The sequence below is a fragment of the uncultured Intestinibacter sp. genome (assembly GCF_902468165.1).
In the GTDB taxonomy this organism is placed as follows: Bacteria; Bacillota; Clostridia; order Peptostreptococcales; family Peptostreptococcaceae; genus Intestinibacter.
Genome location: NZ_CABQXJ010000008.1, coordinates 1 through 57,671, shown reverse-complemented (window position 1 = coordinate 57,671; position 57,671 = coordinate 1). Strand labels below are relative to the sequence as shown.

The following is a 57,671-nucleotide window of genomic DNA, read 5'->3' as shown; positions in this document are numbered from 1 at the left end:
TAAAATCATATATTAAAAAACTCCCCTGCTAAGATTAAAATTAACAGGGGTATATTTTTATTTATTATTTAATTATACTTTCAATATATTGTCTATCTAACCAAAAGCATTTTCTTACATGTTCTCCGCCTTGTGGTAATGGATATGTATCCTCAGATGTTCCTGCATGTGGTCTAACATGACACACTCTATTAAAAGTAGAACCTGGCAAGTTATCAAATTTCTTATTTCCTTTTATAGTTATCTTTATTCCTTCATTTATTACTCTAACAGTTTCTTCCCAAGTTTCTTTAAGTTTTGTATCTAAAACCGATATTGGCATATTCCATAACTTAACCTTATCTAATCTTAAAATATTATTTTCATCAAACCTAAATACAACAAATAAATACTTCTGTTCTGCAAACATATTTCTTAATTCAGAGTCTTCCCATTGTTCATTTATTATCTCTGTATATTTAAAATTTTTAAAGGACATATGCTCTTTTATATTGCCATTTTTCTCTATTCTTATTGTTTTAAATTTAATATCAGCTTTATTAAATTCTTCTATATTTTTGATATCAGTACCTTTTAATCCCAATATAGCGCTAGATAAAATTTGTGCATGATTTTTTTTCAACTTACATGTTTCTGTATATATATTTACCTCAAATAAATCAGCAATTCTATCTATATCCATGCCATAATAAGGTTTAAATCTCTCTTCTAATACTTGCTCTATTGTTTTTTTCGTTCCATTTAATAAACTTACTTTATTTTTATCTATTTTTCCGAAATGCTCTCTTAATAACTGTGTCATATAGCCAGATTTCAACGAAAAAGCCCTTTGTTTAGCAGGAATTTCTGAAAATGGTTGTAGTCTAACTGAGTTCTTATTCTTACCTTTAGTACAAGCTGCTAAATAACTCGTATCTGATTCTGAAATTTCATGTGCTTTTCCTTGTTTTATTTTATCTATAATAATTTGCCAGTCATTTTTTATAACGCATAAATCATCTTCATTAAATTCATATAAAACTACGTCTTTTATTATATAATCTTCTTGTTTTACTTCTGGTTTCCATTCATAAAAAACTAATAATAGCATCTTACTTTTATGCCAGAATGAGCTATCATAAAAATCATGTTTATACTCTTCATTATAATCTATAACATTTAAAACTAGCCTCTCCTTAGCTGAAATAGTTTTATTTTTATTTATTTTAAAAGGTGTTACTTTTAACTCAATACCAGCTACTGAAAAATCTGGATTTGAATCTGAATTTATATCATATCCAAAATAGCTTTCTTCAATTACATGACCTAAATTTCCCTTATTTTTTTTATTTTTTAATCTATTAAATTTATCTAATTCACCAAATGTTTTTCCTTTTAGGTTTAATGCATATTGCAATATAGATTCTTTTGATGTTTTATCGTATTCCATATTATTCCCCCATTTAAATTATATGTAAATATAGTATCATAAAAACTATTTTATAGGGGCTTTATATTTAATAATAATTGCTCTTTATAAATTTTATTGTATAACATAATTCAAATTGTATTTTTTTCCAATTAAATAAAGAAGGGGAAGGTAATTGTGTAAAGATGATACCAAAATATAAAAGAGAAGTTTCAAAAAATGAGGCTATCGAAAAAAGAATAACTAACATTAATTTTATCCGTAATTTACCTAGAGAAAATTTAGCTCATAAAATTAATGAATGTCAACTATTATTTGACTTTTATAAAAATGAATATGAAACTATATCTATACAATATCCAGGAAAAGAATCTGATACTAGACCTTGGGATTTTAGACCTAAATTACTTTTAGCAGATAACAATTATTTAGATGATTTATCTTTTAAAAATATTTGGGATTGTTTATTTGAAATTAACAATAATAATATAATTAATCCTAGAGATAAAAAACGTATATTAAAGTTACTAGCTTGTGAATTCTATAGAATTGCATTTATGATTGATTATGATTTTATACCGCCTGATCATAATCATAGTATTTATTATTTAAAAAGTTCCACTAAAGAAAATTTTATAAGTGAACATGGTATTTATATTTATAAACCCAATTATAAACTTATAAATGAACTTGAAGTATATTGTCCAACTATTTTAGGAATATCGTGGGAATCATTCTTTATATACAATGATTTATTAGCATTAAATGAAGACTGTAAATATTTTTTCAATAAATTTAAAACTAAAAACGATGAAGAAGAAGCTAAATCATATATAAAAAAAGGTACTGGTAGGATAAATACTATGCTAACTCATATACATATATTATCAGTTATTTTAGGTGAAAATGCATTAACTACTTTATTAACTTCATTTTCTAATGGAAGAGGGGTAGCTCCATTAACTATAGAAAGGTGTAATAACTTTTTATCAAAATATATGTATTAACATTAAAAAAAATAGATTAAAATAAACCTGTGTAATTTACATCAAATATATTTAATATTTATTAAATTACACAAGTTTATTTTTTATAAATATATAAAATTATTGCTCTCCATTTACAATTTTTTCAATTATTTTACCCATTTCAGCAACTAGTCCAACAACCAAAGCATTCCCCATACAGAAATATCTAAATTTCTCAGGCATACCCGTATTAGTCCAGTTATCATCAAATCCATTAATTCTCTCTGCCTCAACAGGTGTAATTATTCTCAATCTCTTTGTAGCTGGATCTTCTACTACATGGCTACTTCTATTTACTGATGATTCACTTGTAAGCATAGTTCTAGCTGGTCTATCAAGTGGATCTGGGAAAGCTAATGGTCCTTCACTAAATATATATTCGTGTCCACTTTTACTAGTTCTAGGAATCTTTTTAGCTCCTTTAAGGTATTTCCATTTTTCTAATTTTTCTTCACCATCGATATAATATTTTTCATCTACATTTTCTTCTAAAATATCTCTTAGTAAAATTCTATTTCCATTATAATCTGCTTCTACGTGTTCTGTATAAATAATACCATTTACCATAATTCCTGAATTTTTAAATTCTAAACTGAAGTTATCTGATATATCTATTATTTCTTTTCCATCAATTGATGTAGTTTCATAACTAGAATCATTTGATTCTACACCTAGCATACTAAAATCTATTTGTCCGTCTTCTACTATAGATTGATTTACAGATTCATCTTGAACAATAGGGAATTTTTTTATGAAGAATCCATCTTTATGAATCATAGATTTTAAATTATCTCTATTTATATTTTTTGCATAAGTAGTGTCATTTCTAAAAGCAAAAATAAAAACTCTTCTTCTTCTTTGAGCAAATCCATAATCTGCTGCATTTATAATCCTCCACTCAACAGAGTATCCAAGTTCATGGAAACATGCAAGCATAACTCCAAAGTCTCGCCCTCTTTGACTTGCTGGTGATTTAAGTAATCTATCTACATTTTCTAATAGTACAAATCTAGGTTTCTTCGCTTTTAAAATTTCTGTTATCTGCCACCAAAGAACACCTTTTTTCCCTTCAATCCCTTTAGCTCCTGTTCTAGCAACCGAATAATCTTGACATGGAAATCCTCCCACTAATAAATCATGTGATGGTATTTCATTTTTATCAATTTCTGCTATATCTATATTAATATGATTTTCCGTTCCAAAATGACTTGCATAACAATTATATGCATGTTGAAGCTTTCTCGATGGTTCCCATTGATTTGCCCATACAAAATTATACTCTGGTGATGACTTTTCTAATCCGACTCTAAATCCGCCAACACCTGCGAATAGTTCGCATACATTTATCATATTACATCTCCTCTCTTATTTATTTTTTCTTTCTTTTTAGTATACATCAAATTAAATATCTTGAAAAGATCAAATTTTAATTATAATTTAAATTTCTAACCTAATTTTTATATATTATTTCCACTAAATATATTTTTAAATATGGATAACAATATATTTCTAACTTCAATTTTCTTCAATCTTACTCGGTCCAAAAACCAACCCCCACGACTTTAAATCCGAAAGTAAACCTCCAAAAATACCCTCTTTCCGCTAAAACTCAATCACAAAAAACACTATTTGTATAAAATATCACACAATATTCCCTCTAAATAAATCATATTTCTACTTCTTTATACAGTATTTATAGTATATAATTTAAGTAAGAAAACAAACATTCGATATTTTTGTAGAGACAAATCTATTTTACGGTAGATAACAATTTTCTCACCTTTGGCAATGGACACTTCTTTTTATTCTACCTAGTAATTTTCTAATTTTTAAAAGGAGGACTTTTATATTATGAGATTTAGTTTTTTTGGTTTTTCGCAGCGTGCAGCAATTGATTTAGGGTTAGATCCAGCGGATTTATTAATTCTTAGATGGTTTGTTGATTTTAGAAATTCTGGCAAAATGATTAGTAAAGAGATAGATGGCAAGATGTTTTATCTTGTTTCTTATAGTGCTGTTGCTGAGGACCTTACTATCCTTTATATGAAAAAAGATTCTGTTTATAGAAGATTTAAAAAAATGTGTGATAAAAATGTTCTAGAAAAACGAGTTATTAAAAGTAAAAAAACACTTGTTTATTTTAATACTGCCGAAAATTTTCCTAAGTTAGAAGACTTCTCTTTTGTAGAAAAATATATTAAAAATATGAAAAAGGAAAATAGTTATAATTATACTCCCGCTCAACTTAATGATGATGAAGATACTTGCTTAGATGATAAAGCTATATCTTCTGATAATAACCATAATTCAGATATATGCGTAGATGATAACACTATCTCCGCTGATAATAACTGTGATGAAGTTCCATGCATAGATGATAAAGCTATATCTTCTGACAATAATCATAATACAGATATATGCCTAAATGATGCCACTATCTGTTCTGATAATAACTGTTCTGAAGATATATGTGTAGATAATGACGCTATAGCATCGGATAATAACCGTAATGAAGATACAGAAGTTAGTCCTAAAAATACTAACCCTAAAACGATTAAATATGCGAAGGCTAAATCAAAAAAGTCTAAGCATAGTAAGTCTAAATCTAAAAAATCTAAATCAAAAAGTGCTAGACAAAACGTAATTAAATCCGAGAAAATTATAAATAAAAATATTAGTAGCTCCAAAATTACACCTGCTAATATTAAGAACTATGAAAATAAACCTGAAAAAGTTATATCACAAAAAACTCAGAAAGAAATTCAGTATGATGATAAATCTTCTAGTGATAAAGCTCTGAATAATAGCTCTAATAATCCAAGTAATAATTTTTTTAATTTAAGACAACATCCTATATACTTAAAGCAAAAACTCATGCTTGAATTATTACATATTCTAGGTTTAAATCCAAAACCATCAATAAAAAACCAAACTCTACTGCTATAAAAATGACATGGAAAAAAATCAATACCCTATGGATTTAAATCAACAGGGTACGGATGAGACACCGTACCTCCCGTATAGAAAACCGTACCCCTCGGATGAAACACCTGACCAAAAGATAAATCTATTATATTAATCTATTATATAAATCTATTAAATCAGATACACGCTGCTTGTGGATTTTGTATTATTGTTTAAATCAAGATTTCTGGATTATATGTCTCTCTTTTTTGATTTTCTAGAACCGCTTGATATAGAGTTTATTCAAAATTCGCTTGTAGCAATTGGGGGTTAGTTTACAGGTAATGCCTTGAAATATTTTGTGCAGAATAATAATATTAACAGAAAATGTATTGCAGATTTTTGCTATTTTGTTTAATATTATTACAAAGCCAAAAATTAGGAGGTAATTATGCACAAAATTTTAAATGTCGCTTTAATTGCACATGACAAGAAAAAAGATACATTAGTTAGCTTTTGTATCGCTTATGAAGGCATATTAGCTAAATACGGTTTATATGCTACCGGGACAACTGGGAAAAGAATTATGGCTGAAACAAACTTGGACATACATAGACTTGCTTCTGGACCACTTGGTGGTGATCAGCAAATAGGTTCTTTAATTGTCAACAAGGATATCGACCTAGTAATTTTCTTAAGAGACCCATTAACTGCTCAAGCGCACGAGCCAGACATCCAAGCCTTAATCAGACTTTGTGATGTTTATAGCGTGCCAATTGCCACTAACTTAGCGTCTGCAGAAATCTTCATCAAAGCCTTAGATGAGGGTGAATTAAACTGGAGATTAGATTAAAAAAAAAGAGTGTCCAAAATAATTTTAATTTATTTTGGATACTCTCCCTGGTTGTATTATTTTTAATACTTCCCTTTTATAGATTTTATACAAATATTTTGATGACTTTCTATATTAAGTGAATATTTTTAAATTATAAAGTTTTTTCAAAGGCTACTCTTTTTCCGCCATCTTCTAAGTAAATAATTCCACAGTATTTAAATCCATTTTTCTTAAGAAGATTTTGCATTGGTATGTTTTCTTCGTGAGTATCTACTTTTAAGCTATTTACTTTATTTTGTCTGCATACATCTTCTGCATATTTTATTATTTTGTGAGAAAGGCCTTTTCCTTTTTGAGTATTATCTACTGCTATTCTATGTATTACTCCGTAATCTCCGTTTGTAATCCATTTTCCATCAAGAATATTTTCATAAGATGTTTCTTTTGTAAATGAAATTACTGTTGTTGCAATTATATTTCCATTCTCCAACATTACATAGCTTTCCCCATTTTCTATATCATTATTTATAACTTCTTCATTTGGATAATTATTTTGCCATTGGTCGATATTTTGCTCTTTGAAATATGCTTGGGCTTGTTTTACTATATCCATTATTTTTGTTATGTCTGATTTTGTTGATTTTCTAAATTCCATTTTATTCTCCTTTTTATTTAATACATTGAATCTAGATATATTTTCTTCATACTCTCACCTAGCCTTGATTTTTATACTCATGCCAATACTCTTCAATGTTTTCACTCATTTTTTTAATTAATTTTGTTGCCATTTCTTTTTCTTCTTTGCTAAAACCTTCAAAACTTATTTTTAACTGTTTAGCTTCTTCTTGCATTATAAAATCATATACTTTTAACGCATTTTCTGTCGGCGTTAATTTGTATCCTCTCTTATCCGATTCATCTTGTTCCTTGTTTATATATCCAAGTTCAATTAATTTTTGTACTGCTTTTGTAGTCGTCGTCTTATCAACTTTTAACATATTCGATAGCTCCACAAAATTTATACCTGGATTTTTACAAATCCTTGTTATAAATAAATATTGACCTTTTTTTAAATCGAATTGTTTATACTTCCAATCTGATGTGGAATTTATTGCTCTTGATAATGCACCGACATATCTCAAAGTTTCATATTCTAAATTATTCATAATCTCACTCCTATTATATAAATAGTCCTTTTTAGTTGAAAGTTCAACTATTTTTTTACGAAATTTTTCATCCTTACAAAAAATACATCCACATAAAATGTATATATTTCCATATTTCAAACCATTATGGTTTTATTTCAAACCAAGTGAAAATTTTTTTGTATAATTTATAAATTTTTTTGTTTTTTCGCAAGTTTTTACAATTTTCTACATATCCTATAGGATATAATACTTTTTGTATTCCGAAATGACGAGGGTATGGAATTTAAGCAATTATTAAAAAGGTCATTAAAAAAATTATTAAAAGAGACTTGGTTGTGGGGACTGTTATGGCTCAATAATTAAAAATGCCGCAAATCAATGATACATAATAAAAATCATTTCAACATGAAAAGAAGCATCCAGTTAAAACTGAAATGCTTCTTCCTTTTTTTATATTAAAAATTTAACCCCTAAGTTTTTGCCTTACCATTCAAATTGTCCATCTTCTTTAATTTTGAAAAAGTCAGAATATCCAAGGTCAAATACTCTTTCTTTTAAGTTTTCTACTTTTATTTTATCTTTTATAAGTTGAGTATAAACTCCAACATATGAGATGTCTCCTTGTGCTATGAAACCAGTCAGAACATTATCTTTTATTACTGCTTTTTTATAATTTTCACCATCTGTATATGTAAATACATCATAAGTGTCGTCTGCTGGCGTGATAAATCCTATTGAAACTGTAGGTATACCCATAAAGTTCATTGTGTTTTTAAACTCAAATGTATCGTCTATTGTGGCTTTTTTTCCTGCCATGTTTGTCGCTGCTACTTGTGCTTGTTTTGTGGCTAATGGCCAGATTCCTGTTCCTGTTATGTCTCCTGCTGCGTATATATCTTGTTTATTCGTTTCACATTTTTCGTTTATTTTGATTCCTTTTTCTGTCTCAATTCCTGAACCTTTTACAATTTCTATATTAGATCTTACTCCTGTCGAAACTATCAACAAATCACAAGGTATTATTTCTCCATTTTTTATTCCAATACCTTTTATATTTCCATCTTCGTCTAAAAATACTTCTGATGCCATGCAATTTTTAAGGATTTTTACTCCCTTTTGTTCAAACTTCTCTTCATAAACTTTAGCTGCCCTAATATCAAGTTGTTTATCTAAAATTCTATCTTCTGATGCGATTAATGTTAAAGTACCTACATTATCTAGCTCAACTAATCCTGCTAATGCGTCCATTCCGACAAGACCTGCCCCCATAATTACAATACGTTTAGAGTATTTTGCTTTTTCTCTAATCATTACAGCATCTTCTATATTTCTAAGTGGGTATACATTTTTGGCATCTCTCAAATTTTTAATTGGAGGAATAAACGCATTGGCACCTGCTGTTATTAACAACTTGTCATAAGCCAACTCTTCTTCTTTGTTGTCTTTTTCATATTTAATTTTTTTGTTATCTGGGTCAATTGATTTTACTGTCGCTTTTTTTATCCAAGTTGCATCTTGCTTGTTTATAAAATCTTCGTCCACAAAATTAATTCCATCTATTGTTCTGTGTTCTGAAATTACATGGTGTAACATGCAACGAGAGTAAATTTTTTCGTCTTTTGATACTACAATAATTTTTGCGCTTTTGTCTAATTCTCTGATTGTCTTTACTGCAGTTATTCCAGCGATACTCGCACCTATTATCACATAAGTTTTTATATTTTCTTGTGAGGTTGTAGCTACATCTGATGATAATTCTACCTCCTCACTTTGTAATTCTAAAGCACCGCTTGGACAGTTATACACACATAAAGGAATATCTTCCTCTTTGCACAAATCACATTTTATTATATCTTGTTTTGTTCTGTCGTCTGGTTTTAATATTCCATAAGGACAGCTCATTACACACATATAACATGATCCACATCGTTTCTCATCATAAGAAACAATCCCTGTTATAGAATCTTTTGTCATAGCCCCACTCATACATGTTGCAACACATTCTGGTTTGTCGCAATGTCTACAAGTTAGTGGAACTGGACTCTCTTCATAATTTAGTTCTATGTGATTTCTACTTTCTGTATCTATATTGGATAAATCTATAAAATATTTATCTTTATTTACATCTATAAAGCTATCGAATTTATGTTTTTCGCTACAATTTCTAGTCATACAGGCTACTACACAACTTTTGCACCCCGTACACAAATCTTTATGAATTATTATTCTGCGCATTTGACCACATCCTTAAAAATTATTTTAAACCTAAGCCTTTTCTTCTATCTAATATCTCTGATTCTAATATTTCTGCTGATGCTACTGGGTCTGGGTTTATTATTACACTTCCTCCAGTTATGTCTTTTAGTCCTTCTGTCAGAACTTGTGTCACTAATGGTCCTCCTGTTACAAATGGTGGTAAAGCTAGGTGAAGTGGTAGTCCTAAAGCTAAACCGAATGCTCCATCTGCTAGTGCTTGTTCTTCTAACCATTGTGGTGCAGAAAGTGCTACTGGTAATTGTGGTATATCTACGTTTAATGCCTCTGCCAATTCGCTAACAACTATTTCGATTCTTCCTATTGCTAGACATGGTCCAAAGTTTAGTACTGGTGGTATATTTAATTTTTTACAGACTGCTTTTAAATTTTCGCCTGCTAATTCTTCTGCTCCCGGCGACATCAATCCTACGTTTTCTAGTCCACCTGTTGAACATCCTGCTGATAATACTAATATGTCTTTTTTGATTAATTCTTTTACTAATTCAACTGTATGAACATCATGTCCGCCCGCAGTCATGTTTGAACATCCGACTACACCGACAACACCTTTGATTGTTCCGTCAGCGATTAAATCTATTAATGGTTTCCAATTCCCACCTAAGAATTCTTTTAAGTTCTTTTCACTAACACCAGTTAGCGATTTATCATAACCGTGGTCTTTTGGTATATCTATTTCTACGTTGCCTCTTCTCGCTTTGTATGCCTCTACTGCTTCATTTATCAATCTATGGTCTATTTCATCAAATTTATCTCTATCTAATTGGATTAATTCTGCATTTTTCTTCTTAGCAACATCATCTAAACAAATCATTTTTACGTGTAATTTGTCTGCTATTGGTTCAAGCCCTGGCAATGTGCAGTTAAATTCTGAAACTACCATATCCACTGCCCCTGTTGCTAATACTGCCTCACTTGTGTAGTTGTTTCCTGCGTGTCCTGCGAATATTTCTTTGTAGTGTTCTCCTCTTAATTGTAAATCTTGACCTACACATGTGCATCCCACTAATCTGAATCCTTTTGCTCCTACTGATTTTGCTACTTCTACTGCTTCTGGTAATTTAATTTTTTCTTGGAAACTTGCAAATGTTGAATGTTGATGTCCTGTCACCATTATGTTTATATAATCTTCGTCGATTACTCTAAATCCGACTGGAGCCATTCTTATTACTGGGTCTCCTAAAACTATATCATTTAATAAGTTTGTTAAAGTTAATCCATATAAACCTGTGCAAATTCCTAGTGATAGACAATGCATTAACATATCTACTGGGTCTGAGCTTAAGTTTGTAGATGATTTTACACATCCATCAAATACTTCTGATTTTGCTCCACCTGGCATGATTCCAAGCTCTTTCCATTTATCAACTCTCATATGGTAAGCTAGCTTTTCAACTAATTCCATTTTTTCATATCTCGGTTTGTATAAATCTTTTAGGATTGCATCTGCTATTTTTACGCATCTTTTGTGTGGGTCATCATCAAATATTCCTAATTCTTCGCCTAATATGTTTAGAGCTTTTTCACTTTTTATAACCCCATTGTGTTCTCCAACATGTTTTACATTTAATGCTGTATTTTCAACAACGTGTAGATAACATGCTGCCCCTGCTGATACTGCTCTCAAGAAGTTTCTCGCTACTATTGTATCTGCATCTGCTCCACATATTCCCCTTGGTGATTTTGGAGTTACTCTACATGGTCCGTTTGAACATAATCTACAACAGACACCTTGAAGTCCAAATCCACATTTTACTTTTTGGTCGATTGTTCTTTGGAATGCTGTTTCAAATTCTCCTGATTTTGATGCTACAAAGTTTTCTAGTTTTTTGTCTGCACTTTGACACATTTTACAAGTGTTACAATTCATATTTTTTACTCCCCCTTATTAATTATTTTTTATTTTATTTATACCATAATTTACCACTAATAAACACCTAATTTGTTAATTTTTTAATTTTTAAGTTAGTTTCAAAACTTAGAATACAAACTATATATTCAAAATCCTAACTATTTTTGACCCAAATTCTTATTGTGATATAGAATAAACTTTGCTATAATTATAAGTGAAATTAAAATCATTATAAGGGGGATTTTAGTATGGCTTACAAAATAACAGACGATTGCGTTGCTTGTGGTTCATGTGCTGATGAATGTCCAAACGATGCTATAACTGCAGGGGACGACAAATACAGCATAAACGCTGACGAATGTTTAGATTGTGGATCATGTGCTGATGCCTGTCCAAACGATGCTATAGTTGAAGAATAATAGCAGAGAAGACTATCTGAGGGGGTTTCGACCTCGGATAGTTTTTTGTTGGGTTGTTTTTAATTTCAAAAATTTTGACATCAATTAAGGAGAATAAAGATATGGCTTACATAATAAGTGATGCTTGTATAAGCTGTGGTGCATGCGAATCAGAATGCCCTGTAGAATGTATATCAGCTGGAGATGACCAATACGTAATAGATGCAGATAGCTGCATAGAGTGTGGATCTTGTGCTGACGTATGTCCTGTAGAAGCTCCAAGCGCTGAATAATTTGAACGTACTTTTTTATTTTTAATGAGAAGGCTAAGTGATTTTATCACTTAGCTTTTTTTAATATAATTCTAATGAAAGCGACTTTGTCTATTGATTTAAATTAACTTCATTTATGGTGGCAACGACTTTGTCCGTTACTTTAAGTTCACTTCGTTCATGGCGCCAACGCTTCCGTCCTTTGCCTTAGTTTTTTACAATAAAAAAGCTACATGAATCACGTACAAATTTCATGTAGCAGTTTATTATAATTTTTTATAAATGTAAAGTATCTCGATTACTCTTCTTTCATTAAGTATGATAATGTAAATAAACTTTCAGTTAAGTTTACATTTTCAACTATAATATCGTCTGGTACTTTTAAGTCCATTGGCGCAAAGTTCCAAAGCCCTTTTACACCACATGCAACTAATCTATCAGCTAATTCTTGAGCTCCGTTTTTTGGAACACATAAAATACCTATATCTATTTTATTATCTTTTACGAAATCCTCAATACGATCTGAATCTAATATTTCAAAATCTCTTATCTTTAATCCAATTATTTTTGGATTAGCGTCAAATAATCCTTTTATTTCAAATCCAGCTTTTCTGAATCCAGAATAGTTAGCTATTGCTTGTCCTAAATTACCTGCTCCTATTAGAATTGCATTATATGGTCTGTCTAGCCCTAGAATTTTTCCGATTTCCGCATGAAGGGCTTCGATATTGTACCCATACCCTTGTTGTCCAAATCCACCAAAATTATTTAAATCTTGTCTTATTTGTGATGCCGTAAATCCTATTATTTCACTTAATTCTTTTGAAGATATTCTTTGTACGTCGTTATCAAGTAAGTCACCAAGATATCTGTAATACTTAGGTAGTCTTCTGATGACCGCCATTGATATGTTTTTACCTGCCATCGTCTCACCTCTTTTAATTTAATATTTTCATAACAATATAATTAAATAATACCATATTTTTTAAATAGTTTCATATATCCTTGATTATATTATATCAAAAGTTTATAATTTTAGGTAGTTTAAGGAGGTAGAAAACTTATGATCATTTTATCTTGCAATAATTTGAATAAAAGTTTTGGCGTAGATTCTATCCTTGAAAATGCTAGTTTTACTATAAATGAAGGCGATAAAGTCGGAATCGTTGGAGTTAACGGTACTGGAAAGACGACTTTATTCAAAATTATTTCCGGTGAATATGGATATGACAGTGGGGATATTTACACTTCTAAGGATTGTGAGATTGGTTATTTAGAGCAAAATACCAATTTTTATTCGGAAAATACTATATTAGAAGAGGTTCTTGAAGTATTCAGACCTCTTATCGAAATGGAAGAAAATCTTAGACAACTTGAAATCAAAATAGCTGAAGAAGGAAGTAAATCAGATTCTAAAATCTTAGATAAATTAATGGACGAGTACTCGCACAAAATGGAGCAATTTGCTGCAAATAACGGATACGGATATAAATCCGAGGCGAAAGGTGTTCTTATTGGTTTAGGATTTAAAGACAGTGACTTTGACAAGAAAGTTGATATTCTTTCTGGTGGGGAAAAAACAAGAGTCCTTTTAGGTAAGTTACTTCTTAAAAAACCTACATTATTACTTCTAGACGAACCGACAAACCACCTTGATTCTGAGGCAATTGAGTGGTTAGAGTTCTTCTTAAAGCAATATAGAGGTACTGTTATGCTTATTTCCCATGATAGATATTTCCTAGACCAAGTGGTAAATAGAACTTTCGAAATCTACAACAAAAAACTTAAGACTTATAATGGTAATTACTCTGATTTTATAGAGCAATCTAAAGTCGAAAAAGAATTAGAACTTAAAAAATATGAAGACCAACAAAAAGAACTGAAAAAACAAGAAGAGTCTATCGAAAGGCTTAAGGCTTATGGTCGTGAAAAACATCTTAAAAGAGCTAGAAGTAAGGAAAAAGCTCTTGATAAGGTTGATGTTCTTGATAGACCTGAATTATACAGAAAGAAAGCAAAAATATCTTTTGACCCAGCTGTTGTCAGCGGTAATGATGTAATGCAAGTTAAGGATATTTCTATGGGATATGGCGATAGAATATTATTCAAAGGCTTGAATTTCGAGATATATCGTGGGGAAAAAGTCGCTCTAATCGGGCCAAATGGAATAGGTAAATCGACTTTATTCAAAATAATAATGAACGAACTTACTCCTCTTTCTGGTGATGTGAAACTTGGTACAAATGTAAATGTGGCTTATTTCCACCAAGAGCAAAAAACTCTTGATTTAAATAATACAATTATTGATGAAATTTGGAAAGACAACACACATCTTACTCAAACTCAAATTAGATCTATGCTTGGTGCATTCTTATTTGAAAATGACGATGTATTTAAACAAATTTCTTCACTAAGTGGGGGCGAAAGAGCTAGAATAGCTATATTAAAATTAATCTTATCAAAAGCGAACTTCCTGCTTCTTGACGAACCGACAAACCACTTAGATATAGATTCAAAAGAAGTTTTAGAAGATGCCCTAAATGGCTATACTGGAACAATATTCACAATTTCACACGACAGATATTTCTTAAACACTGTAGTGGACAAAATCTTAGTATTAGACGAAAACGGAATTACTGAATATCTTGGTAACTATGACTATTACATGGCTAAAAAGAAAGAATCTGAAGAGATAAACGCTGTTGTTGAAGAAGAATCAGAAAAAACTAAAACTCAACTTAAAGAAGAAAAGCGTCGTGAACGTGAAGAACGTGAAAGACAAAAGAAAAACAGAAACAAAATAATTAATACAGAAAAAGAAATCGAGCAAATCGAAACTAAAATAAGTGAGCTTGATGAACTTCTTTGTTTAGAAGAAGTTTACTCTAACCCTGAACGTTCTAAAGAAGTTTCACAAGAGAAATCTAACTTAGAAGATAGACTTGCTGAACTTTATGAGCTTTGGGAAGAATTAATGTAATAACTTATTATTTAAATAAAAAAAGTTCTAGTTTACCTCATTTAAGTAGGTATCTAGAACTTTTTATTTTGTCTATTTAATCATATAGTCACTTTATTATATGAGCTTTTTTAATATTTAGAACTAATTTTAAATACTATTTTTTAGCTGCAACTATACTTATTTCAACTAATAAGTTTTCTCTAGCCATGTTAGCTTCTACACAAGCTCTTGCTGGCTCATTTCCGTTTTCTACCCAAGCATCCCAAACTGAGTTCATATCAGCGAATAATGCCATATCTTTTACGTATATAGTTGCTGATAATATGTGGTTTTTGTCAGAACCATATTGGTTTAATATTGTTTCAGCTTTAGCTAAAACTGCTGCAGTTTGTTCTTTCATATCACCTTCGTCGTTAGTTAATCCACTTAAGTAAAGAGTGTTGTTATGTTCAACTACTTTACTCATTCTTCCTGTTCCTTCAAATCTTTTGATTTCCATGATGTCTTCTCCTATTTTGTCATAATTTGTTTATATAATTCTAAAAATTGTTAGTTATTTATCGAACAAAATCTAGATTATATTTTATTAGTTAATGTCTATTTTTAAGTTTGGCACTGCGTTTAATGACATATCATCAATTTTTCCATTTATAAAATTATGATATCCTGCACAACCTATCATAGCTGCGTTGTCTGTGCATAAATCTAATCCTGGGAATTTTATTTCTATGCCTTTTTCGTTTGCCATTTGTGTTATCTTTTCTCTTAGTGCTGAGTTTGCAGCAACACCACCAGATAAGGCGATTATTTTGTATCCTTTTTCTTCGGCTGCATTAACAGCTTTTGTAGATAATACTTCTACTACTGCCTCTTGGAAAGATGCAGCAACATCTTCTACTACTATCTCTTGTTTTTTCATTTTTTGAGCATTTAAATAATTTAATACTGCTGATTTTAATCCACTAAAACTAAAATCATATGAATCATCTAAGTATGCTCTTGGGAATTCTATTGCATGTTTGTTTCCTTGTTTTGCAAGCTTGTCTATTATTGGTCCACCTGGATATCCAAGCCCCATAGCTCTAGATATTTTATCAAATGCCTCACCAGATGCATCATCTCTAGTTCTTCCTAGGATTTCATAATTTTGATAATCTTTAACCTCAACTAAGTGAGTATGCCCTCCTGAAACTACTAAAGTTATAAATGGAGGTTTTAAACCTTTGTGTTGTATATAGTTTGCATTTATGTGACCTTGCATGTGGTTTACTCCAACTAGTGGAACACCAAGCGTAAACGCAAGTGCCTTAGCATAAGATAATCCTACTAAAAGAGCTCCAACTAATCCTGGTCCATAAGTTACTGCTATGTGGTCGATATCTTCTGCTTTTATTCCTGCTGTGTCTAGTGCCTCTTGATAAACTGCATCTATATTTTCAATGTGTTTTCTTGATGCAACTTCTGGAACTACACCACCGAACTTTTTATGTAATTCAATTTGTGTTGAAACTATATTTGCAAGTACTTCTCTTCCGTTTTTTAATACTGCAACTGCAGTCTCATCACAACTACTTTCTATCGATAAAGTTATTATATCCTTCATTGTTTCACCGCCTCATATTCTAGCTATTTATAATTTTGTATATTTGCGTTTATTAATTTTTTTATTTATATCATTCATTATGCAAATGTCATATTTATAATTCTGATAGCTGATTCCACATTATTATTGCGTCTTCTCTATCGCTATAATATTCTTTTCTGACTCCTGCCATTTTGAATCCATACTTTCTGTATAGATTTTGTGCAACTGTGTTTGAACTTCTAACTTCTAAAGTCATTGAAACTAATCCATGCTCTTTACAAAGTTTCACCATTTCAGCCACTAATCTATCACCTATTTTTTGTCCTCTATAATCGCTGTGTACTGCTACGTTTGTTATGTGACCTTCATCAACAACAAACCAAACGCCCACATACCCAACAATTACAGAATCCAACTCAGCCACAAGATATCTAGCTAAGTTGTTTTTTAGTTCATCCATTAGAGATTTTTTTGACCATGGATCATCAAAACAATTTACCTCTACTCTATGAACTCCATCTATATCGTCTTTTCTCATTGGTCTAATTATTAAGTTATTCATATTTAATTCTGTGCCCAGCCCCAAAATTGGGTTTAAATCCATATGTAAATCTTGATTTATATTATTTAGATTTTCTCGATTCTTTTCCATTTTGAAACCTCACTTTTCTCCAATATTATTAATTATTTTTGTAGACTAAATAGTATTTATATTTATATAGCCTTTATTAATTATTTTTGTTCTTGAAGTTTTCTTTGTTTTTCTTCATATTGTTCTTCTGCTTGTGATTTTCTGATATATAGCGGATTTACTGTATAACAATCGAATATATCTTTTCCTTCATCAAATTTAACTTTCGCCACAGAACATAAACTTCCTGCTTTTGTCACGTTATTTGATGCTGCTGGAATTTCTATATTAGATATTTCTCTTATTTTGTCTTCGTATTTATAAACAGCTTCTCCAACTAATATCCATTGTTCACCGCTTTGTGCTAATTCTTCAAGAAGTTCGTCTATTTGTTGAATTCCGATTTCTTTTATTTCTACTAATTTTGTACCTTCATATTGGTATCTTCCTGTATAAACTTGATTTCTTTGTGCATCTAATATTGAGCATATTTTTTTATCACAAAGGTTCATATTTGCTGCTAAAGCCTCTAGTGAATTAACTCCTATCACGGGTATATCGTTAACATGAGCTATTGCCTTTGCTGTTGCCATACCAATTCTAAGCCCTGTGAAAGAACCTGGACCTTCACAAACTGCAATCGCATCAATCTCACGCACATTTAAATCACTTAAACCTAGCATATTTTCTATCATTGGCATAAGTTTTTGTGAATGAGTTTTTTTAGTGTTAATTGTATATTCACAAATTAATTTATTGTCTTCTATAACAGCTACACTTGCCGCCATAGATGATGTATCTATCCCTAAAATCTTCATTATTTAGTCAACTCCTCAACTATTTTTTCATATTCTTCGCCATAAGGAATAAGCGTCATCTCTCTTCCCATGTCTTTGTAGTTTAATTCTATTTTTAAGTATTCATCTGGTAGTATGTCCTCGATTATATTTGCCCATTCGATTATACATACACCGTCACCATTTATGTATTCTTCAAATCCTATATCGTACATTTCCTCGCTACATCCAATTCTGTATACGTCGAAATGATATAGTGGCATTTTTCCTTCGTATTGGTTCACTATTGTGAAAGTTGGACTTGTGATATAGTCATCTACTTCTAGTGCCTCTGCCAAACTTTGAGTCATTGTTGTTTTTCCTGCACCTAAATCACCGATTAAACAAACTATGCTCCCTGGCTTTAAAAGTTTACCTAACTTAAAACCAATCTCCCTAGTTTCTTGATCGTTATTTAAGTATATATTCTTTATCATCTGTGTGTTTTTCATATTTTCATCTCCGTATCTAATCTACTATTTAAACTATAAGGTGAAATTAATGTTATTTATTACACTCTACAGTTTAAATATAAACCAAATATTATTATATTATACTTTTTAGTAGTTTTATAGGCTTATACGTTATTTTTTCAATGTATAAGACTATATTTATTATAACCTAAAAAAAGTATGAGATATGTCGCTAGCCTTATACTTTTCATTAACTCGATGGAAACTAAAAAACCTGCCCTAACAAAAGGACAGGTTTATTTTTATAAATCTATTTAACTCTTAATATTCTTTCCATCTTTTTATATAATGGTAAAATTACCACTGTCATGATTGCACCTTTTAATATATTAAACGGTATTACTAACCAAATCATAAAAGTGAATAAATCTGTAACTCTGTGGTTTAATACTGTACCCATGCTTATTATTACATCCATTGGCATTACTAATCCGTATAATGGGAATACTATGTAATAATCTACTACTGCACCGACTATCGCCATAAGTATTGTTCCTAAAACACCACCGATTAATACATTTTTATAAGTTTTAGCTTTTCTACATATAAAGCATACCATTAATACATATGGTCCTGCGATTAATATGTTTGCTATTTCACCAACGCCTCCAGTTGTACTTCCTGAAACTGCTTGTAATAAGTTTTTGATTACGACTACTATAAAACCTGCAACAGGTCCCATTGATAATCCACCGAATACTGCTACTATATCTGATAAATCAAGTTTTAAAAATGATGGGAATATTGGTAATGGCACTTCTAAAAATCTTAAAAAATAAGATATAGCTGCCAAAATTCCTATCTGAGCTATCACTCTAGTAGACATTGTTCTTTTTGATTTATGAGTATTTACACTTTGTTGCATAATACATAACCTCCAATAAAATAAATTATTATAGGTCAAATAAAAAAACTCGAGAGAATCTTCTTCTTCGAGTTTTATGAGCAATCATAATAAATAAATCTTTTAAATTTATAACTCTCTTCTCTCATCCAGACTCTACTGTCGGCTTTGGAATTTCACCAAATCAACTAATTAAATAGCTCGCGGGCTTTACCGCCGGTAGGGAATCTCACCCTGCCCCGAAGAATTTTTCTAGTTATTTTATTTTCCTATTCAATTATTATAATAATCAATGTAATAATTTCTGTCAACAAAATTAATATTTTCACATGCTACATTTATACATTATTCTTATTAATTCCATATTTTTTTATATATTGAATATTATTTTTAGCATATATTAGATATAAATTTTTATTTTTTTGTTTACACAATATTATTTTTTGAATTTAAATTATAATTATTTATTTTAATTATAACTTAATGTTATTGTTTCCTTAATATTATTTTTTCACTAATTACATTATTATATTATCTTTTTACTAATTACATTATTCTTATTAATTATTTTTAATGTTTTATTAGTTACTTTCTAATTACTTTTTTATTACTTTTTAATGCTTAGATTTTACATTTAATTTATCTTTTATAAACGACTTTTCCATCTATTATTGTGTATAAAACATTACTTTGGATTTCTAGTGGGTTTCCGTCCCAAATTACTATATCGGCATCTTTTCCAACTTCTATAGAACCAACTCTGTCTTCTATTCCTAAAACTTTTGCTGGATTTATAGTTATCGCCTCTAATGCTTTTTCTTGTTTCATACCGTATTTAACAGCTAATCCCGCACATATAGGTAGATATTGCAGTGGGATTACTGGATGGTCTGTCATTATGCAGATATCCTTCCCTGCATTTGATAAAATCCCAGCAGTTTCAAAAGTTAAGTTTCTAAGCTCAATTTTTGATCTTTCTGATAAAGATGGACCTACTATAAGTGGATAATCTTCTTCTAATAATTCTTCCACTATCATGTGCCCCTCTGTGCAGTGATCTAGTGTAAGTTTTAAATCGAATTCTTGAGCAATTCTTATCGCTGTGAACATATCGTCAGCTCTGTGTGCATGTGCTTTTAAAGGTATTTCCTTTTTTAACACAGGTATAAGCGATTCTAATTTTATATCAAATTCTGGCTTATCTATATCTTCATCTTCTTCTGCCGATTTTAAGTCAAATAAATATTCTTCTGCCTTTCTTAAATTCTCTCTAAGTAATGCAGCAATCGCCATTCTTGTCTGTGGTGTATTATCATTTGAACCGTAGCATGATTTTGGATTTTCACCAAATGCAACTTTTGATGCAACTGGATTTTTGATTATCATTTTGTCTATTCTTCTACCAAAAGTTTTGATTGCAGCTGCTTGTCCACCCATAACATTTGCACTTCCAGGAGTTGTGCAAACTGCTGTTATTCCACCTTCATACGCCTCTTTAAATGTTCTATCCATTGGATTTATTCCGTCGATTACATTTAAGTGTGGTGTTATAGGGTCAGTTTCTTCGTTTCCATCAGCACCTTCTACTCCCATTCCGTCTTCCCAAAGACCTAAATGAGTGTGTGCATCGATAAACCCTGGATAGATGAATTGCCCTTGTGCATCTATTATTTCTAATGTATCCGTATTTGGGTCAAAATCAAACTCACCATTAGCTCTCAGTTCCTTGTTAAGCTCTTCGTAGTCATCTTCTCTTCCTATAACTTCACCATCAAGTACAAACTCTGTGCTTAATGAATTTAGTTTTTCCCCCATTGCTACTATTTTTTTATCTTTTATTAATATTCCTATTTTCTGTATTCCTTTAGTAATTGTATTTACTGTTCCATTTTTTATAAGTAACACTATATGCCTCCAATTTTATTATATTTTTATAATCTATCTCAAGTTATTTGTTGTTTATTTTTTAAATATCGTGTTTCTAAGTTAACATATAAATGATTCTAAAACAAGATGTACAACATAAATAGTATAACAAAAATCCGCATCCGCATTTTAATATGCGAAAGCGGATTTTCTAATTACACAGATTTTATAATTACAGTTTCATAGATAATGAAACGCGTCCCTTATCTAAATCTATTCCTATAACTTTAACATCTACAACATCACCAACAGATACTACTTCCATTGGATCTTTTACAAATTTATTGCTCATTTGTGATTTGTGAACAAGTCCGTCGTTTTTAATTCCTATATCGACAAATGCACCAAAATCAACGACATTTCTGACAGTACCTTTAAGCACCATGCCTTCTTGTATATCTTCAATTTTTAATACATCTGTTCTTAATATAGGTTTCATACCTTCATCTCTAGGATCACGACCTGGTTTCTTAATTTCTAAAATTATATCTTTTAAAGTAGGCTCTCCTACTTCTAATTTTTTGCTTATTTCTTTTAGACCTATATTTTTAACTCTATCGTCTATATCATCAATATTTTTGCTTTCGATATCATCCATAGTATAGCCTAACATCTCTATCATCTTTTTACAAACATCATAACTTTCAGGATGGACACCAGTATTATCTAGTGGATTTTTACCATCAGCAATTCTCATAAATCCAGCACATTGAACAAATGCACTTGGTCCAAGTCTTTTAACTTTTTTAAGTTGGGCTCTTGATGTAAATGCTCCATTTTCTTCTCTATATGTAACTATATTTTTTGCCACTGTTTTGCTTATTCCAGAAACATGTTCAAGTAATGAATAAGATGCTGTATTTAAATCAACACCAACACTATTAACAGAGTCCTCAACAACTCCATCTAAAACTTCTGTAAGTCTCTTTTTATTTAGGTCGTGTTGATATTGTCCAACACCTATATTTTGTGGCTCTATTTTTACAAGTTCTGCAAGTGGGTCTTGAAGTCTTCTACCTATTGAAATTGCACCTCTTATAGATACATTGATGTCTGGATGTTCTTCTGCTGCCAATTCTGATGCAGAGTATATTGATGCTCCAGCCTCACTAACAATTACATATTGAGTATTTAAGTTTTCTTCTTTTATTAAATCAGCTATCATTTTTTCAGACTCTCTAGATGCAGTACCATTACCGATTGCTATTACATCTATGTCATATTTTTTGACTAAATCTACAACTGTCTTTTTAGCTGATTCCATTTTTGCCTGTGGTTTATGTGGATATACTATTGATTGATCAAGGAATTTACCATTTCTATCTACAACAGCTATTTTACATCCATTTACATAACCAGGGTCAAATCCCATAACTACCTTGCCTTTTAGCGGTGGTTGTAATAGTAGATTTTTTATATTTTCACCAAATACACTGATTGCTCTCTCTTGTGCATTTTCTGTTAAATAAGCTCTTATCTCTCTTTCTATAGAAGGGAAAATAAGTCTTTTGTATGAATCCTCGATAGCTGATAGAATTTCTGTCTTATTTTTTGAATTGTTTTTATTTATGTATTTATTTTCTATATAATTTAATACTTTGTCGTTATCTATTTCTAACTTAACTTTTAAGAAGTTTTCCTTTTCTCCTCTATTTATTGCAAGAACTCTATGTGATGCCATTGTTCTAACTGGCTCACTATAATCATAGTACATGTCATAAACTGATTTTTCGTCAGTTGTATTTTGAGTTACGACAATACCATGGTCTATAGCTAATTTTCTTATGTATTTTCTTATTTCTGCATCATCAGACACAACTTCAGCGATTATGTCTAAAGCTCCTTTAAGTGCATCTTCAACATTTTCTACACCTTTTTCTGTGTTTATATAATTAGAGGCCTCCATATTTATATCAGCTATATCTTGTTTTAATAGAGATTGAGCTAAAGGTTCTAATCCTTTTTCCTTAGCTATTGTTGCTCTTGTTCTTTTCTTTTGTTTATAAGGAGCATAAATATCTTCAACTTCTTGAAGTGTTTTTGCTTTTGCTATATTAGTTTTTAGTTCTTCAGTTAATTTTCCTTGCTCATCTATTATTCTAGTTACATCTTCTTTTCTGCTTTCTAAATTTCTAAGATAAGTAAGTCTTTCGTTTAACTGTCTTAAAGTGACATCGCTCATCTCGCCTGTCATTTCTTTTCTATATCTTGCAATGAAAGGGATTGTATTTCCTTCATCAATTAGTTTTATAGTGTTATCTATATACTCCCTTTTAATCTTAAACTCTTTTTCTAAAATGTTATATATATCCAACCCAAACAACTCCTTTAAAAAACAGGGAGCCACGTGTATTTGTAGCCCCCCTGTATTATTTTTTATTGATTTTTCATTTTATTCATTTTTAAATATTCATTTATGAATAAATTGATATTTCCATCCATTACGCTATCCACGTTTCCAATCTCCGCATTAGTTCTGTGGTCCTTCACTAATTTATAAGGTTGGAATACATAGGACCTTATTTGGCTACCCCATGTTATTTGTGAATATTTACCCTGGATGTCCTCAATTCTTTCTTTGTTTTCTAATTCTTTTAAATGAATCAATTTACCTTTTAACATCTTCATTGCAGTGTCTTTATTGGCAAATTGTGAACGTTCATTTTGGCATTGAACAACAATTCCTGTTGGAATATGAGTTATTCTAACCGCAGAATCAGTTTTGTTTACGTGCTGTCCTCCAGCTCCAGATGATCTATATGTGTCGATTTTTAAATCATTAGGATTTATCTCAACATCAATCTTGTCATCAAGCTCTGGCGTAACATCTACTGAAACGAAAGATGTATGTCTTTTTCCTGATGCATCAAAAGGTGATATTCTGACGATTCTATGAACGCCTTTTTCACTTTTTAGATACCCGTAAGCATTTGTTCCTTGAATCAGTAGCGTAACACTTTTTATCCCTGCCTCTGGGTCACTTATCATGTCTAATGTTTTGACCTTGAAGTTATTTTGGTCAGCCCATCTAAGGTACATTCTAAGTATCATTTGTGCACAATCTTGTGCATCTAATCCACCAGTTCCAGCATTTATAGATAAAACAGCATTATTGGCATCGTATTTTCCATTTAATAAAGTTTTTATTTTAACTTCATCTATTTTATCTTCAAGTGTTTTTATAGATTTTTCGATGTCACGTTCAATCGACTCATCCTCTTCCTCAAGACCAAGTTCTATTAAAACTTCTATGTCTTCTAAGTTAGAGTTTAATTCTTCATATTCAGAGATTATGTTTTTTAAATCGCTGTTTTGTTGAAGAATTTTTTGAGCTCTTTCGTTATCATCCCAAAAATCTTGTTTATTTATTTCTTCTTCGTATTTTTGAATTTGTGCTTTCTTTGAAGCGATGTCAAAGGGAAACACCCAATTCTGTTAAATCTTTAGACATTGTCTCAACTGACTGTCTATAATCTAATTCTCTTAGCATTAGATCCTCCTAGTTTTTGCCACAGCAGTTTTTATATTTCTTACCACTTCCACATGGGCAAAGGTCATTTCTTCCTACTTTTGTTTCCTTAACAACTGGTTGTTTAGGTTCATCAGTTGGAGCTTCTATTGTATCAACATCAACTATTTGTTTTCTTTCAGTTGGTTGTTTTTCTATAGTTATTCCGAATAAGTATCTAACTGTATCTTGTCTTATTTGGTCAACCATTTCGTCAAACATATTGAATCCTTCTAGTTTGTATGCTATTACTGGGTCTTGTTGACCTAAAGCACGAAGTCCTATACCTTGACGTAATTGATCCATAGCATCTATGTGGTCAATCCAGTGACTATCAACACATTGTAAAAGTATGATTCTTTCTATTTCTCTCATTCTTTCTGGTGTGATAACTTCTTCTTTTTCTTTGTATATAGCAAGTGCTATTTCGTAGATTTTTTCGATTAATTCTTCACCTTGTAAAGTTTCTAGTCCTTCAACTTCTAAACTTTCAGCTGGCATAAATGAAGTATATAGGTAGTTTTTTAATTCTGTGTAATCTACTTTTTTATCTTCTGTATATGCTTCAACAGCAGCACCTATTCTGTCTTTTATCATAGATTGGATATATTCGTGTATATCTTCTCCTTCAAGAACGCTACTTCTTTCAGCATATATAACTTGTCTTTGTTTATTCATAACATCATCATATTGAAGTACATGTTTTCTTATACCGAAGTTTCTACCTTCGACTTTCTTTTGTGCATTTTCAATTGATTTAGTTAACATTTTGTGTTCGATAGGCATATCTTCTTCTAAACCTATTCTTTCAACAACACCTTGTATTCTTTCGCTACCGAATAATCTCATAAGATCATCGTCAAGTCCTATATAGAATCTTGATGAACCTGGGTCACCTTGACGTCCAGAACGTCCTCTTAACTGGTTATCGATTCTTCTAGATTCATGTCTTTCAGTACCGATTATAGCAAGTCCACCTGCTTCTTTAACAGCTTCTTGTTCTTTAGCAGCTTGGTCTTTAAATTGGTGATATAGTGAGTCGAAAGTTTCTTTAGCTTTTGCTAAATCTTCGTTTTCTGCTAATTCTTCAGCATCTATACTAGTATCAACTCTCTTGATTGAATCATCAGTAAATCCATGTTTCTTTAATTCTTTTTTAGTTAAGAATAATGGGTTACCACCAAGCACGATGTCAGTACCACGACCAGCCATGTTTGTAGCTATAGTAACTGCTCCAAGTCTACCTGCTTGTGCTATTATCTCAGCTTCTTTTTCATGGTTTTTAGCATTTAATACTTCGTGTTTTATACCTTTTCTCTTAAGTATTTGAGAAAGTAATTCTGATTTTTCTATTGAAACTGTACCAACTAGTACTGGTTGGTTTTTAGCATGTCTTTCAAGTATATCTTCTGCTACAGCGTTGAATTTACCTCTTTCGTTTTTATAAACTACATCAGGTAAGTCTTGTCTTAAAATTGGTTTATTTGTTGGTATTTGTACAACGTCCATTTTGTAGATTGATTTAAATTCTTCTTCTTCTGTTTTAGCTGTACCTGTCATACCTGCAAGTTTTGAATACATTCTAAAGAAGTTTTGGAATGTTATTGTAGCAAGAGTTTTTGATTCTCTTTGTACGTGTAAACCTTCTTTTGCTTCTATAGCTTGATGTAAACCTTCTGAATATCTTCTACCAAACATTAGACGACCTGTAAATTCGTCAACTATAACTATTTCGCCATCTTTAGAAACGTAGTCTACGTCTTTTTTCATTATAGCGTGTGCTTTAAGCGCTTGGTTGATGTGGTGGAATAATTCAGTATGTTCAACATCTGTTATATTCTCAACGTTGAAGTAAAGTTCTGCCTTTTTAATACCAGATTCACTTAATGAAACTGCTTTTTGTTTTTCATCTATTTCATAATCTCCATCTGATGGAAGTTCTTTTTCTTCTTCTGTTTTTTCTTGTTGTGTTTTACTTGGTCTTTTTAATGTTAATACGAATGTATTAGCATCTGTGTATAAATGCGTAGATTTATCCCCAGGTCCAGATATTATAAGTGGTGTTCTAGCTTCGTCTATTAATATAGAATCGACCTCATCGACGATAGCATAGTTTAATTCTCTTTGAACTCTTTGTTCTTTGTGAATTACCATATTATCTTTTAGGTAATCAAATCCGTACTCGTTGTTTGTTCCGTATGTTATATCGCATTCATATTGTTTTCTTCTTTCTTCTGGACTTTGTCCGTGAACTATAACCCCTACAGTAAGTCCTAAGAATTCGTAAACTTTTCCCATTTCCTCTTTATCACGTTTTGCTAAGTAGTCATTTACTGTAACAACGTGGACACCTTTACCTTCAAGAGCGTTAAGATATACAGGCGCTGTTGCAACTAATGTTTTACCTTCACCTGTTTTCATTTCAGCTATTCTACCTTGATGTAAAACCATCCCCCCGATAAGTTGTACTTTGTAGTGTCTCATACCTAAAACTCTTTTTGAAGCTTCTCTAACGGTAGCAAAAGCTTCTGGTAGTATGTCGTCTAAAGTTTCGCCTTTTGCTAATCTGTCTTTAAAAGTATTTGTCATACTTTTTAATTCTTTATTAGTCATGGCTTCGAATTTTGGTTCCATAGCATCTATTTGATCAGCTATTTTTTCAAACCCTTTTAGTTCTCTTTTGTCTGCCATGTTAAATAAGTTATCTAAAAAACCCATTGTTTCGCATCTCTCCTCATTGCATAAATTATACTATTATACATTTTAACATAAAATTTGAATATTTAATATTAAATATTGCCTCAATCGTTTATTTTAATACTATTTTATCCCATTTAATTAAATTTAAATTCATTTTAATTTAATTCTATATTAATTACTTTATTAATTGCTTATATTTCTTCATCCTCACTATCTTCTTGAGGTAGATAAGCATCTGTATCTTCAAAGCTAAGTTTGTCTATATTTTTAAGTTTTCGGTTAATTTGTCTAGTTCTAGTTCCTACTAATTTGTCTATTTCTGAGCTAGCTTGATTTAATTTATTTTGTGCAGAATTAAGCACTGTTTCAAACTTAGAAAACTCAGTTTTAACAGCTCCAAGTATCTTCCAAACTTCGCTCGAATGTTTTTCTATAGCAAGACTTCTAAATCCCATCTGTAAGCTGTTTAAAAGGGCTACGAGCGTTGTAGGACCTGTTATGTTGACCTTGTACTCTCTTTGAATTAATTCCACTAAATTTTGATTTTTTAGGACTTCTGCATAAATCCCCTCTGTAGGTAAAAACATCAATCCAAAATCAGTTGTATTTGGAGGGTCTATATATTTATCCCTTATATCTTTAGCTGATTTTTTTATAAATCTTTCTAAGTTCTTTGAATTAACTTCAATTTGAGCTTGGTCTTGCATGTCATATGCCTCCAACAATTTATTATAAACTTCTAGTGGAAATTTTGCATCTAGTGGCAAGTATACCATTTTGTTATCATAGTCCTTGCCTGGTAATTTTATAGCAAATTCTACAGTTTCTCGTGAACCTTTTTTAGTTATTACGTTCTTTTCATATTGTTCAGGTGAAAGAAACTGCTCTAATATTCTTTCCAATTGTATCTCGCCTAATACGCCTCTTGTCTTTGTATTTGAAAGGACTTTTTTTAAGTCACCAACACCAGCCGCAAGACTTTGCATTTCGCCGAGACCTTTATGCACTTGTTCAAGCCTTTCACTCACCACTTTAAATGATTCACTAAGTCTTTTTTCTAGTGTATTTTGTAGTTTCTCATCAACTGTAACTCTCATTTTTTCGAGATTTTCTTCTGTCGATTTTGTAAGTTCCGTAAATTTTTCATTTTGGAGTTTAGTTAAATCATCTATACTATTTCTAAGATTGTAGTTAAATGCATCTAAAGTTCTCTCCATCGTTCTTGAATATGTATCAAATTGATTCTTTTGAAGTTTTGATAACTCTATCATATTAGCTAATATAGATGAACTCAGTTTGTCAATTGAGCCAGCAATTTCAGATCTATTTGATTTTTCGTTTTTTCTAGATTCTTCCCTATTTACACTCATCTCTTCTCTAAGTGTTTTTTCTACTGATATTAGTTTTTGGTCTATGTTTTTTTGCATAGGAGTTATATCTACTCCTTTTGATTTTATCGATATATAAATGTTTATTATCAATAAAATTATCACCACAACCAATAATATTTCTATCATTTACCCCTCTCCTTTCTTTTTAATTATTGACATATTTTTTATATTATTTTCGCTATATTTATTTTTTGTTGGAATTTAAAAGAGCTATCGATAATTTCTTATCGATAGCCCGCTACTTTCATTCTCTAATTAATTTGTTTCATACTATTATTCATGTTCAATTAATCCATATCCGCCTGTTTCACGTCTATAAACTATTGAAATCTCATCTGTGTCTATATTTCTAAACATATAGAAATCATGTCCTACTAATTCCATTTGTAATACTGCTTCTTCTGGACTCATTGGTTTCATATCGAATTTTTTGTGTCTTTCTATTACTATATCAAATTCTCCATCATTTTCATCAAAGCCATTGTCTTCGATATTTTGGAATCTTATGCTATCTTGACCTTTAGATTGATATTTACCTTTTAATTTATTTTTATATCTTCTTAATTGTTTATTAAGTTTGTCATAAACAACATCAATTGCAGCATATAAACTTTCTTGGCTATCTTCAGCTCTTATTATAGGTCCATTTATAGGGATTATTGTTACTTCTATTTTTTGTTTTGCTTTTCTAGCGCTTACAGTAACTTTAACTTCAGTGTCTTCATGTAGATATTTTTCTAGTTTACCTAATTTATCTTCTACAGCCCCTTTGATTCCATCTGTAAGTTCTATCTTTTTTCCTGTTATTAATATTTTCATAAGAACAGCTCCCTTCACTATGCAAAGTTCATAGTATGTACTTCACCAATTATGATAATTTTTTTATGTTTTAATATATATTCTCCACCAGTTTTAAATATCCTTTTAATTTTTAATTTTTTTTTAAATTTTTTTAACTTATTTTTTGAATATATTTTAATATAATAAAACATTTTGTCTAAATGTGGATTAAATTGTCCACAAAGCCTGTGCATAATGTGGATAACTCTGTTAATAACTTTTTATATATTGAAATTTCAACATTTTAAAAAATCCATATATCCACAATACATATGTTTGGATGTTAGTAACATCAAAATTTTTGCATTAAATCTAATAAATCATTGTTTATAAAGACTTGTTTTTGGAAAAATAATTTTTACTTTTGTAAATCTTTTATATTCAGATTCAATATTTATATCTAAATTCATTTTGTTGCAAAGTTTTTTACAAAGATATAACCCCATGCCTGTTATTAATCAAATTTTGTCAAAATATAAAACAGCAACGGATAACTTTACATTACCAATTGCTGTTTTCTCTCTACATAATAATTCTCGATATTTCTACTGTTACTATTTTTAAAATTATTCCGGCACACATTATAAAAAATAAAATTTCTCTAACATTTTGGCTTTTTACAAATAATGATATGATAGATGAAATTATAATAATGCCAGCTCCTATACATCCTATTATAGTCGGGATGCTCACAAGTTCAAATATTCCACCGGCTATAGCTGTCCCCTCAACAGCATTTTGAATAGTAATATCCAGTCCATCTCGCGCTGCTGCAAAACAACAAACCACAAGGCCGTATATAACAAGAATTAATATTCTTCTACCCCAAAATTGTATATTGTCCCTATTGATAAAACAATAAGACATAAATCCAATCAATATAAGAATGAGTATTGTTGTAATTATAGTCGTAGTGTTTGAAAAATATAATTTCACACTATTCGCCCCTCTTTCCATACCAATCTAAAATTGCCTTTAGATTCTTTTCATCAACGTATTTTCCTCCATGTAACATCATTTCTAACATTTGATCTTCTTCTTGTGTTCTATCTTGTTTATTAGCAAGACCTTTCCCTGCTGTTTTGACCATAATTGTCATCATAAGTTTATAAATTCCATGGAGTTTTTTAACATCGAAACCACCTTGTAAAGTAAAGACTGGTTTTGAGCTTGGAATTTTATTTTTCGTTCTAACTTCTTTAACTTGTGTTCCTGTTGCCCCCATCCCAACAGCACCTACAGCACACACATCATAATCTTTTATTGCTTTTTTATATCCCTTTACTCCACTTGCCATAATCCAGCCAAGATATATAATTTTACCGCCTGGTTTAACCTTATTTTTTATTTCATCAAGTGAATAATAAGGCAAAGATAATTTATCACTTAATAATTTAGCGTATTCTTTTGTTGTACCAGTGTTTGAAGTATAAACTATTGCTTCCATCTTTTTCTCCCTTCTTATTAATTTATTATTGTTACTCTTAATCTAAATTTTTTATAGACTATTTTTACTAATTATTTATTTTTTTAGAAAACCTCTCAACATGATTTTTTAACATTTCCGTTAAATCATCACCCTCTCTTTTATTATCATAAAGACTATACATCAAGAAAATTGGACCATAAAACTCAATTGCCAATTGTTTTGCCTCTTCTTTTTTTCCTGTTATTCCTGCAAACAAATATGTCATATAGTCTATCGGCCCAGAAACCAAGTATTTCTGATATAAATCTGACATTTCTTGATTTCTATACTGCTCTAAAGTAAGCATCCTTCTGAATAAAGATGAAAATTCTTCTTCCGTCCAATGTTTAAATTGTGCTTCTGTATAAATTCTGATTTTATCAGTAGATATATTTCTATATTCTTTTATGATTTCATCCATATTTCCATCTGGCATATTGTACTCTCTTGCCCTTTCATAATCTAATTCATCCATTCTATTTATAATACTGTCAAAAATATCTCTTTTGTTTTTATAATGCTTATATAATGCACTTTTCGCCATTCCTAATTCCCCAGAAATTTTGCTGATTGAAACAGCTTCATATCCATCCTGGGCAAACAGTTTAAGCGATGTTAATAAAATTTTCTCTTTTGTCGTACACATTTTAAACCTCCTTAGCGAACCATCGTTCACCTTATATTTATATAGTAGTGAACGGTAGTTCACTTGTCAAGTAATAAATCTAACTTTTTTAGTTTATATCTTTATTCCTCTATATTTTTCTTATATCCAAAATAAGTTGCTATAAAATATATCAAGTATATAAATAAAAATAATGATAGGCTATATAATATTGCATATAAATATGAGTATTCGCTACTTAGTACTGGATTAAGAAGACCGTTTAATGAGGTTGTAACTGAAATATCAATTATAAGTGGATAAATTACTGGGAATAAAAAGAATATTAATAATTGCTTTCTTATTGTTTTATATATTTGGCTTTGCTCTACGCCTAATTTACTTAAAATTGAATAATGATATTTATATTTTGTGGAATCACTCAAGGTTTGTATTGCTAAGATAGTCGCTACAATTGCTGTGAATATAAATGCTATATACAAAAGAATAAATGAAAATATGGTTAATACTAATCTATTTTCTGATATCACTTCTCCTTTTATATCTAAATTATATGGATAAAACTCTGATTTTTCTTTATCATTTTTCATAGTACTTTTAACATATTTACATATATCGTTATATAACTTTTCTGTTGTTTGCTCTTTTGTATTCATCATTATAAATTTATCTAATATTTTCATATCTGAGACTGCATCATCTGGAACAATTATATATGTTCCAAATTCTTTGCTCATCTTCGAAAACATAAATTTCATTGTATAATTGATTAGCCATCCAATTACAAATACTACTAGCACACTCACTTCTATAACAGCTAGTCTAAAATTCATCATCGTACTAGATAATCTTTTATACTTCTTTTTGCATTTCTAATTGCTAACTTTCTCAACATTTTTGCTATATCGTTTACCATTTCATCTATTTTATTTTCATTCTTTTTATTTATAATTAGTGAAAGTGATATATTTTCAGCTATTGTCAAAGTATCTAGTAAATTAAAATCTTGGAATACAAACCCCAAATTATTTCTTCTAAATGATGCTATATCTCTATCTTTTATTTCCGTTATATCCTTATTATTGATTATAATTTTGCCAGCTGTAACTGTGTCTATTGTTGAAATGCAATTTAAAAGTGTAGTTTTTCCACTTCCGCTAGCCCCCATAATCGCCACAAATTCTCCTTCATTTACAATAAATGAAATATTATCTATTGCCTTTGTTATATTATTTTTTGTTCCATAGTATTTTTTTAGATTCTCTATTTTTAAAATATTTTGCATAAAATCCACCTCTTTTACTTAGGATTTAAGATCTTAAATTTAATTATTTTTATTAGTTAACCTATAATTATTGTATCAACAAAAGGTATAGGATTTTATTACACTTTTGTTAGGTTGATTATTATATTTTAAAATTTAACCTAAACAAAATTGCTTATATGTCTTAAAATATATAAATAGCTGAAAATAATATAAAAAGGAGTTTGAATAATGATAACTAAAGAAATGATAGAAAACGAAAAAGGTTATTACGCAAAACATTTTGCTATGGACCATTCGTTAAAAACAAATGCTCAAAATTTATTGTGGGAGTTTAATAATACAAGACCTGATGAAAGTGAAAAACGCGCTAGTATTTTACAAAAATTGTTTGGAACTTGTAGTCCTATAACTTTTATCGAACCAAATTTTAAATGTGACTATGGTTTTAATATTCACACACACGGATTTGCCTTCATAAATTACAATTGTGTTATGCTTGATACTTCTCCAATTAATATTGGTGAAAATGCATTTATCGGACCTGGGACTTGTCTTTCTTGTGCGGGCCATCCGATTTATCCTTCTGAACGTATTGTTGAGGGTATTTCTACATCTAAACCTATAACTATCGAAAACGATGTTTGGATTGGGGCTAATTGTACAATCTTTGGTGGCGTTACAATTGGGGCTGGAACTGTAATCGGCGGTGGTAGCGTTGTAACAAAAGATATCCCTGCCGGTGTTGTTGCTGCTGGAAACCCATGTCGTGTTTTACGTCCTATAACTGAAGAAGATAGATTAAATTTAACAAAGGATTTCAGAATTTTATAGAATACTTTTATATCAGAAAATCAAAACAAATTTTTATTTACTTAAAATGTATCATATTTTCTATACAAAAAAAGTAGGTGCATTTGCACCTACTTTTTTCAAAGTTTATGAATTATTTTGTTACTAATTCAACTTCAACTGGTATAGATTTTTCAACAGCTTCTCCGTTTATTATTTTTATAGCTGTTTCTACTGCTGTTGCACCCATTAAGTCTGGTTTTTGAGCAACTGTTGCTGCCATTTTACCTTTTTTAATTGCTGCTACTGCATCATCTGTTGAGTCGAATCCAACAACTATTATGTTTTTGCTTCCGATTGCTTCTACTGCTCCAAGTGCCATTTCGTCATTGTGAGCGAATACACCTTTTATATCTGAGTTAGATTGAAGCATATTTTCCATAACTGTCATACCTTCAGAACGATTGAAGTTAGCTGTTTGACTAGATACAACATTTAATTGGTCATCTGCTATTTTGTGGAATCCTGCTCCTCTGTCTATTGTTGCACTTGAACCTGAAGTTCCTTCTAACTCAACAACTTTTGCATCTTTTCCAACTAAACTTACTAAGTATTCTGTTGCCATTCTCGCACCTTCAACATTGTCAGATGCTATTGAACAATCTACATCTACACCGTTAACTGCACGGTCTAAAGATATAACTTTGATACCTTTTGCTATTGCATCTTTTACTGCTGGTGCAACTGCATCAGAATCAACTGGGTTTACTATTAAAACACTTATATTTTTTGAAATTAAATCTTCTATATCACTTGTTTGTTTTGCTGCATCATCACCAGCATCTACTACTATTAAATCTCTTCCTTCTTCTTTTGCTTTATCCTTCGCACCTTGGCTTAATGTTACGAAGAATGGGTTATTTAGTGTAGATACTGAAAATCCTATGCTTCCGTTTCCTACTAAACTTCCGTCTGAACTTGCTCCATTTTCTTCACCTTCTATACTACATCCTACTAAAGAGAATGCTAATATTGCTGATGAAACAAGAGCAACTAATTTTTTAAGTTTCATTTTTATCCTCCTAATATTTACGGGCTATTTTTAATACTTAACGTTTACGGTCTGATAAAACTGCTATTAATATAACTAATCCTTTTACTACATCTTGATAGTAAGAAGATACACCTAATATGTTTAATCCGTTATTTAATACTGCTATTATTAGAACACCTACAAATGTTCCCCATATTCTACCTCTACCACCGTTCATACTAACTCCACCAAGTGCAACTGCTGCGATTGCATCTAGTTCATATCCGTCACCTAGTGTTGGTTGTGCTGAACCTAAACGAGATAAAAGTATTAATCCTGCCATAGCTGCCATTAATCCTGAGATTGCATAAGTAGCTATTTTAGTTTTGTCTATGTTTATACCTGCTAATTTTGCAGATTTTTCGTTACTACCTGTTGCATAAACTTTACGTCCAAAAGTAGTTCTTTCTAATATAAACATAAATCCTATAAATATTAATATAAACATTATTACTGGGAATGGGATATTTAATATAAGCCCTTTTCCTACGAATTTTAATAAATAACTATCTCCTAAGTTAGAGATTGGTTTACCATCCATGAAGATCATTGTTAATCCTCTGAATACTGTCATTGTTATTAATGTTGCGATGAATGGTTGTAAACGACCTTTTGTTACAAACACACCACTTATTATACCGAATACTACACCTAATACTAATGCTACTATCATAGCTATTGCTACTGGTGTTCCATTAGCTATTAAACTAGCACATATTGCTGTTGTAAGAGCCAATACCGAACCAACTGATAAGTCGATTCCGCCAGTTAAAATAACACAAGTCATCCCGAAGGCAATCAGTCCGTTTATTGAAGATTGTCTAAGTAATGATAAGAAGTTCTTTACTGTTCTGAACTCTGGGCTTATGATACTTATCACCGCTACTAAAAGAATTAAGGCAATTACCGCACCTAAATCTTGTATACGATTCATTACTTTCTTATTTTCCATTTAGTTCTCCTCCTGTTGCTAAAGTCATGATACTTTCTTGGTTTGCTTCTTCTTTATTTAAAATTCCTCTTACTTCGCCTTCTCTTACTACCATAACTCTATCAGACATTCCTAAAACTTCTGGTAGTTCAGATGAGACCATAATTATCGCAACGCCTTTTGCCGCAAGTTCGTTAATTATGTTGTAAATTTCTTTTTTCGCTCCTATATCAACACCTCTTGTTGGCTCATCTAGGATTAAAACTTTTGGATTAGTGTAAATCCATTTTGCAAATATTACTTTTTGCTGATTCCCACCACTTAAATTATTACATTCGTGTTGCGGTCCAAAGCATCTTATTCTTAATTCTTCTATTCCTTTATTAACAAGTTCTTGTTCTTTTTTCTTATTTATAACTCCACCGTTAGAAATTCTTCCAAGGTTAGCTAAAGAAATATTTTTCATTATACTTTCTTCAAGCATTAAACCTTCTACTTTTCTATCTTCTGTTATAAATCCAATACCATTTTGTATTGCTTGTTGTGGATTTTTATTTTTTATTTCTTTTCCATCTAAGAATAGTTGTCCAGTTACATTTGGCATGTTACCGAATATAGCTTGCATTATTTCCGTTCTACCTGCACCCATAAGTCCTGATACACCTAAAACTTCTCCTGCACGAACTTCAAATGATACATTTTCAAATGCACCTGGGCAGTTTAAGTTTTTAACTTCAAATGCAACATCACCTATCTTAGAATTTCTAACTGGATATCTTTCTCCAATTTCTCTACCTATCATCATTTTAACTATGTCATTCATATCTATATCTGCAATTCTTTTTGTATCGATATAAGTACCATCTCTAAGAATTGTTATACGATCACATAATTCAAATATTTCTTCCATACGGTGAGATATGTAAACTATTGAAACACCTTTTTTTCTAAGGGAATTTACTACTTTGAATAATACTTCTGTTTCACTTTGAGTTAATGCTGCTGTTGGTTCGTCCATGATTAATACTTTTGCATCTACCATAAGAGCTTTTGCAATTTCTATCATTTGTTGTTGTCCTATAGATAATTCATCCATTCTTTGAGTTGGGTCTATATCAACTCCAAGCATATCTAGAATTTCTTGAACTCTTTTTCTCATTGCTTTTCTGTCGCATATTCCAAATACTTTTTTAATTTCTTTTCCTAAAAACATATTTTCTTCGACAGTTAAGTCAAATAATACATTTAACTCTTGATGAATAAATACTATCCCTGCTTTTTCAGCTTCTTGTGGGTTGTTATAACAAACTTCTTTCCCATCTACTATAACTTGTCCAGCATCTTTAGTGTAAACACCTGTTAGAATCTTCATTAAAGTCGATTTTCCTGCTCCATTCTCTCCCATAAGAGCATGAACTTCACCATCATCTAATAAGAAACCAGCATTTTTTAAAACTGCATTTCCTCCAAACGACTTATCGATTCCACGCATTTCAATTTGCATATCTCTACCTCCTTGTTTTTGTTAGAAAATACATCCCGACTGTAAAATTATATTTGCATATGGAGTTGTTTCTCCAGTACGTATTACAGCTTTGCATTCTCTTGTCATTTGCTTTAATCCAACATGCGAAACATATTCTACTTCTACATCTTGTCCTTTGAAGTATTCTGTTATTTCTGCTAATACTTGTGGATTATGTTCTTTTATTTCTTCTGCTAAAACTATTTTTTCTATTTTCATATCGTTGCCAACTTCTTTTAAAACGTCCATGAAAGTTGGTACTCCGAATTTTACTGCTAAATCAATTCTTTCTGTTTCATCTGGGATTGGAATACCGCAATCACCTATACATATACAATCTGTATGTCCCATATATGAAAGTACTCTTGATATATCACTATTTAATATTCCATGTCTTTTCATTGATACTTTTCTCCTTACTTTTGCTTTTTACTGTAACTCTTTTTCTACTTCGCTTACTGTCGGCATTCCTGTTTGTGCACCGAATTTTTCTGTAGATAAACTAGCTGCTGTATTTGCAAAAGTTAATGCAGTTTTTATATCTGCTCCATTTGCTATTTTTACTGAGAATGCACCGTTTAGCGTATCTCCTGCACCTGTTGTATCAGCTACTTTAGCTGGTCTTGCTGGTACATTTAATATTTCACCATTTTTTAAACATGTAGAAACTCCTCTTGACCCTTGAGTTATTAATAATTTTTCTGGGTATTTTTTTAGAAGTTCTTCTGTTGAAAGTTCTTTACCAAATATTAAAACTGCCTCATGCTCATTTGGTGTTAAGTAAGTTACTTTTTCTACAACTTCCATTGGTACTTCAGCTGCTGGTGCTGGATTTAATATAACTGGTATATTATTTTCTGCACAGAACTCAACTGTGTAGTGTACTGTTTCTAGTGGTATTTCATGTTGAAGTACTACCATGTCATAATTTTTTAATTCTTCTTTTATACTATCTATATATTCTTTATCTACTTTTCCATTAGCTCCTGGAACAACTATTATTGTGTTGTCATTTTCTGCAACTGTAATCATTGCTATTCCTGTAGGAACTCCATCTAATACTTTTATGTTATCTGTTTTTATGCTGTAGTTTTTCATGTTGTCTATCATTTTCTTTCCGTTCTCATCATTACCAACACATCCAAACATTTCTACTTCTGCTCCAAGCTTAGCCATAGCTACTGCTTGGTTAGCACCTTTTCCTCCTGGTATGTAGCTTATACTATCTCCCATTAATGTTTCACCTTTAAGTGGTATTCTTTCTGACGTTACCGTCATATCTATATTAATACTCCCTACTACTGCAAGTTTCATATTTTCACCCTCTCGTTTTGCTTTTTATCGTCCGTTTCCCTACCGAGTAATTATATGTGTTACTCTTTTTCATTTTTTCCTTTCTAATTATAAGTGTTTTTATATGAAATCGTCAACATTTTTTTACAATTTACTACATTTTTTTCTATTTTATAGCATAATTCACGCATTTTATAGGGATATATATAATTAAATAGTGTATCACATTTAATTTTCTAACTATTTTTAAACGCTTTTAGTAAAAAAATATATCTTCATTTATGATTGTCTATATAAAAAACGCCTCTAAGATAAAGTATTGTTCTTTATCTTAGAGGCGTCATAAGTAGTATAATTTAGACAACAAAAAAGTACCTAAAAGGTACTTATATGAATATTCAGCTGACCTGGTTTTTGACCCCACACTCGCCTACTGCGACGTTCGCTCTGGGTTTGCCGCACTACTAGCCGTCTCGATTTAGAATTTTATTGGTTATCGGTAGGTCTTACTTCTAAGCCGCACCATGATCATCAACCCCGCTTTTGGCGTTGACTTACGTGGATCCCTTTGCCTGCGACTGGCTTGGACTTTCAACCACAGACCTGAATAATCACTAATATATTTTAATATCTTATGATAGATATGTCAATAGAATGATTTACCTTATATAACTATTTTTATGTTAGTCATTTTCTTTGTCAGATATATATGTATCTCTTGCCCTCGTTAGTAAGGTTAATATGGTTATTTTATTTACAGGAATTAATCTAAGAAGTTTTGATATTTCGTTAGTTGTAGATGCTGTCGTAAAAATATCATCTATTAATATTACATTTTTATCTTTGAGTAAATTGTTTTTATCTTTTATAATGAATGAATTTTTTACTTCTTGTTCTCTTTCTTTTTTATTTAAATTGTATAATCTTTTAGTATTTTTACACCTAACTATACAATTTAAAGTTGGTATTCCTGTTATATCACTCAAATCTTCTGCTATTTTTTGTGCTTGATTAAATCCTCTCTTCCTAAGTCTCTTTTTATGTAAAGGAACGAATAATAGATAATCCGCACTTAAATTCTCAAGCTCCATCTTTTCACTCATAATCTGTGCAACATATCTACAAAAATAAGTTTTATTTTTATATTTAAAGTCTAATATCATCTTTTTACTCGTTTTATCGTACTCTATACAAGAAATCGCCCGATCAAAATAAAAACTTCTATGTATGCAAGATGGACAGTCTTTAATATTTTCATATTCTAAATTGTGGTGTATGATTGGTTTCCCACATTTTAAACAAGCATCTTTTAAAAAGTGTAATTTATTGAAACAATCTTTACATATAGAATATGTGTTGGTTAGTTTTATAGGATTGTCACAGATTATGCATGAAATATTTTTAGGATATATAAAATCTAGTATTGTATCTTTGAAGGATTTAAGTATCGATTTTATATCATCTATATTTTTTATATCATTTATATATATCTTATTTATTTTTATATTATTATCTAAATCCTCATTACTTTCTATTACTTTATTATTAAGTTGGTTATGAGTTTTTTTATTTTTATCATAATATCTTTGAATAATTTTTCTATCTATTATCTTCAATAAGCAGACCCTCTTTTTTTAATTTATTTAACTTAGGTGCTAAATTAGAGTATCTGTCATTACTTCGATTGTTTTTTATCATAAATTCTAGGTACTTAACTTCTCCAACAAGTACAACCTGTTTCTTTGCACGTGTGACAGCTGTGTAAAGAAGATTTCGGCTAAGTAGCATTGGCGGTGCCCACGCCATAGGTATTACGACGATTGGGAATTCACTTCCTTGGCTTTTGTGGATAGTTGTACAGAAACTGTGATCTAATTCGTCTAGTTCGTCGTATTTATAAGTTACTATTTTTAAACTATCGAATATTACAAATATCTCTTTCTTTTCTTTGTCTATATAGTAAATATAGCCAATATCTCCATTATATATACCATGTCCGCTGTTGCTTCCGTCTTCGCTTTTCCACTTTCTAGTGTAGTTATTTTTAATTTGCATAACCTTATCGCCCACTCTAAATGTTCTCTTAGAAAATACTTCTTCAGTTTTATATTTATTTGGAGGATTTAAACTTTTTTGAAGTTCTATATTTAAATTATTCACACCAAGCGTTCCTTTTCTCATTGGCGATAAAACTTGGATATCTTTTAATTTATCCACACCGTAGAATTTCGGCAATCTCTCGCTTACTATTCCCACAATTTCTTGTAGTATATCGTCGCCTTCTTTTTTAATAAAGAAGAAGTCTTTACCCTTTACGTTTAATTTTAAAGGTTCTCCTTTATTTATTTTATGGGCATTTACTACTATCATACTCTCCTGAGCCTGTCTAAATATTTCATTTAGTCTTACTGTATTTATAACTTCTGAATCTATAAGGTCTTTTAGGACATTTCCTGCTCCAACAGAAGGCAACTGGTCGCTATCTCCTACAATTAAAAGTCTTGTGCCTGATTTTATCGCTCTAAGCAAGCTATACATAAGCACAACATCAACCATAGAAACCTCATCTAAAATAACAACATCTGCATCAATAGGATCTTCTTCATTTTTCATAAATGTAAGGTCATCACTATCCATACCAAACCCCATCTCTAAAAGCCTGTGTATTGTTTTCGCTTCTTTATTAGATGTTTCACTCATTCTCTTTGCAGCACGCCCTGTAGGCGCTGCTAAAACGACCTTTTGGTCGTTATTTTCAAATACTTTGATGATTGTATTAATTGTTGTTGTTTTTCCTGTCCCTGGCCCACCAGTAATTATTACAACACCTTGTTCAATAGCTTCTTTGACAGCCATAATCTGATTTTGGGCAAGTTTTATTCCATCTTCTCTTTCAATCATCTTTATTTCATGGTCTATTTTTATTTTTAAGTCTTCAAAATCGACCTGAGAAAGTCTTATCATCTCTCTGCATACTCCGTTTTCTGCCATATAGTATGGCATCAAATATACATTTATATCATTATTATCTTTTTCAACGTGTATTTTTTGAGTATATGCTAATTCTATAACACCTTCTTTTATATGTTCTGCCTCAACATCTAAAACTTTTACTGCTTGTGGAACTAATATACTAAGTGGTAAATATGTATTTCCATTAGATGTACTTTGATTTAGTGTGTATAAAATTCCTTGGAATATTCTATCTCTAGAATATTTATCTATGCCTAGCTTCTTTGCAATATCATCTGCAACTTTAAATCCAATTCCTCTAATATCTTCAGCAAGTTTGTAAGGATTTTTGTTGATGATACTTATTGCTTTATCTTTATATTTTTTATAGATTTTTAAACAGTAATTAGGAGTTATTCCATAAGGAGATAACTGCATAATTATATTTCTAAGCTCTCGATTTTCTTCATAACTCTCTGTTATTTGTTTTATTTTTTTTGAACCTATTCCTTCAACTTCTTTTAATCTCTCTGGAGTGTTTTGGATTACATCTAGAGTATCTACTCCGAATTTTTCAATAATCCTCAATGCCATTTTCTCTCCTATACCATGAATCATACCAGAAGATAAATAAGCGTAAATTCCCTCCAAAGAAGAAGGTGTTATAGGCATAAAACTTGTCACTTCAAATTGTGAGCCATAAGTTTTATGTGTTACCCACTTACCTTCTACCTCTATACTTTCACCGACAGATAATGTCGGCATACATCCTACAATTGTTACCTCTTCGTCCTCATTTGCAAGATAAGCTATAGTGTATCCATTTTCTTCATTTTTAAAAACTATATCACTTATCATACCTTCTAATTTTTCCATAATACACACTCCTAATTGCATTTATATCCTATTAATATATTAATTTATTTCAACTTTATTTTATTATCTTTTATATTTCATTTTATATTCACTGTCAATTATCCATAACTTAATATAATGATTTTAAGTTGTAGATAATTATACCTATAAAAATATTATACTAGTTTTTCAAATAAAAAAAGACCCTGTATTTATATAATACAAGGTCCTTTATATTTAAAGTTATATTAAGTTCTAATTAACTATATACCAGCTTGTTCTTTTAAAGTTTCAGCTTTATCAGTTCTTTCCCATGGTAAATCTATATCAGTTCTACCGAAGTGACCGTAAGCAGCAACTTGTTTGTATATAGGTCTTCTTAAGTCAAGGTCTCTTATTATAGCACCTGGTCTTAAGTCGAAGTTTTTGTTTATTAATTCAACTAATACTTCTTCAGAAACTTTTCCAGTTCCGAAAGTATCAACGAATATTGATAATGGTTTAGCAACACCGATTGCGTAAGCTAATTCTATTTCACATTTGTCTGCAAGTCCAGCAGCAACTATGTTTTTAGCTACGTATCTAGCAGCATAAGCAGCAGATCTATCTACTTTTGTTGGATCTTTACCAGAGAATGCTCCACCACCGTGTCTAGAGTATCCACCGTAAGTATCTATTATTATTTTTCTACCAGTTAAACCAGTATCTCCTTGTGGTCCACCTATAACGAATCTACCTGTTGGGTTGATGTAGTACATAGTTTCTTCATCTAATAATTCAGCAGGTATAACAGCTTTTATAACGTGTTCTATTAAGTCTCTTCTTATAGTTTCGTTATCAACACTTTCACTATGTTGAGAAGATATTAATACAGTATGAACTCTAACTGCTTTGTTTCCTTCGTATTCAACAGTTACTTGAGTTTTACCATCTGGTCTTAAGTAATCTAATAATCCAGATTTTCTAACTTCTGTTAATCTTCTTGATAATTTGTGAGCTAAAGATATTGGAAGTGGCATTAATTCTTCTGTTTCATTACAAGCGAAACCGAACATTATACCTTGGTCTCCAGCACCAACTTTTTCTATTTCTTCTTCAGTTTGTTCTCCTGATTTACTTTCTAAACCTTCATCAACACCCATAGCGATGTCTCCTGATTGTTCATCTATAGCAGTTATTACTGCACAAGTATTGCAGTCGAATCCAAATTTAGCTCTAGTATATCCGATACCTTCTACTGTTTCTCTAACTAATTTTGGGATATCAACATAAGCGTTTGTACTTATTTCACCTGCAACTAATACTAATCCAGTTGTAGTAGTAGTTTCACAAGCAACTCTTGATTGTGGATCTTTTTCTAATAATGCATCTAGTATTGCATCTGATATTTGGTCACACATCTTGTCTGGATGACCTTCAGTAACTGATTCTGACGTAAATAAATGTCTTGCCATTTTAGTTCCTCCTTAAATTTCTATAGTTTATTTTATATCATAATTTGTTCCTAGAAAATCTTTATTGTAATAAAAATTTTCTCACGGGAATTCTAGATTATATTCTTTATTTTACAAGAAATTAAATTCTTTATACTTTCTTATAAATTAAAAAACCTCTTCTATGTAGAAGAGGATATTGTATGCTTAAATACGCGACCTCATCTTTCTAGAATTCTCTCTAGCAGGATTTAGCACCTTCCTTTTTCAAGTGGTTGCTGGGCTTCGTAGGGCCTGTCCCTCAGCCTCTCTTGATAAGGTAATCAAGAAATTTTTCTTTCAAATTTAACACTATAAATGATACCTGTTTTGTGATTCATTGTCAAGCATTTTTGCAATTCTCTTTCCCTGTTTTTGTTTTATTTTTTAATAGTCACAATTTCGTAACTCTTGTAAAAATAGTATTATTTCATACTTTCAACTCATATATTATCTAGAAGGGAGGAACTCCTATGTATTTAGCCAAAGTAAACTATAAAAGAGAAGATGTCACGCATATATTAAGTAATATTCTCAAAAATATAATCTCTGATAATACTGTAATAATATGTATAGGAACAGATCGTGCTATTGGAGATGCACTAGGGCCTCTAGTAGGTACTATGCTCAAAAATAGTGATTTTAAATACCCTGTCTACGGTACATTGGATAATCCTATTCATGCTTTAAACATTTATGAATCAATCGAACAGATTAAAAGCAAACATTCCTCGAGCCAATTTTTAGCCATAGATGCCTGTTTGGGCTCGGCAAGTAACATAGGTAATATACAAATACGAGAAGGACCTATACTTCCAGGCAAGGGCGTAGGTAAGAAATTACCCCAAGTAGGGACTTATTCTATCGTTGGCATTGTAGATAAAATAGATGAAAATAATAGATTTTCTTTTAACAATATAAGGCTTCATTTCATTTTAGAATTAGCAGAAACAATTGCTTTATCCCTGCTCCTTGCAACATAACAAAAAGTAGCTATGGTAAAATAATAAATTTTATATTATTTTAAAATAGCTACTTTTTAGTTTATATCAATATTCTGTTTATTTTAATCGATTATTTTTTAAAGCTTCCACCTGTTTCTAATAAATCAAGTGAACCTAATGATAATCCAGTTCCTTTAGCAACACAAGAAAGTGGGTCATCTGCTAATACTACTTTTATACCTGTACTTTCTTCTATTCTATCGCCTAAACCTTTTAACATAGCTCCTCCACCTGTCATCACTATGCCTTTGTCGCTTATATCAGCTGCTAATTCTGGTGGTGTTTTTTCTAGTAGATTTTTAGTTGCTGCTACTATTTGTTCAACACATGGGTTAAGCGCATCTAATATTTCGTTTGAATTTACAGTTATAGTTACAGGAAGTCCTTTTACTAAGTTTCTTCCGCTGATATTCATAGTTCTTGGCTCGTCCTCTTTAACAGCAGTTCCTATTTCTATTTTTAATCTTTCAGCACTTCTTTCCCCTATTAATACATTGTATTCTTTTTTGATGTATTTGATTATTGCTTCGTCAAATTTATCTCCGCCTAATTTTATAGAGTCACTTACTACTGATCCACCTAATGATATTACAGCTATATCTGTAGTTCCCCCACCGATATCTATTATCATGTTACCATTTGGTTGAGCTATATCTATTCCAGCTCCTATTGCCGCTGCTATAGGTTCTTCTATAATATAAACTTCTCTAGCCCCTGCTTTTCTTGTTGCATCTTCAACAGCTCTTTTTTCTACTTCAGTAACACCTGTTGGTACACAGACCATTATTCTCGGCATTACAAATCTGCCAAATCCTTTTTTCTCTACTATTTTTTCAATAAAATAAGATAGCATTTTTTCTGTTATCTCATAATTTGATATAACACCATCTCTTAATGGTCTTATAACGTCTATATTTGCAGGTGTTCTCCCTATCATTCTTCTTGCTTCTGTACCTACTGCTATAACTTCTTTTAATTTATTATCTACTGCTACTACTGATGGTTCTTCTAGTACTATCCCTTTTTCACTTACATATATCAGTACGTTAGCAGTCCCTAAATCTATACCTATATCAGCTCCTGACATCTATTTTCACTCCTTTTTACATTTTTGCATTTCTAAGTCTTTATATTTATATTAAATTTTATTAATAATCATTAATTCTCCTATTCTACAATATAGGCAAAAATTTGTCTTTAGTCAAGAAAAAAATGTAGGTTATCCTACATCTTTTTTTGTTGCTGGTATTTCAATTTTGTGGCCATTCCTCCTCGAATATGCCTTTCTGATTTATTTTTCTCTAAAACTTGTTTGACTTCACTAGCTAATAATGGGTGAATTTCTTCTAATCGCTCTGTTACATCTTTATGAACAGTACTTTTACTTACTCCAAAAACCTTAGCTGTTTGTCTTACCGTTGCCTGCTTTTCTAATATATATTTCGCAATAATAACCGCTCTTTGTTCTATATGAGATTTCAAGACCTCCCCTCCCTCAATATCAGTCCTATTGATATATATGAAAAAGGGGCAAAAAATATAACAGGAGACTTCTCATTTTTTATGAAAAGTCTCCTGCTTTTAACTTTATTCTAATAAACTCAATGGATTAATAGCTTTATCATTTTTGTAGGCTTCTATATGTACATGTGTACCATCTTCATTTTCAACATTTGTTGTATTGCCTACATAACCTATACAATCGCCTTCTTTAACAGTATCTCCTTTTTGTAATGATACATTTTCTTTTATGCCAGAATATATTACTGTTAAACCATCAGCATAAGATAATTTTATACTTGTTCCGTATTTATCATCTGAATATACAGATTCAACCGTTCCATCAAGTATTGATTTTATCTCTGCTCCATCTTCTGCTGCGACATCTAAGCCTTTATGTATTTCCCAAACATCTAGTGTTTTTGAGTAACTAGGCATTTCTGTAGAATACTGTCTAAGTACTTCAGTTCCTATGTAATTTAATTTAGATTCGCTTTTTGTTTGTTCTTTTTGTGTTTGTTGTTTATTTTCTTCTTTGGCTTTTTCTAGGTTTTCTTTTGATTCTGTTGATGTTGGAACAGAATCATCTTTATCTTTTACTAAATTTATCTCATTATCCTTATTAACGGCATCATTATTTGATACCAATTTATTTAGGTTTTTATTTGTAAATATAATACCACCCAAAGCTACAAGACAAATACATATGAATAAAGATAGATAAAATATATCTTTCTCTAATAATTTCTTTTTCATACTGCACCTCCAAATATATTAATACATTTAGAGTATTGACACCTTTTTTTATTTTATGCCTATATATGAAAAATTTTTTATTTTTTATATATTTATCCATGTATAATTCTATATATTTTGTTTTACTTGTTTTATATGATTTTATATTAGATATCTATTATAAACCATATTCCTTAGATATTCATTATAAAATTATATTCTAATATATATCTTTTATTTTTGTGTCTGTGTAGTAATGTAGTAGTATCTCGTCGTATTTATAATTTTTTTGTGCCATACCTTCAGCACCCCATTGGCTCATACCTACTCCATGACCATAACCTCTTACTTTGAATATAACTGTATCTTTATTAAATCCTATGTCAAAGTTAGAAGAATTTAAACCAAAAATAGTACGCATATTTCTACCCGTAATCTTTTTGTTTCCAACTTGAATATTATTTACTGAGCCAGCAGCAGTTCTGTCTAATATCTTCACTACTTTATCCAAATTTTCAATAGATATAGAAATACTTGAATAATTCTTTTTCAATAAGTTTACAAAGTCGTTTTTATTTATTTTTGTTTCAGTATAGTATTTCGGTGATTGTTCTTCATAAGGACTGCTCACTGATTTTAAGTATGGGTATTGTTCTGAAAATACTTCTTCACTGTTTTCTGTCTTACCACCTGATGTTGAGAAATATAGTGGTAGTATTGCCTTATCATCATATGTTAATATATGACCTTTTGTATCATCTACTGCTTGTTTTATCTTAGGATATGAATTTTTCATCCATTCATCACCCTTTTTGTTTTTTAACTCGTCATAAGATGCATATGCTTGACAGTGATTTGAATTAGTGCATATGTCCGCCCCATTATGGCCTTGTGTCATGTTATTTTCCATTTTGTAGATAATATAAGTCCTTGCAGCTATTGCCTGAGCCTTTAAAGCCTCTTCAGAGAAGTCTGATGACATTTCTGATGCGACAACTCCATATAGAAATGTTTCTATGTCCATTTTCTCTATAGTATTTTTACTACAATGATATACAGTTATGGTTGGACTTTTAGAATCTACAGTTTCATAGGTATCTTTTTTCTGTTCTGATTTTTGCGTTATTTTTTTAGCAATTTCAGAACTAGCCACTTCATTTTTTCCATAAAAGAGCACACTAATTAAAACAGGGAGCAATATACAAAAAATCATTGTCCCTATCAAAAATATTATAGGTTTTTTCATATAATTAATGCCTCCATAGATTTCTATATGCATAAATATATGAAAAAACCCAATTATTTATTCCTATCTAAAATGTCTTACTTTACTAATAAATGTCGATAACCACATATAAGTAAATATTAAAATTCATATAGCTAGTAATTAGAATTAGTCTTCTACTATTTCTATATTACCACCTAAAGATCTTATTTTCTTGTCTATATCAACATATCCTCTTTGTATGTGATATATTTCACCTATTTGAGTTTCTCCTTCAGCTATAAGTCCACATAATATAAGTGCAGCTCCTGCTCTTAAGTCAGTTGCATTTACATTAGCTCCGTAAAGTTGGTCAACACCTTTAACTACAGCTGTTCTTCCTTCTATTTTTATGTCTGCACCCATTCTGTTGAATTCTGCAACGTGCATAAATCTATTTTCAAATACTGTTTCTATTACAACACCAGTTCCTCTAGCAACTGTAAGCATAGCCATTATTTGTGCTTGAACATCTGTAGGGAATCCTGGATGTGGTAAAGTTTTAACATCTACTGCTTTTAATTTTTCTGGTCCAACTACTCTTATTGAATTGTCCATTTCTACAACTTCGCAACCTGCTTCTATTAATTTAGCAGTTACTGGTTTTAAGTGTTCAACTAATACATTTTCAACTGTTATATCACCTTTTGTCATAGCTGCAGCAACCATGTAAGTTGCAGCTTCTATTCTGTCTGGTATAACATCATGTTCAGTTCCTTTTAATTCTTTAACACCTTTTATTCTTATAGTGTTTGTACCTGCACCTTTAACATCTGCTCCCATTTCGTTTAGGAAGTTAGCTAAGTCTACTATCTCTGGTTCTTCTGCTGCATTTTCGATTATAGTAGTTCCTTCTGCAAGTACTGCAGCCATCATTATATTTTCAGTTGCTCCAACAGATGGGAAATCTAAGTATAATTTAGATCCAACTAATTTATCTGCTTTAGCTTCTACAAATCCGTGATCCATTATTATATCTGCACCTAAAGCTTTAAATCCTTTTAAGTGTAGGTCTATTGGTCTTGTTCCTATTGAACATCCACCTGGCATTGATATTTTTGTTTGGTTAAATCTAGCAAGTAATGGTCCCATTACGAAGAATGAAGCTCTCATTTTTCTTACTAATTCATATGGCGCTTCACAAGTAGTTAAGTTACTTGCGTCTACTGTTAAAGTTTTGTCTTTGTATTCAACTTCCGCACCAAGGTGTCTTATTAAGTCTGATATAACGTGTACATCTGTTAAATCTGGTACTTCGTGTAAAACTGATTTACCTTTTACTAATAGTGTTGCCGCTATTATAGGTAATACTGCATTTTTTGCTCCATCTATTCTAACATTACCTTTAAGTGGGTTACTTTTCTTCACAATTATTTTAGCCATAAATATGTCTCTCCTCAATCTAATAATCTATTTTTATTATAGGTGTAGCCATATATATTGTCGTTCTATCATCATCTTCGCTATACCTAATTCCTATATTCAAATTCATTTCTCTATCTAAATATTTTAAGTTATTTTCTTTTAATAATTTACTATATGCATTTACTGATAAAAAGTTTTCTTCCTCTATATCATCAATTTTTTCAGCATACATATTATATAATATTTTCTCCAAAATAGCACTAATTTTAGCGTTATTTAATTTATTTGTATATTCTCCTGCTATACAAATATTAATATTTACTTTATCTGAATATTTGTTTAGTTCATTTTCTAACTTAACATAAACATTCTCTATATTTTTATATACTTTATTATTTAATATGTCAACTATTATATAGAATTCTTTTGAATTTTTTTTGACTCCAACTATTGAAATTCCTTTATCTTCGTCATCATAATTTACATATATTTCACCTTTTTGCATTTTTGAGCTTAACTCACCATGACCATCACCTAAATTTTTTGCAATTTCTGTGCAAATGTCTTTTAGTTGATTCCTGTCCATTTCTTTTTCTATTATTATGCTAGATTTTATGTTATAAAATTTGAAATTAGATTCAGTCATCTCAAAACTTTCTATGAATTTATCTATCCATTGTGTTTGATTTTGTTGTCCATAAATTGTAATTGCTCCAAATAAAGATAAGATAAGTACAAAGAAACATATCATTGCTTTAAATAATTTCATTTTAAAGTCCCCCTCTAATTTATCTTTACTTAAAGTATCTACAGATTTATTGTTTTTAAACGTAATTATTTTAACTTAAGATTATTAGTAATTAAATCTAGATTTTTATTAAATATTTATTATTTCTATTAATTGTTGTTAAGGCTTTATTTTCGTATATTTCAGCTTTTATCAATGTTTTAATCATATAAGTATTTTTTCTCGCTTATACTAGCATTTATTCGATTATTTGATATGTATAATTTTTACATCTATCTTATTAATCGATACTTAATATGTCTTTTAATTATTTTAATAAGAGATATTTTTACACAAAACAAAAGTGCAACCGAAGTTGCACTTTTTTAATGTATTTATAATATTGGGTGAATATTATGAGGAATACATTTATATTATGGTCAATAAAAAAAATTATATACACAAAAAATAAAATTTTTCTTTTTTATAAATTTTTTAACTAATAATGATAATACTTCTTCCCAAAGCAAAGACCCATTTTACTTATGTAAAATGGGCCTTCTAGCTAATGTGTATGTGTTGTTAAATTATTTTTTTATATTGTATTTATATTAATTTTTTAAATTAAATTCAAATTATTCAACTGTAACTGATTTAGCTAAGTTTCTTGGTTTATCTATATCGCATCCTCTTTCTTTTGCAACATAGTAAGCTAATAATTGAAGTGGTATTACACTTAATATACCAGCTAATATGTTATCAACTTCTGGGATGTATATAACTGCATCAGAAGATTTTTCTACTTCTTTGTTTGTTTCTTCAGTTATTGATATAACGTTAGCTCCTCTTGCTTTAACTTCTTGCATGTTAGATAACATTTTTTCGAATAGGCGTTGTTGAGTTGCTAAAACTATTACTGGAACACCTTCTTCTATTAATGCTATAGTACCATGTTTTAATTCACCAGCTGCAAATGCTTCAGCATGAGTGTAAGATATTTCTTTTATTTTTAAAGCACCTTCCATTGCAGTTGAGTAGTCAAGACCTCTACCTAAGTAGAATATGTCGTTTTTGTCTACTAATTGTTTTGATATTTCTTTTATTTGTTCTTCACATTTTAATACTTCTGTAACTTGCTCTGGTATAGCTTTTAATTCTTCTATATAGTTCATGTACTCTTCTTTAGTTATAGTACCTTTCTTTAATGCGAAGTCTAATGCTATCATTACGAAAGCTACTATTTGAGTAGTGTATGCTTTTGTAGAAGCAACTGCTATTTCTGGACCAGCCCAAGTGTATAATGTGTAGTCAGATTCTCTAGCTATTGAAGAACCAACAACGTTAGCTATTGATAATACTGTAGCACCTTTAGCTTTAGATTCTCTTAAAACTGAAAGTGTATCAGCAGTTTCACCAGATTGACTTGCTAATATAACTAAAGTGTTTTCGTCTATAAATGGATCGCTATATCTGAATTCTGAAGCTATATCAGTTATTACTGGTACTTTTAAGAATCTTTCTACAGCGTGTTTTCCTATAAGTCCTGCATTATAAGCAGTACCACAAGCAACTATATATATTTTGTTTATTTTGTCTAATTGCTCTTTTGTTATATCTATATCATCTAATTTTATTTCACCATTTTCATCTAATCTTCTCATTAGAGTGTTGCTGATTGCTTCTGGTTGTTCATATATTTCTTTTATCATGAAATGGTCGTATCCACCTTTAGATGCTGCTTCAACGTCCCAGTTTATTTCGTTTACTTTTTTGTCTACTACTTCCCTGTTTTCGTTTAATATTTGAACTTTGTCTCCTAATATGTGAACATATTCGTCGTTTTCTAAGTAGTAAACTTTTCTTGTATATTTTAATACTGCAGGTATATCAGATGCTATGAAGTTTTCACCTTCACCTAATCCAACTATTAATGGACTGTCTTTTCTTACTGCTACTAATTCTTGGTCGTTATCTGTGCATATAACACCTAATGCATAAGCTCCTCTGAATCTAGCTGTAGCTTTGTAAACTGCATCTAAAAGATTTCCTTCGTAGTATTTACTAACCATATGAGCTGCTACTTCTGTATCTGTTTGAGATATGAATTCATATCCTTCAGCTTGTAATTCAGCTTTTAATTCTAAGTAGTTTTCTATTATACCATTGTGAACTACTGCTATTGTTTTTTCTTTATTAAAGTGAGGATGTGAGTTTACATCTGATGGTACACCATGAGTTGCCCATCTTGTATGCCCTATTCCTAAATGTCCTTTTATTGGATTTTTTTCTAAATCTTCGGCAAGTACTGCTAATCTACCTTGGAATTTTCTTATTTCTAATTCATTTTTACCATTGTTTACAGCAACACCTGCAGAGTCATATCCTCTATATTCTAATTTTGAAAGCCCATCGACTAAAACGTCTGTCGCTTGTCTATTACCTAAGTATCCTACTATTCCACACATAATTTGTGTCCTCCTAAAAAATATTTAATTTATATATTTTTAAGATTTCGGGTCAATCCACATGGGTTTCTTTTTGTTTAATAGGATTACTCCCATTCTTTGTAGAAATCCTCCGATGGTGGCACACCGCAGAGCATCCGCCGATATTTCGATTAACTCTGACCTCGTCAACTTAAAAAATTAAGTTCTGGCGCTTGATAAACACTAGTTTTATTCTAGTATTTACAATTAACTTAAGATATATTCGGGCATAAAACCACGCTATATGTGATTTTATACCCTTAATTTATTTACTTTTAAATTAGTTCTTAAGATAATTTTGCTTTTATAAGATCTGCTAGCTCTTGTGCTAACTCTCTTATTTGACCTTCATCTTTACCCTCTAACATAACTCTTACTAATGGTTGTGTTCCAGATGGTCTTATTAAAACCCTACCTGTTCCAGCCATAAGTTTTTCAAGTTTTTCTATTTCAGTTCTAATTTCGTCATTTTCCATAAATTTATTTTTAACTTCATTTCTAACATCCACATTTATTAAAACTTGTGGGTATGTTGTCATTAAAGCCGATTGTTCTGATAAAGTTTTGCCATCTTCTTTTACTATTTTAGAAACGATTAATGAACTTAAAGTTCCATCTCCTGTAGTATTATAATCTAGGAAAATCATATGTCCTGATTGTTCTCCACCTAGATTGTGGCCACTCTTTTTCATTTCTTCTATTACATATCTGTCTCCAACATCTGTAATAGATAAATCTATTCCATATTCTTTAGCTGCTACATGAAGACCTATATTACTCATTGTAGTAACAACTAATGTATCGTTAGCTAGTTTATTTTGTTTTTTAAGGTAAACAGCTCCTAATATCATTATATGGTCACCATCTACAATTGTACCTGTCTCATCTACTGCGATTAATCTATCAGCATCACCATCATATGCAAGACCTAAATCAGCATTGTGTTCTACAACTGCTTTTTGAAGTCCTTCTGGATGTGTTGAACCGCATTTGTGATTTATGTTTTCGCCATCAGGAGTAACATTCATAGCTATTACTTCTGCTCCTAATTCTCTGAAAACTTCTGGTGCAACTTTATAAGCTGCTCCATTTGCACAATCTAAAACTACTTTTAATCCTGTTAAGTCAGTATCTACTATAGATTTTAAATAATCTACATAGTCTTGAGCTGCTGTGTGTTTATGAATTCTAACACCAACCTCATTCCCTATAGGATTATAAGCTATTTTTTCCATATTATCAATATATTCTTCTATCTTTAACTCGATTTCATCATCTAGTTTAAATCCATCTTTATTGAAGAATTTAATACCGTTGTCTTCCATTGGGTTATGTGATGCAGATATTACAACTCCACACTCAGCACCATATTTTCTAGTTAGGTATGCAACACCTGGTGTAGGTATTACACCAACAGTAATTACGTCACAACCAACAGACATTAAACCAGCAATTAAAGCTGCTTCTAACATATCTCCTGATTGTCTTGTATCCTTACCTACTACAACTTTTACTTTGTATTCATTATTAGTAAGAACATATCCTCCTGCTCTACCTAATTTATATGCTAAGTCACAAGTAAGCTCTTTATTAGCTACACCTCTTACTCCGTCAGTTCCAAAATATTTTCTCATAAAAAGTCTCCTTCCAAAATGAAAACCTTAATAATTATTATATCAGTAAATGTCAAAAAAATTTCTTACAAGTTTATAACATTTATTTCCAAGTTATCATATATATTTTCAATGTATTTTAAAATCTTAATTATTTACAGCATTGTTAAATAATGAATTTGCCGTCCTAAAATTTGTCATAAACTCATTTTAATACTTAAATACAAAAAAGACAATAGCTATTTTAGCTATTGCCTTCTCTGTATTTATCTGGTATTTAAATAATTATTATTTATAATAAAATAAGCTATTTTTATTGATATTATCAATTATCTCAGAGTATATTTATTTTGACATTACATAACTAGGTTCAATCGATATACTTTTTACATTAACCCCGCTATGATTAATATTGTACTGGCTGCCAGAATTAAATCCGCCCGATAAATCAAGATATAATTTTAAATCTGATTTAGATATCTTTTCTGCTTCTCTATCGTATTCTACAGTTACTTTTATCGTCTCTGGCAAATCAAAATCCTCAAGTGTTTTGTTATCTGCATTATTTTCTAAAGTCAATTCAGAACCGGAGTATGTAAATACGCTGCTAGTTGCTTCATTAGTACTTGCAGATTTTATAGTAATACTTGTTCTATCAGAACTAATTCCACTTGGTATCTTCAAATCTATAACTTTATTATTTGATGTAAGTTCATCAACATTAATTGGTTCTGTATCAATTGAATCTATTGATTTTAAATCTTCACTTTTTCCCTTTATTTGTATTGTACTTGGTGTTATTGTAAAATCTTCTCCTTCAACTAATTTAGAACTATTTCCTCTAAAAACAACATTTATTTTAACTTCTTTTTGTTGTAGATATGATACTTCTGCACTTACTTTATCAAACGCTAAAGTAACATGATTTACTTCTTTTCTATCAGCATCTAATGCTTTTAATTCTAGCTGTGTAGATTGTGTCTTAGATAATTTCTTATCTGCATTAAATACAGCTTGTACATATTTTATAGACTCTACTCTACTTCTCGGTCCTGATACCATTACATTTTTCTCACTTAATGTAATGGTATCGACATCATCTTTATATTTTCCTGTTATTTCAACATTAATTTTTTGCTCTTTTTCTATACTTTTTTCTAAGTTTATAACGATAGTATCTGACTTAAAGTCCGTAGATACTTTGTCGCTTGCGCTAGCTCTCAAATAAAGCTGATTTTGCCCCTCTATAGGATTATTAACAGTCCCATATACATTTATATTATTAGCCGTTATCTTTTGTAAATCTGATAGGTTTCCTTTAACATACACAGATGCAACTAATTCTTCATCTGGATCTACAACTAACCCTAAATCGTTTATTTCATGGATATTTGTTATAGTGATAGGTATTTCTTCAAATAGTTTTGTATCCTCTGGGTCTACAACAGCCATAACATACATCCAAAGAACTATCGCACTTAATAAAGATATTATCTTTATCTTGGTATTCTTATTTAATATTTCTATCATTTGAATATACCACCTTTAAATAAACTTTTCTCAGTTGCACTCTTTCTCAAATTATTTTTTAATATATTAGCCATTCTTTCCTTAGCAATATTTCTATATAATTTACCAGATTTCGCAATTGAGACCTCCCCTGTCTCTTCAGAAACAATTAAAGTTAAACAGTCTGATACTTCACTAATACCAACCCCAGCTCTATGTCTTGTCCCTAAATCCTTTGTTAAATCCTTACTTTGACTTAAAGGTAAAAAACATGCCGCTGCCTTTATCTTAAAATCTCTAATAACCACTGCCCCATCATGCAATGGAGTATTTGGTATAAATATATTTATTAATAATTGACGTGATACATCACCATCGATAGTAGTCCCTGTATTTATTATATCTGATATTTTAGTTTCCCTTTCCATTATTATAAGAGCCCCTATTTTCTGTCTAGAAAGCGAATATAATGTTTCAACAATTTCTTCTATCATTTTATTAAGTTGTGCATCATCTTCATTTTTATTTCCCTTTTCAAAGAGCTTAAAATTAGCTCTACCTATGTACTCAAATCCTGCTCTAAGCTCTGGTTGGAATATAATACATACCGCTATAACCCCAACCTCAATAGCATTTACTAAAATCCAATAAAGAGTATGTAATTTAAATAAATCACTTATCTGTGTAGCCAATAATAATATTACAATTCCTTTAAAAACCTGTTCCGCTCTAGTATCCTTTATAAACATAAATACCTTATAGAAGATATAAGCTACTATTGATATATCTACAACATCATATATACTCATCCTTAGTATAATATTCATAAAATCATTAAAAAAATTATTTAAATCGGACATTATATCATCCTCCTATTTAATTAGTTTTCTTATTTATCCACCTCGAAATATTTAAGTTGTAATTTAAAATTTCAAGGTTTTCTGATCTATTTATTATTTGTATGTTATTTTCATTTATTTTAATTTAATTTTATTTATTTTAATATCATTTGTTATTTTTAGATTAAATATAGTTATATTAAATAATTGAATATAACTATATTCATATTAATCATTTTGATCTATTTATTTGTATAGTTATTCAGATTTAATCATCTTTATATATTTATTTAAATAATTATTTAGATTTACCATCTTTGTATATTTATTTAAGTCTCTATTTAGATTAATTGTTCTGATATATTTTTGATAGATTTAATTTTATCTTACTCTATCTTATTTATTCTATTTATCTATTTTTTATATAGATGTTTTATATAAGTCCCTTATAAAATAAATTGTAAATTATTCTCTCTAGGCGCTGTGTATGATATGTATCTTAACTCTACATTATATATTATAAACTTTTACCTACATATTTTAT

49 protein-coding genes, 1 pseudogene and 2 riboswitches are annotated in these 57,671 nt (G+C 30.4%); of the genes and pseudogenes, 8 read left to right on the top strand and 42 right to left on the bottom strand.

Annotation, left to right across the window (positions count from 1 at the left end; translation table 11 throughout):
• Positions 1-64: 64 nt before the first annotated feature.
• Positions 65-1,429, bottom strand: coding sequence for a Sau3AI family type II restriction endonuclease (locus RDX53_RS02920; RefSeq protein ID WP_307993693.1), 1,365 nt, complete (start codon positions 1,427-1,429; stop codon positions 65-67).
• A 164-nt stretch (positions 1,430-1,593) separates the two neighbouring features.
• On the opposite strand from RDX53_RS02920, the gene RDX53_RS02915 reads away from it, so the two are divergent.
• A complete protein-coding gene (locus tag RDX53_RS02915; protein WP_307993692.1) occupies positions 1,594-2,415 on the top strand; it encodes a hypothetical protein in 822 nt (273 codons plus the stop codon).
• A gap of 99 nt (positions 2,416-2,514) precedes the next feature.
• Here RDX53_RS02915 and dcm read toward each other — a convergent pair whose 3' ends face one another.
• Positions 2,515-3,786, bottom strand: coding sequence for a DNA (cytosine-5-)-methyltransferase (gene dcm, locus RDX53_RS02910; protein WP_307993691.1), 1,272 nt, complete (start codon positions 3,784-3,786; stop codon positions 2,515-2,517).
• Positions 3,787-4,398: 612 nt separating this feature from the next.
• On the opposite strand from dcm, the gene RDX53_RS02905 reads away from it, so the two are divergent.
• Positions 4,399-5,382, top strand: a complete 984-nt coding sequence (locus RDX53_RS02905) for a hypothetical protein (protein WP_307993690.1) — start codon at positions 4,399-4,401, stop codon at positions 5,380-5,382.
• A 409-nt stretch (positions 5,383-5,791) separates the two neighbouring features.
• Positions 5,792-6,193: a methylglyoxal synthase gene (gene mgsA, locus RDX53_RS02900; RefSeq protein ID WP_195930015.1), complete on the top strand. Its 402-nt coding sequence runs from the start codon at positions 5,792-5,794 to the stop codon at positions 6,191-6,193.
• A 133-nt stretch (positions 6,194-6,326) separates the two neighbouring features.
• Here mgsA and RDX53_RS02895 read toward each other — a convergent pair whose 3' ends face one another.
• The 4 genes from RDX53_RS02895 to cooS form a co-directional block, all read right to left on the bottom strand.
• A complete protein-coding gene (locus RDX53_RS02895; protein ID WP_195930016.1) occupies positions 6,327-6,830 on the bottom strand; it encodes a GNAT family N-acetyltransferase in 504 nt (167 codons plus the stop codon).
• Between the two features lie 58 nt (positions 6,831-6,888).
• Positions 6,889-7,341: a MarR family transcriptional regulator gene (locus tag RDX53_RS02890; protein ID WP_307993689.1), complete on the bottom strand. Its 453-nt coding sequence runs from the start codon at positions 7,339-7,341 to the stop codon at positions 6,889-6,891.
• Between the two features lie 465 nt (positions 7,342-7,806).
• Positions 7,807-9,558: an FAD-dependent oxidoreductase gene (locus RDX53_RS02885; protein WP_307993688.1), complete on the bottom strand. Its 1,752-nt coding sequence runs from the start codon at positions 9,556-9,558 to the stop codon at positions 7,807-7,809.
• A 19-nt stretch (positions 9,559-9,577) separates the two neighbouring features.
• Positions 9,578-11,467: an anaerobic carbon-monoxide dehydrogenase catalytic subunit gene (gene cooS / locus RDX53_RS02880; protein ID WP_307993687.1), complete on the bottom strand. Its 1,890-nt coding sequence runs from the start codon at positions 11,465-11,467 to the stop codon at positions 9,578-9,580.
• 230 nt (positions 11,468-11,697) lie between these two features.
• Here cooS and RDX53_RS02875 point away from each other — a divergent pair, with 230 nt between their 5' ends.
• Positions 11,698-11,868 carry a DUF362 domain-containing protein gene (locus RDX53_RS02875; RefSeq protein ID WP_195930020.1) on the top strand — a complete coding sequence of 57 codons (171 nt, stop codon included), beginning with the start codon at positions 11,698-11,700 and terminating at the stop codon, positions 11,866-11,868.
• 101 nt (positions 11,869-11,969) lie between these two features.
• A complete protein-coding gene (locus RDX53_RS02870; protein ID WP_195930021.1) occupies positions 11,970-12,140 on the top strand; it encodes a DUF362 domain-containing protein in 171 nt (56 codons plus the stop codon).
• A gap of 277 nt (positions 12,141-12,417) precedes the next feature.
• Here the strand turns inward: RDX53_RS02870 and RDX53_RS02865 are convergent, their stop codons facing one another.
• Entirely contained in the window at positions 12,418-13,044 is a 627-nt protein-coding gene (locus tag RDX53_RS02865) for a redox-sensing transcriptional repressor Rex (RefSeq protein ID WP_195930022.1), read from the bottom strand.
• Positions 13,045-13,182: 138 nt separating this feature from the next.
• Between RDX53_RS02865 and RDX53_RS02860 the strand changes: the two genes are divergently transcribed.
• On the top strand, positions 13,183-15,099 hold the full coding sequence (locus tag RDX53_RS02860) for an ABC-F family ATP-binding cassette domain-containing protein (RefSeq protein WP_307993686.1): 1,917 nt from the start codon (positions 13,183-13,185) through the stop codon (positions 15,097-15,099).
• 136 nt (positions 15,100-15,235) lie between these two features.
• Here RDX53_RS02860 and RDX53_RS02855 read toward each other — a convergent pair whose 3' ends face one another.
• The 17 genes and pseudogenes from RDX53_RS02855 to RDX53_RS02775 all read right to left on the bottom strand — a co-directional run.
• Positions 15,236-15,580, bottom strand: a complete 345-nt coding sequence (locus RDX53_RS02855) for a RidA family protein (RefSeq protein WP_307993685.1) — start codon at positions 15,578-15,580, stop codon at positions 15,236-15,238.
• An 87-nt stretch (positions 15,581-15,667) separates the two neighbouring features.
• Entirely contained in the window at positions 15,668-16,684 is a 1,017-nt protein-coding gene (tsaD, locus tag RDX53_RS02850; RefSeq protein ID WP_307993684.1) for a tRNA (adenosine(37)-N6)-threonylcarbamoyltransferase complex transferase subunit TsaD, read from the bottom strand.
• A gap of 94 nt (positions 16,685-16,778) precedes the next feature.
• A complete protein-coding gene (gene rimI, locus RDX53_RS02845; protein ID WP_243269566.1) occupies positions 16,779-17,270 on the bottom strand; it encodes a ribosomal protein S18-alanine N-acetyltransferase in 492 nt (163 codons plus the stop codon).
• Positions 17,271-17,398: 128 nt separating this feature from the next.
• Positions 17,399-18,115, bottom strand: coding sequence for a tRNA (adenosine(37)-N6)-threonylcarbamoyltransferase complex dimerization subunit type 1 TsaB (tsaB, locus tag RDX53_RS02840; protein ID WP_295675585.1), 717 nt, complete (start codon positions 18,113-18,115; stop codon positions 17,399-17,401).
• Positions 18,115-18,567 (bottom strand): tRNA (adenosine(37)-N6)-threonylcarbamoyltransferase complex ATPase subunit type 1 TsaE, encoded by a 453-nt coding sequence (gene tsaE / locus RDX53_RS02835; protein ID WP_195930030.1) that lies wholly within the window; start codon positions 18,565-18,567, stop codon positions 18,115-18,117. Before tsaE ends, tsaB begins: the two co-directional genes overlap by 1 nt.
• Before the next feature lie 289 nt (positions 18,568-18,856).
• Complete coding sequence (locus tag RDX53_RS02830; RefSeq protein WP_295777818.1) at positions 18,857-19,471, bottom strand: ECF transporter S component; 615 nt, start codon at positions 19,469-19,471, stop codon at positions 18,857-18,859.
• 112 nt (positions 19,472-19,583) lie between these two features.
• A riboswitch (FMN riboswitch) is annotated at positions 19,584-19,701 on the bottom strand.
• A gap of 388 nt (positions 19,702-20,089) precedes the next feature.
• Positions 20,090-21,355, bottom strand: a complete 1,266-nt coding sequence (locus RDX53_RS02825) for an amidohydrolase (RefSeq protein ID WP_295763709.1) — start codon at positions 21,353-21,355, stop codon at positions 20,090-20,092.
• Between the two features lie 193 nt (positions 21,356-21,548).
• Positions 21,549-23,690, bottom strand: coding sequence for a Tex family protein (locus RDX53_RS02820; protein ID WP_307993683.1), 2,142 nt, complete (start codon positions 23,688-23,690; stop codon positions 21,549-21,551).
• Between the two features lie 62 nt (positions 23,691-23,752).
• Positions 23,753-24,866 (bottom strand): peptide chain release factor 2 gene (gene prfB / locus RDX53_RS02815; protein ID WP_195929516.1). Its coding sequence is split into 2 segments (ribosomal slippage): positions 23,753-24,790 and positions 24,792-24,866, totalling 1,113 coding nucleotides; the frame shifts between segments, so codons are not numbered across the junction.
• Positions 24,867-24,875: 9 nt separating this feature from the next.
• The gene (gene secA, locus RDX53_RS02810; RefSeq protein ID WP_195929515.1) at positions 24,876-27,602 is read right to left on the bottom strand and encodes a preprotein translocase subunit SecA; all 2,727 of its coding nucleotides are present in this window, start codon (positions 27,600-27,602) and stop codon (positions 24,876-24,878) included.
• 173 nt (positions 27,603-27,775) lie between these two features.
• Positions 27,776-29,101: a DNA recombination protein RmuC gene (locus RDX53_RS02805; protein WP_195929514.1), complete on the bottom strand. Its 1,326-nt coding sequence runs from the start codon at positions 29,099-29,101 to the stop codon at positions 27,776-27,778.
• 147 nt (positions 29,102-29,248) lie between these two features.
• Positions 29,249-29,794, bottom strand: a complete 546-nt coding sequence (raiA, locus tag RDX53_RS02800) for a ribosome-associated translation inhibitor RaiA (RefSeq protein WP_195929513.1) — start codon at positions 29,792-29,794, stop codon at positions 29,249-29,251.
• Positions 29,795-30,337: 543 nt separating this feature from the next.
• A complete protein-coding gene (locus RDX53_RS02795; protein ID WP_195929512.1) occupies positions 30,338-30,751 on the bottom strand; it encodes a hypothetical protein in 414 nt (137 codons plus the stop codon).
• Between the two features lies 1 nt (position 30,752).
• Positions 30,753-31,262 (bottom strand): hypothetical protein, encoded by a 510-nt coding sequence (locus RDX53_RS02790; protein ID WP_195929511.1) that lies wholly within the window; start codon positions 31,260-31,262, stop codon positions 30,753-30,755.
• 67 nt (positions 31,263-31,329) lie between these two features.
• Positions 31,330-31,929, bottom strand: coding sequence for a TetR/AcrR family transcriptional regulator (locus RDX53_RS02785; RefSeq protein ID WP_195929510.1), 600 nt, complete (start codon positions 31,927-31,929; stop codon positions 31,330-31,332).
• 101 nt (positions 31,930-32,030) lie between these two features.
• Positions 32,031-32,744 carry a hypothetical protein gene (locus tag RDX53_RS02780; RefSeq protein WP_195929509.1) on the bottom strand — a complete coding sequence of 238 codons (714 nt, stop codon included), beginning with the start codon at positions 32,742-32,744 and terminating at the stop codon, positions 32,031-32,033.
• A gap of 62 nt (positions 32,745-32,806) precedes the next feature.
• Positions 32,807-33,193: pseudogene (locus RDX53_RS02775) on the bottom strand (ABC transporter ATP-binding protein); the annotation flags it as partial.
• A 210-nt stretch (positions 33,194-33,403) separates the two neighbouring features.
• On the opposite strand from RDX53_RS02775, the gene RDX53_RS02770 reads away from it, so the two are divergent.
• Positions 33,404-34,006 carry a sugar O-acetyltransferase gene (locus RDX53_RS02770; protein WP_195929507.1) on the top strand — a complete coding sequence of 201 codons (603 nt, stop codon included), beginning with the start codon at positions 33,404-33,406 and terminating at the stop codon, positions 34,004-34,006.
• Between the two features lie 112 nt (positions 34,007-34,118).
• Here RDX53_RS02770 and RDX53_RS02765 read toward each other — a convergent pair whose 3' ends face one another.
• The 8 genes from RDX53_RS02765 to metK form a co-directional block, all read right to left on the bottom strand.
• Positions 34,119-35,036: a D-ribose ABC transporter substrate-binding protein gene (locus RDX53_RS02765; protein WP_195929506.1), complete on the bottom strand. Its 918-nt coding sequence runs from the start codon at positions 35,034-35,036 to the stop codon at positions 34,119-34,121.
• A 37-nt stretch (positions 35,037-35,073) separates the two neighbouring features.
• The gene (locus tag RDX53_RS02760) at positions 35,074-36,009 is read right to left on the bottom strand and encodes an ABC transporter permease (RefSeq protein ID WP_195929505.1); all 936 of its coding nucleotides are present in this window, start codon (positions 36,007-36,009) and stop codon (positions 35,074-35,076) included.
• Positions 35,999-37,492 carry an ATP-binding cassette domain-containing protein gene (locus RDX53_RS02755; RefSeq protein ID WP_307993682.1) on the bottom strand — a complete coding sequence of 498 codons (1,494 nt, stop codon included), beginning with the start codon at positions 37,490-37,492 and terminating at the stop codon, positions 35,999-36,001. The genes RDX53_RS02760 and RDX53_RS02755 overlap by 11 nt, the downstream gene beginning before the upstream one ends.
• A gap of 21 nt (positions 37,493-37,513) precedes the next feature.
• Positions 37,514-37,915, bottom strand: a complete 402-nt coding sequence (gene rbsD / locus RDX53_RS02750; protein WP_307993681.1) for a D-ribose pyranase — start codon at positions 37,913-37,915, stop codon at positions 37,514-37,516.
• Between the two features lie 27 nt (positions 37,916-37,942).
• Entirely contained in the window at positions 37,943-38,827 is an 885-nt protein-coding gene (gene rbsK / locus RDX53_RS02745; protein ID WP_195929502.1) for a ribokinase, read from the bottom strand.
• Between the two features lie 662 nt (positions 38,828-39,489).
• On the bottom strand, positions 39,490-40,422 hold the full coding sequence (locus tag RDX53_RS02740) for a ComF family protein (protein ID WP_207743805.1): 933 nt from the start codon (positions 40,420-40,422) through the stop codon (positions 39,490-39,492).
• On the bottom strand, positions 40,406-42,634 hold the full coding sequence (locus RDX53_RS02735) for an ATP-dependent RecD-like DNA helicase (RefSeq protein ID WP_195929501.1): 2,229 nt from the start codon (positions 42,632-42,634) through the stop codon (positions 40,406-40,408). Before RDX53_RS02735 ends, RDX53_RS02740 begins: the two co-directional genes overlap by 17 nt.
• A 242-nt stretch (positions 42,635-42,876) precedes the next feature.
• Positions 42,877-44,067, bottom strand: a complete 1,191-nt coding sequence (gene metK / locus RDX53_RS02730; RefSeq protein ID WP_007285870.1) for a methionine adenosyltransferase — start codon at positions 44,065-44,067, stop codon at positions 42,877-42,879.
• A 197-nt stretch (positions 44,068-44,264) separates the two neighbouring features.
• Positions 44,265-44,367, bottom strand: a riboswitch (SAM riboswitch).
• 191 nt (positions 44,368-44,558) lie between these two features.
• Between metK and yyaC the strand changes: the two genes are divergently transcribed.
• Positions 44,559-45,068 (top strand): spore protease YyaC, encoded by a 510-nt coding sequence (gene yyaC, locus RDX53_RS02725; protein ID WP_195929500.1) that lies wholly within the window; start codon positions 44,559-44,561, stop codon positions 45,066-45,068.
• A gap of 91 nt (positions 45,069-45,159) precedes the next feature.
• Here the strand turns inward: yyaC and RDX53_RS02720 are convergent, their stop codons facing one another.
• The 10 genes from RDX53_RS02720 to cdaA form a co-directional block, all read right to left on the bottom strand.
• Positions 45,160-46,176, bottom strand: a complete 1,017-nt coding sequence (locus RDX53_RS02720; RefSeq protein ID WP_295571871.1) for a rod shape-determining protein — start codon at positions 46,174-46,176, stop codon at positions 45,160-45,162.
• Between the two features lie 137 nt (positions 46,177-46,313).
• Positions 46,314-46,571: a sporulation transcriptional regulator SpoIIID gene (gene spoIIID / locus RDX53_RS02715; RefSeq protein ID WP_195929498.1), complete on the bottom strand. Its 258-nt coding sequence runs from the start codon at positions 46,569-46,571 to the stop codon at positions 46,314-46,316.
• A gap of 105 nt (positions 46,572-46,676) precedes the next feature.
• Positions 46,677-47,345 (bottom strand): M23 family metallopeptidase, encoded by a 669-nt coding sequence (locus RDX53_RS02710; protein ID WP_295675616.1) that lies wholly within the window; start codon positions 47,343-47,345, stop codon positions 46,677-46,679.
• A gap of 199 nt (positions 47,346-47,544) precedes the next feature.
• On the bottom strand, positions 47,545-48,570 hold the full coding sequence (gene spoIID, locus RDX53_RS02705; RefSeq protein ID WP_195929496.1) for a stage II sporulation protein D: 1,026 nt from the start codon (positions 48,568-48,570) through the stop codon (positions 47,545-47,547).
• Between the two features lie 147 nt (positions 48,571-48,717).
• Complete coding sequence (gene murA / locus RDX53_RS02700; RefSeq protein ID WP_195929495.1) at positions 48,718-49,971, bottom strand: UDP-N-acetylglucosamine 1-carboxyvinyltransferase; 1,254 nt, start codon at positions 49,969-49,971, stop codon at positions 48,718-48,720.
• A 19-nt stretch (positions 49,972-49,990) separates the two neighbouring features.
• Complete coding sequence (locus tag RDX53_RS02695; protein WP_295571876.1) at positions 49,991-50,722, bottom strand: YwmB family TATA-box binding protein; 732 nt, start codon at positions 50,720-50,722, stop codon at positions 49,991-49,993.
• A 593-nt stretch (positions 50,723-51,315) separates the two neighbouring features.
• Positions 51,316-53,145, bottom strand: a complete 1,830-nt coding sequence (glmS, locus tag RDX53_RS02690; RefSeq protein ID WP_195931602.1) for a glutamine--fructose-6-phosphate transaminase (isomerizing) — start codon at positions 53,143-53,145, stop codon at positions 51,316-51,318.
• Between the two features lie 308 nt (positions 53,146-53,453).
• Positions 53,454-54,800 (bottom strand): phosphoglucosamine mutase, encoded by a 1,347-nt coding sequence (gene glmM, locus RDX53_RS02685; RefSeq protein ID WP_307993680.1) that lies wholly within the window; start codon positions 54,798-54,800, stop codon positions 53,454-53,456.
• Positions 54,801-55,124: 324 nt separating this feature from the next.
• The gene (locus RDX53_RS02680; protein ID WP_295571880.1) at positions 55,125-56,309 is read right to left on the bottom strand and encodes a YbbR-like domain-containing protein; all 1,185 of its coding nucleotides are present in this window, start codon (positions 56,307-56,309) and stop codon (positions 55,125-55,127) included.
• Positions 56,306-57,148: a diadenylate cyclase CdaA gene (gene cdaA, locus RDX53_RS02675; protein ID WP_195931599.1), complete on the bottom strand. Its 843-nt coding sequence runs from the start codon at positions 57,146-57,148 to the stop codon at positions 56,306-56,308. The genes RDX53_RS02680 and cdaA overlap by 4 nt, the downstream gene beginning before the upstream one ends.
• Positions 57,149-57,671: the final 523 nt, after the last annotated feature.

Bases quoted from the DNA above. Each gene is read 5' to 3' on its own strand.
- RDX53_RS02920 (WP_307993693.1), bottom strand. From the start codon at position 1,429: ATGGAATACGATAAAACATCAAAAGAATCTATATTGCAATATGCATTA.
- RDX53_RS02915 (WP_307993692.1), top strand. From the start codon at position 1,594: ATGATACCAAAATATAAAAGAGAAGTTTCAAAAAATGAGGCTATCGAA.
- dcm (WP_307993691.1), bottom strand. From the start codon at position 3,786: ATGATAAATGTATGCGAACTATTCGCAGGTGTTGGCGGATTTAGAGTC.
- RDX53_RS02905 (WP_307993690.1), top strand. From the start codon at position 4,399: ATGATTAGTAAAGAGATAGATGGCAAGATGTTTTATCTTGTTTCTTAT.
- mgsA (WP_195930015.1), top strand. From the start codon at position 5,792: ATGCACAAAATTTTAAATGTCGCTTTAATTGCACATGACAAGAAAAAA.
- RDX53_RS02895 (WP_195930016.1), bottom strand. From the start codon at position 6,830: ATGGAATTTAGAAAATCAACAAAATCAGACATAACAAAAATAATGGAT.
- RDX53_RS02890 (WP_307993689.1), bottom strand. From the start codon at position 7,341: ATGAATAATTTAGAATATGAAACTTTGAGATATGTCGGTGCATTATCA.
- RDX53_RS02885 (WP_307993688.1), bottom strand. From the start codon at position 9,558: ATGCGCAGAATAATAATTCATAAAGATTTGTGTACGGGGTGCAAAAGT.
- cooS (WP_307993687.1), bottom strand. From the start codon at position 11,467: ATGAATTGTAACACTTGTAAAATGTGTCAAAGTGCAGACAAAAAACTA.
- RDX53_RS02875 (WP_195930020.1), top strand. From the start codon at position 11,698: ATGGCTTACAAAATAACAGACGATTGCGTTGCTTGTGGTTCATGTGCT.
- RDX53_RS02870 (WP_195930021.1), top strand. From the start codon at position 11,970: ATGGCTTACATAATAAGTGATGCTTGTATAAGCTGTGGTGCATGCGAA.
- RDX53_RS02865 (WP_195930022.1), bottom strand. From the start codon at position 13,044: ATGGCAGGTAAAAACATATCAATGGCGGTCATCAGAAGACTACCTAAG.
- RDX53_RS02860 (WP_307993686.1), top strand. From the start codon at position 13,183: ATGATCATTTTATCTTGCAATAATTTGAATAAAAGTTTTGGCGTAGAT.
- RDX53_RS02855 (WP_307993685.1), bottom strand. From the start codon at position 15,580: ATGGAAATCAAAAGATTTGAAGGAACAGGAAGAATGAGTAAAGTAGTT.
- tsaD (WP_307993684.1), bottom strand. From the start codon at position 16,684: ATGAAGGATATAATAACTTTATCGATAGAAAGTAGTTGTGATGAGACT.
- rimI (WP_243269566.1), bottom strand. From the start codon at position 17,270: ATGGATTTAAACCCAATTTTGGGGCTGGGCACAGAATTAAATATGAAT.
- tsaB (WP_295675585.1), bottom strand. From the start codon at position 18,115: ATGAAGATTTTAGGGATAGATACATCATCTATGGCGGCAAGTGTAGCT.
- RDX53_RS02830 (WP_295777818.1), bottom strand. From the start codon at position 19,471: ATGCAACAAAGTGTAAATACTCATAAATCAAAAAGAACAATGTCTACT.
- secA (WP_195929515.1), bottom strand. From the start codon at position 27,602: ATGGGTTTTTTAGATAACTTATTTAACATGGCAGACAAAAGAGAACTA.
- RDX53_RS02805 (WP_195929514.1), bottom strand. From the start codon at position 29,101: ATGATAGAAATATTATTGGTTGTGGTGATAATTTTATTGATAATAAAC.
- raiA (WP_195929513.1), bottom strand. From the start codon at position 29,794: ATGAAAATATTAATAACAGGAAAAAAGATAGAACTTACAGATGGAATC.
- RDX53_RS02790 (WP_195929511.1), bottom strand. From the start codon at position 31,262: ATGGAAGCAATAGTTTATACTTCAAACACTGGTACAACAAAAGAATAC.
- RDX53_RS02785 (WP_195929510.1), bottom strand. From the start codon at position 31,929: ATGTGTACGACAAAAGAGAAAATTTTATTAACATCGCTTAAACTGTTT.
- RDX53_RS02780 (WP_195929509.1), bottom strand. From the start codon at position 32,744: ATGATGAATTTTAGACTAGCTGTTATAGAAGTGAGTGTGCTAGTAGTA.
- RDX53_RS02770 (WP_195929507.1), top strand. From the start codon at position 33,404: ATGATAACTAAAGAAATGATAGAAAACGAAAAAGGTTATTACGCAAAA.
- RDX53_RS02765 (WP_195929506.1), bottom strand. From the start codon at position 35,036: ATGAAACTTAAAAAATTAGTTGCTCTTGTTTCATCAGCAATATTAGCA.
- RDX53_RS02760 (WP_195929505.1), bottom strand. From the start codon at position 36,009: ATGGAAAATAAGAAAGTAATGAATCGTATACAAGATTTAGGTGCGGTA.
- RDX53_RS02755 (WP_307993682.1), bottom strand. From the start codon at position 37,492: ATGCAAATTGAAATGCGTGGAATCGATAAGTCGTTTGGAGGAAATGCA.
- rbsD (WP_307993681.1), bottom strand. From the start codon at position 37,915: ATGAAAAGACATGGAATATTAAATAGTGATATATCAAGAGTACTTTCA.
- rbsK (WP_195929502.1), bottom strand. From the start codon at position 38,827: ATGAAACTTGCAGTAGTAGGGAGTATTAATATAGATATGACGGTAACG.
- RDX53_RS02735 (WP_195929501.1), bottom strand. From the start codon at position 42,634: ATGGAAAAATTAGAAGGTATGATAAGTGATATAGTTTTTAAAAATGAA.
- metK (WP_007285870.1), bottom strand. From the start codon at position 44,067: ATGGCAAGACATTTATTTACGTCAGAATCAGTTACTGAAGGTCATCCA.
- yyaC (WP_195929500.1), top strand. From the start codon at position 44,559: ATGTATTTAGCCAAAGTAAACTATAAAAGAGAAGATGTCACGCATATA.
- RDX53_RS02720 (WP_295571871.1), bottom strand. From the start codon at position 46,176: ATGTCAGGAGCTGATATAGGTATAGATTTAGGGACTGCTAACGTACTG.
- RDX53_RS02710 (WP_295675616.1), bottom strand. From the start codon at position 47,345: ATGAAAAAGAAATTATTAGAGAAAGATATATTTTATCTATCTTTATTC.
- spoIID (WP_195929496.1), bottom strand. From the start codon at position 48,570: ATGAAAAAACCTATAATATTTTTGATAGGGACAATGATTTTTTGTATA.
- murA (WP_195929495.1), bottom strand. From the start codon at position 49,971: ATGGCTAAAATAATTGTGAAGAAAAGTAACCCACTTAAAGGTAATGTT.
- RDX53_RS02695 (WP_295571876.1), bottom strand. From the start codon at position 50,722: ATGAAATTATTTAAAGCAATGATATGTTTCTTTGTACTTATCTTATCT.
- glmS (WP_195931602.1), bottom strand. From the start codon at position 53,145: ATGTGTGGAATAGTAGGATACTTAGGTAATAGACAAGCGACAGACGTT.
- glmM (WP_307993680.1), bottom strand. From the start codon at position 54,800: ATGAGAAAATATTTTGGAACTGACGGAGTAAGAGGTGTAGCTAATAAA.
- RDX53_RS02680 (WP_295571880.1), bottom strand. From the start codon at position 56,309: ATGATAGAAATATTAAATAAGAATACCAAGATAAAGATAATATCTTTA.
- cdaA (WP_195931599.1), bottom strand. From the start codon at position 57,148: ATGTCCGATTTAAATAATTTTTTTAATGATTTTATGAATATTATACTA.